Genomic DNA, 52861 nt, shown 5'->3' on the forward strand with positions numbered 1-52861 from the left:
CCGCGTCGGTGTAGTCGGTGAACGGCTTGGCGATGAAGATGCCGGCGTTGTTGACGACGGTGTCGAGCCGCCCGAACCGCTCGACCGCGGCGTCGACCAAGCGCTGGCCGACACCGGGCTCGGCGATGTCGCCGGCGACGGTGAGGACCATCGGGTCATCGCTCGCGGAGATGGTGCGGGAGTTGGCGACGACGGCGTAGCCCAGCTTGCGGTAGCCGGCCACCAGGGCTTCGCCGATGCCCTGGGAGGCGCCGGTGACGATCGCGACGCGAGGTGTGGTGCTCATCGGAGTGTTCCTTTCGGTTGAGGTCGATGCACTCCACAACCTCGGTCGGACCGCGGCCATGCCCCTGCCGCGCGACTTATTGGCTTCTTGCTGAGAGGCTCTGCCTACTACGCTGCTGCCATGGAACTACGGCAGCTACGGTACTTCGTCGCCGTTGCCGATGAGCTGAACTTCGGCCGCGCCGCCGAACGTCTGCGCATCGCCGGGCCGTCCCTGTCCCAGCAGATCAAGGCGCTCGAGCGCGATCTCAAGGTGGATCTGTTCGACCGGGACCGCCGGTCGGTGCGCCTCACTGCGGCGGGCGCGTCGCTGTTGCCCCACGCGCGGTCCCTGGTGGCCGAGGCTGACGAATTGCGCAGGCGGGCAATCGGTTTGTCGAACTCGGAGCCCATTCGCATCGGCTATGTCAACTGGTGCCCGACCGATCTGGCGGAACGGGCGGCCGGCGTCGCGCAGTTGCGCGTCGACACCTGGGTGATGCCGTCGCACGCGCAGGCGGCGCGGGTGGCCGAGGGCATCCTCGATCTGGCCATCTGCTGGGTGCAGACCGCCGATCTGGAGGCGTTGTCGCTCCAGGCGCGGCTCATGGGGGTGGACCGGCTGTTCGCGTTGTGTGTCGGTCCTGACGACTCGCCGGTGCCGGCCAAAGACACTCTGGTGCTCGTGGATTCGGATACGGCGAGTTGGGAGTCGTGGAACCGCTACGGTGAGCAGTTCGCTGCGGACACCGGCGCCCGGGTGATGCGCACCGACGACGGTGGCGTCACGGGGCCGACGTTCTTCGAGCACGTCCGGCAGCTGGGGCGGCCGGTGCTCAACAATCCCCGAGGGCAGTCCGATGTCCTACCGCGAGACCTGGTGCGCCGTGCGGTGATTCAGCCGGTACCGCTGTGGACGTGGTCACTCGTGTGGCGACGGGGAGAAGACAACCCGGCCGTTCATGCCGTCGTCGACGCGCTCACCCGTGACGTCGCCGCTGTCGGTGCTGACGATGCGTGGCTGCCGCCCACTGATCCACATCAGCAGCGCGGCCAGGGCGGCGAGTAGCACGACGGCCGCACCGGCGAGCAAGGCCTGCTGGAAACCGTTGTGCAGCAAGGGTGCCACTGCGACCGGTCCGATGATCTGGCCCACCGAATAGCCCGTTGTCAGCAGCGCGACGGCGCCCGGGAACTGCAACGCCCGCCCGGCGGCCAGGGCCAGGGTGCTGATGCCGATGAAGGTACCGCCGAACAGCACCGCCCCGGCGAGTGCCGCGATGCTGTTCCCGGTTCCCGCCCCGGCAATTCCGGCGGCCTGCAGTAGTAATGCGGCGACGAGGAGCGCCGGATAGGAGAAGCGGCCGGTGAATCGCGCCCACAAAGCCGCAGATGGCGCCGCGGCCAGGCCGACCAACAGCCACACACCGCTGCCGAGTGCGCCCGGCGATTGCTGTGCGACGGCGGCCACCAGGAATGTGCCCGCGATGATGTAGCCGACGCCTTCGAGGGTGTAGCTGGTCATCAACGTGATCAGTGGTCCGCGCGCATTGATCTGCCCGGCAGGTGCTTTCGACGTCTCGTCGGTGCCGCCGGGCCGCATGAACCAGGCGCACGCAGTGAGCAGTGCGGCCAACGCGGTGGCGGCCCACCACGCGCCCTGCCAGTTCCCGGTGGCCGGCAGGGCCGCGGACAGGGCGATGCCGATCCCGACGCCGCTGAAGGCCCAGCCGGCGTGGTGGGCCGGATGGCCGTGATCCATGAGCGTGTTGACGGCGATCACGAAGACCAGCGCGCTCGCGATGCCGGCGGCCAGGCGCAGGAAGCCCCATTCGATGACGTTGGTACAGAGCGTCATTGCCGCCAGCGTCGCGACCAGGGTCGCCAGCGACACCCGGCAGGCGGCCACGGACCGGGCGAGCCGGGGCGAAGCGGCGGCCCCGACCGCACCGATGAGATAGCCGACGTAGTTGGCGGTGGCCAGCTGCCCCGCCGCCTGCGCGGTGAGGCCTGCGTGGGCCGTCATCAGCGGCAGGATCGGCGTGTACGCGAACCGGCCGATGCCCATCGCCGCGGCCAGGGCTGCCGCGGCGCGGGCAATCGAGAGCCAGGCGGAGGTGGGCATGCCCCATGGTGCGTGGCGTGGCCGTTGCGGGCCACGACCCATCTCCTTGCAGCTGAAAGGAATTACCTCACAGTGCGGGGCGCTCAGTCCTTCTCGATGACGCCCTGAGCCGCCCGGGCCCGGTCCTCATAGCTCTTCCGCTTGGCGGCGTCGAACTCCAGGAAAACCTTGTCCAGTCCCAGCATCTTGTTCATGCCGCGGCGGCCCTTCGGCGGCAGCAACTGGGCGAGTTGTGCGGTGAAGCGCAGCGGCGGCGGCACCGACACGTGCGTCTTCGGTTTGTCGAGGGTTTTGACGATGGCCGCGGCGATGTCCTCGGGCTCGACGGGCTTGATGGCTCCGCCGGACTTGGTGCCGGAGATCAGTTCGGTGTTGGTGAACGGCGGCATGATCACCGAGACGTTGACGCCGTGCGGAGCCATCTCGTCGGCCAGCGCGGTGGACAGTCCGACGACGGCGTACTTCGCGCCCACGTAAACCACCTGGCCCGGCAGCGGGATGAGGCCGGACAGGGAGGCGATGTTGATGATGTGACCGCTGCGGCGGCTGACCATCTCGGGCAGCGCGAGTTGGCAGCCGGTCAGCACGCCGTACACGTTGACCTCGAGGGAGGACCGGATCGACTGCTCCGTCTCCTTCAGGAACGGGCCCACCGGCATGACGCCGGCATTGTTGATCAGCACGTCGAGGTGGCCGGCACCGTCACTGCGGGCCTTGTCCAGGAATACCTCGAAGGATTCCCGATCGGTGACGTCCAGCGGATAACCGGTGGCCGGGCCGAGTTTGACCAGGTCAGAGACGGCGGATTCGAGCACGGCGACGTCACGGTCGCCAATGACGACCCGCGCGCCGCGGGCGAGAAGGGCCTTGGCGGTGGCGTAGCCGATGCCCCGGGCGGCCCCGGTGATTGCGATTGTCTTGCCGCGGATGTTGTCCATGGCGGCAAACTTTACACGTGTCAAGTTTTGATTTGAAGCCCCGATTCGGCCGCCCTGACGGACTACTGTCGGGGCATGACGCGCGCGCTGCGGACTCAAGTTTGTGTAGCCGGTGGTGGACCCGCGGGTCTGGTACACGCCCTGCTGCTGGCCCGGGCCGGGATCAGCGTCGTGGTGCTGGAGAAGCACAACGACTTTCTGCGGGACTTTCGCGGCGACACCGTGCACCCCACCACCTTGCGCATCATGCACGAGTTGGGATTCATCGATGAGTTCCTGAAGCTGCCGCACACCAAGATCAACCGCGTGTGCATGGACGCGGACGGGACCATCCGGACCTTCGGAAGCTTCGGCGCCCTACGGCTGCTGCGTTTCCCCGAGCCGTACATCGCGCTCATGCCGCAGTGGGACTTCCTGGACTTTCTCGCCGAAAAAGCCTCCGCCTACCCGGAATTCACCTTGATCCGCAATGCCGAGGTGACCGACCTGATCACCGAGGGTGGCCGGGTGGTCGGGGTGCGCACACCCGAGTTGGAAGTACGCGCGAACCTGGTGGTGGCCGCAGACGGCCGCAAGTCCGCGGTCCGTGAGGCGGCCGGCCTCGAGGTCGCGGCAGCGCACAGCCCCATGGACGTGCTCTGGTTCCGGCTCGGCTGGCGCCCCGGTGACCCGCGGGAACTGTTCGGGATCGTCCGCAAGGGCCTGTTGATGGCGATGATCTACCGCGGTGACTACTGGCAGATCGCGTATCTCATGCCCAAGGGGGCCAATCCGCAGGGCGGATCACTAGAGGACTTCAAGGCCAGGCTGGTGTCGGTGCGGCCGCAGTTGCGCGACCATGTCGAGGACTTGAAGTCCTGGGACGACACCAGCCACCTCGATGTGCGCGTGGACCGGCTCAAAACCTGGTGGCGGCCCGGGCTGCTGTGCATCGGCGACGCCGCGCACGCGATGTCGCCGGCGGGCGGTGTCGGCATCAACCTGGCGGTGGCCGATGCGGTCGCCGCCGCCAACATCCTGTGCGGCCCGCTGCGCAACGGCCTGCTGGCCGACGCAGACCTGGCCAAGGTGCAACGCCGCCGGGAGTTGCCGACGCGCATCATCCAGGCCGGCCAGGTGCTGGCCCAGGACCGGGTGATCGAACCCAACCTGGCCGGCGACCTGTCGCCGATCGAGGTGCCGTCATTCGTGGGAAAGGGCCCGCTGCAATACATCCCGCCGCTGCTCGTCGGCCGCGGTTTCCGTCCCGAGCACGTGCGGACGCCGGATATCCACTCGTCGTGACCGCCGATTGAACCTGTCGGAGCCGGTCGGGACGTCTATCTGACAGTCCCGTTCTCATAGTTGTTGCGACAGCGCCTGCGGGCTGAATCAGGCTGGGCCGCAATCCATATCGTCCGGTGAGGACCACCACCTACGGCAGGTCAGGGTGTTCGGCGACAGGCGAAGGACAGTCGGAACACACCGATCCTGATCTCGTCGCCGTCGCTCAGAGGTTGTGATTCGGCTTGGACGCCGTTGACGTAGGTGCCGTTGAGACTGCCGACGTCGCTGATTCGATATTCGTTGTCCAGCCAACGGATTTCGGCGTGCGCGCGGCTGACGGTGACGTCGTCGAGGAAGATGTCACTATCGGGGTTGCGGCCTGCGGTGATAGTCGTGCGGTTCAGCAGATAGCGGGTGAGATTGCCCGGTCCGCGCGTGGTCAGCAGCGTGCCCGAGCCAAACACCACCACGCCAACAGTGGGCTCCTGCTGTTGGGCAAGACCGGACTGTTCCGCCGGTTCCGGGGAACCGAGCTGAGAGCGAAAGACCGCGGTGGTACCGGCGGTGGCGTCCTGTGCCGCGGGTGCGTGCTCGTTATCGGTCATGGTCAGCCTCCTGTGGTGTGGCCGGCAAAATTATCGGTGATTCGGGTCAACGCCGGCGGGCCGGATGGGCGCCGATCCGGGCTGTCGCCGTGGAAGGCGGCCCGCGGTGGTCGTGGTGGCGCGGGCTTCATGCAGCCGGGTGGTCAAGGCTTCGCGTTCGGCGCGCAGATCGGCGGGCAGCCGGAACCCGATGGTTTCGTACCACTCGCCGATCGAATCGGCTTCGGCGAACCACTCGGCGCCATCAACGGCCAGTGCTGCGGCCAGGGCTTCATCGCTGACGTCTAAACCGGTGCGGTCCAACGCATCCGGGGTCGGCAGGTAGCCGATCGGGGTATCGACCGCGTCGGCGGTCCCCTCGACCCGCTCCAGGATCCATTTGAGGATCCGGGTGTTCTCCCCGAACCCCGGCCACAGAAACTCCCCGTCGGGGCTGCGGCGGAACCAATTGACGTAGAAGATCTTGGGCAGCAGGTCCGGATCGGCTTTGGCGCCCATGTCGAGCCAGTGCTGCAGGTAGTCACCGACGTGGTAACCCAGGAACGGGCGCATCGCCATCGGGTCGCGGCGTACGACCCCGACCTGCCCGGCAGCGGCGGCGGTGGTCTCCGAGGACAGCGCCGAGGCCAGAAACACGCCGTGACGCCAATCGCGAGATTGGGTGACCAGCGGGACAGTGCTGGCCCGACGGCCACCGAACAGGATCGCCGAGACCGGCACGCCGGCCGGGTCGTCCCATTCCGGCGCGACGGTCGGGCATTGGTTGATCGGGGTGCAGGTCAAGCCCTCCCACCACACGTCCCCGTCATCGGTGAGCGCGGTGTTGGTGAAGATCGAGTTGCCCAGTTCGATGGTGTCCATCGCGTGCGGGTTCGTCCGGCGGCCGGTTCCTGGGGCCACGCCGAAAAACCCGGCCTCGGGATTGACCGCGTAGAGCCGTTTGTCGGGGCCGAACCGTAGCCAGGCGATGTCATCGCCGACGGTTTCGGCGGTCCACCCGGGTAGCACCGGGTCGAGCATCGCCATGTTCGTTTTCCCGCACGAGGACGGGAACGCTGCCGCCACATACCGCACGGCACCCTGTGGTGAGGTGAGTTTGAGGATCAGCATGTGTTCAGCCAGCCAGCCCTCGTCGCGGGCCATCGCGGACGCGATCCGCAAGGCGAAGCACTTTTTGCCCAGCAGGGCGTTGCCGCCGTAGCCCGAGCCGTAGCTCCAGATGGTGCGCGTCTCGGGGAAATGGGTGATGTATTTGGTGTTGTCGCACGGCCACGGCACATCGGCCTGCCCGGGCGCCAGGGGCGCCCCGACCGAATGCACGCATTTGACGAACTCGCCCCGCGGGCCGAGCCGGTCCCACACCGATGTACCCGAGCGGGTCATGACCTGCATCGAGACCGCCACGTACTCCGAATCGGTCACCTGCACACCAAGTTTCGGATCGTCAGCACCGAGGGGGCCCATGCAGAACCCGATGACGTACATGGTGCGGCCGGCCATCGCCCCTCGGTACTCCTCGATCATCAGCGTCCGCATGTCGACCGGGTCCATCCAATTGTTGGTCGGCCCAGCATCATCGGCGCTGTTCGAGCAGATGTAGGTGCGGTCTTCCACCCGCGCGACATCCGCCGGATCGGAGGCGCACCAGAACGAATTCGGTTTGCCGGTCAGCGGCACGAACGTGCCGCGCTCGACGAGCACCGACGTCAGCCGGTCCCATTCGGCGCGGGACCCGTCGCACCACACCACGTTGTCCGGCCCCAACAGGTCCGCCATGTCCGCGACCCAGCCCAACACGCCCGGATGTGTGGTCGGCACCCATCCGGGCGCCGGCTGCTGGTGATCGTGCGTATCCACCGAATCCATCGCCTTAGCTCCTCCGTCAGGGCCGCAACATAAAAATCAACGAAAATAACAACATAAGAAAAAATGCAAGTACCGGCACGTCGCGAGCGGCGCCCTAACTGGCCTCGCGTTACCGCCGTCGGCCGGTAGCCGTCGGCACCGGAGCCGCGTCGGCGGTGTCGAGCCAGCCGGCCTGATCGGCAACGACCCCGGTCAGAATCCGCCGGGCCGTGGCCAGCAATTCGGCTACTTCCGGTGACGACAGCGTGTACAGCACCGACAGGCCTTCCCTACGGGAGGTGACCAATCCCGCGCGGCGTAGCACCGCCAGCTGCTGAGATAAGTTCGCCTGCTCGATACCGACCTCCGGCAGCATCTCGGCCACCGATCGATCCCGCTCACCGAGCAGCTCGAGCACCCGGATTCGCGCCGGATGCCCGAGTGTCTTGAAAAACTCCGCTTTCATCCGGTACAGCGGCTGACGCGCATCCACCACACAACCCACCTCACCCAGATCAACAACATGCAAACATTAGCAACCCCGCAACACTGCAGGACAACGCCCCGGTCTATCGTTATCGTCGGCTCCCACCGGGCTCGTCCCAGGGGATGAAACGTCCTACCCCGGTGGGAGCCCCAACCCGGCACCAGCGGGCAGGAGCCCGCCCGCGTTACCTGGGATGGTCCCCCCGACGGCGGCCAATCCGAGCCCAATTGCCCGTTTCGACGACCGTGGCCACTGGTTCGCTCAAGCCGGCGACCCCCGGCATGATGATCTGATAAATTCTTCAATCGATCATTTGTTGAGGTGCTGCTTCGTTCTGGGGCGCGTGTGGATTCTGAGCCGTGGTACAAGTTGAAAGCCGAGTTCTTCAAGACACTCGGCCATCCGGCGCGAATCCGGGTGCTCGAGCTGCTCAGTGAGCGGGACCGGGCGGTGGCCGAAATGGTGCCCGCGGTCGGTATAGAGACATCGAATTTGTCGCAGCAGTTGGCGGTGTTGCGCCGCGCGGGTGTGGTGGTGGCGCGCCGCGAGGGCAACACGGTCACCTATTCGATCAGCTCACCGCAAGTGGCCGAGCTGCTGCGGGTGGCCCGTGCGGTGCTGGCCGCGGTGCTCAGTGACCGGGTTGCGGTGCTCGAGGATCTAAAGGCCGGCCAGTGACGGGCGCCGTCCGGGGTTGGCTGTCCAAGATCGTGCGCATCGGCCGGATCGCCGAACCCGCCGCGCCGGCAACAGGACAGGTCGCGAATTTGGTTGCCGGAGTGCGGGGTTCATTACAAATCCGGCATGTGGATGCGGGCTCGTGTAACGGGTGCGAAGTGGAGATTTCCGGGGCGTTCGGGCCGGTATATGACGCAGAGCGGTTCGGGGCTCGGCTGGTGGCCTCGCCCCGGCATGCTGATGCCCTGCTGGTGACCGGCGTGGTGACCCACAATATGGCTGATCCGTTGCGGCACACCGTCGCAGCCACGCCGCTGCCCCGGGTGGTGATCGCGTGTGGTGATTGCGCGTTGAACCGGGGCGTGTTCGCCGACGCCTATGGTGTCCTCGGCGCAGTTCATGACGTCGTCGATGTCGATGTCGAGATCGCGGGCTGCCCGCCCACCCCTGATCAGATCATCGCCGCGCTGCGGTCGGTGACGGGTACGTGACCGTCACCGCGCACCGCGCCGGGGTGGTTGAGCGGGCGGCCTTGAGCCGCAACGGTTTCGTGATCGCTGCCAGCCTGGCGACCGTGGGTGTCGGGGCGCTGGGTATCGGGGTCGGGTTGGTCGGCCTGTTCACTTCCGCGCGAACGTTGAATATCGACTGGCTGGTTCCGCTCTGGGGGGTTCAGCTGGCCATCGACCCGCTGGGCGGCTTTTTCCTGGCGCTGACCGGGGCGGTTGCGATCCCGGTCGGCGTCTACACGGCCGGGTACGCGCGGCGCGAGCATTTGCCCGCGACCGCCCTGGCGGTGCTGCCGCTCTTTGTCGCGGCCATGCTGGGCGTCGCGGCCGCGGGATCGGTGAGCACGTTCCTGTTGGCGTGGGAACTGATGGCGCTCACGTCAGTGGTGCTCGTGGCCGCCGAGCACCGCCGCGCCGAGGTACGTTCGGCCGCGCTGTGGTACGCGGTGATGACGCAGCTCGGTTTTGTGGCCATCCTGCTCGGTCTGTTGGTGCTCGCGACGGCCGGCGGAGCCACCACGTTCGCCGATATGCGGCAGGTTCCCTCGGGCGCACGGGCCGCAGTGTTTGTGTTGACGCTGGTGGGATTTGGGTCCAAGGCGGGGCTGGTGCCACTGCACGCCTGGCTGCCGCGGGCACATCCGGAGGCACCCAGCCCCGTGTCGGCGCTGATGAGCGCCGCGATGGTCAACCTCGGGGTCTACGGCATCATCCGCGTGGACCTGCTGGTGCTGGGCCCGGGGCCGCGCTGGTGGGGTCTGGTGCTGTTGGTCGTTGGTGCCGCCTCCGCGCTGTACGGGGTGCTGCAGGCCTCGGTCGCGACCGATCTCAAACGGCTGCTGGCCTATTCGACCACCGAGAACATGGGCCTGATCGTCCTGGCGCTGGGCGCGAGCATGCTGTGCGCGCAGTCCGGGGCCCATACGCCGGCCATGATCGCGGCCGCGGCTGCACTGGTGCATCTTATCGGGCACGCCGCGTTCAAATGTCTGGGCTTTCTGGCGGCCGGATCGGTACTGGCCGGCACCGGGTTGCGGGACCTGGACCGCCTCGGCGGGCTGGCACGGCCGATGCCGGCCACCACCGCACTGTTCGGGGTGGCCGCTCTCGGTGCGGCGGGCCTGCCCCTGGGTGCCGGATTTGTCAGCGAATGGCTGCTCGTGCAGTCGTTGGTGCACGCCGCGCGGGGCGCGGACATCACCCTGGCCTTGACGGCGCCCCTGGCGGTCGGGGCCGTGGCGCTGACCACCGGGCTGGGGGTGGCGGCCATGGTGAAGGCCTTCGGGATCGGTTTTTTGGCCCGGCCCCGCTCCGAACCGGCGGCCCGGGCGCGGGAAGCACCCGCCAGCATGCTCGCCGGGATGACACTGGCTGCCGCGGCGTGCTTCGTCGTGGCCCTGGTGCCCGGCGTCCTGGCCCAGGTCCTGAGCACGGTGTTGGGTGTGCTGCCCACGGCCCGGGCTGCGGCGTTCACCGGTTTCGGTGCCGTGGTGGCACTGCCCCGCCTGCCGGCGTCGATTTCCCCCGTGTGGATCGCTGCGGGGTTGGCGGCGGCAGTGATCGTCGTGATGATGCTGGCGCGGTGGCGATCGCGTCGGCGCCCTCCGCCGGCTGTATTGCCGCTGTGGGCCTGTGGTGGCGATGAGCTGACTTCCCGCATGGAGTACACCGCGACCTCGTTCGCCCAGCCGTTGCAGCGGGTGTTCGATGATGTGCTGCGTCCCGACACCGATATCGAGGTAACCCACCTCGCCGAATCGCGGTACATGGCCGAGCAGGTCACCTATCGCAGCCGCATCGGGGATGCGATCGAAGAGCGGTGGTATCGGCCGGTGCTCGCCGGAGTGGCCGCCGCGGCCGCCCTGGTGCGCCGCGCCCACACCGGCAGTGTGCACCTGTATCTGCTCTACGGTGCCCTGGGCGTGCTGGTCGTGCTGGTGATCGCCCGATGAACCCGATGGCGATCATTGCCGGAGCGGCTCAGCTGCTCACGGTGATGGCGGGCGCTCCGGTGGTGATCGGGCTGATGCGGCAAGTCCGGGCACGCTGGGAGGGCCGCGCCGGCGCCGGGGTTCTGCAGCCCTGGCGCGACATCGTCAAGCAGATGGGCAAACAGCAGATCACCCCGCGCGGCACCACGGTGGTGTTCGCCGCGGCGCCGGTGGTGTTGGCCGCCACCACACTGCTCATCGCCGCGATCGCCCCGTTGGTGGCGACCGGGTCACCGCTGGATTCCGCGGCTGACCTGTTCGCGGTGGTCGGGTTGCTGTTCCTCGGCACCGTCGCCCTGACGCTGGCCGGGATCGACACCGGCACCTCCTTCGGCGGGATGGGCGCCAGCCGAGAGATCACCATCGCCGCGCTGGTGGAACCCACGATCCTGTTGGCGGTCTTCGCGCTGTCGATCCCGGCCGGCTCGGCCAATCTTGGTGCCCTGGTAGCCCACACGCTGGCCCATCCCGGGCAGGTGGCCTCGGTGGCCGGTGTGCTGGCGTTCGTGGCGCTGGTGGTGGTGATCATCGCCGAGACCGGGCGCCTGCCCGTGGACAACCCGGCCACCCACCTGGAGCTGACGATGGTGCACGAGGCGATGGTGCTCGAGTACGCCGGTCCGCGCCTGGCGGTGGTGGAGTGGGCAGCCGCGATGCGCCTCACGGTTCTGCTGGCGCTGTTGGCGAACCTGTTCTTGCCGTGGGGCATCTCGGCTGGGCGACCGACCGCAGCGGCCATCGTGCTCGGTGTTGGGGCGATCGCCATCAAAGTCGGCGCGGCAGCGGCGGTATTGGCCAGCGCCGAGGTGTTCCTCGCCAAACTGCGGTTGTTTCGGGTGCCGGAGTTGCTGGCGGGATCGTTCGTGCTGGCCCTGCTGGCGGTGACGTCGGCAAATCTGTTCCACTAGATGAGAGGAGTCCGGACATGACCGCCAGCGTCTTCGCCGTGGTCATCGACTTCGCTGCGGGCGGGCTGATCCTGGCCGCGGTGCTCGTCGTGTGGCGCCGCCAACTGCGTGCCATCGTCGGGCTCCTGGCCTGGCAAGGCGTCGCGCTGGCGACCATCCCGTTGGCAAGCGGCATCGTCAGCAACGACGCGCTGCTCACCGGAGTCGGGATCGCCGTGCTGATGCTGCGGGCACTGGCATTGCCGTGGCTGCTGGCACGGGCGGTGGCCGGCGAACCCGAAACCGGGCGCGAGGCCACACCGGTGGTGAACACCGCGACTTCGCTGTTGATCACCGCGGTACTGACAGTGACGGCGTTCGCGGTCACTCAACCCGTCATCGCGCTGGACCGCGGGCCTACGGTCGCGGCGGCGCCGGCGGCGATCGCGGTAATCCTCATCGGCCTGTTCGTCATGGTCACTCGCCGCCACGCCGTATCGCAGGCCGCGGGATTCTTGTTGGTAGACAATGGACTTGCCGCTGCAGCGTTCCTGCTTACCGCGGGCGTCCCGTTGGTTGTCGAACTGGGCGCCTCGCTGGACGTGTTGTTCGCGCTGATCGTGATCGGCGTGCTCACCGGCCGTCTGCGTCGGGCTTTCGGCGGCGCCGACCTCGATCAGCTGCAGGAGCTGCACGACTGATGACCGCACTGCTCCTCACCGCGATCGGTGCCCCCGCCGGCGCCGCGCTGGTCAACCTCGTAGCCGGCTGGCGCCGCGCCTCCGCAGCGCTCACCCTGCTCGCGGCGCTGGTCGTGCTGACGTGCGGCGTGGCGCTGGGTGCACAGCTGGATGCGGCGCCGCATATCGCGCTGGGCGGGCTGCTGCGGGCCGACGCCCTGTCAGTCACCTTGCTCGTCGTCATCGGCGTCGTCGCCGCACTCGCCGCCGCGGCCAGCATCGGCTACATCGGCACCGAACTGGCCGCCGGCCACACCGACCCCCAGGCAGCCCGTCTGTACGGCACGCTCACCCCGGCTTTCATCGCCGCCATGGTGATCGCGGTGTGCGCCAACAACATCGGCATCATCTGGGTCGCCATCGAAGCCACCACCGTCATCACCGCGTTCCTGGTCGGGCACCGCCGCACCCGCCACGCGCTGGAAGCCACCTGGAAATACGTGGTGATCTGCTCGGTCGGCATCGCGGTCGCGTTCCTGGGCACCGTCCTGCTGTACTTCGCCGCCCAGCACACACTCGCGCCGAGCGCCCACGCGCTCGATCTCGACGTGCTCGCCGCCTACGCACACACCCTCGATCCCGCCGTCACCCGCCTGGCCGGAGGGCTGCTGCTGATCGGATACGGTGCCAAAACGGGGCTCGTCCCGTTTCACACCTGGCTCGCTGACGCACACAGCCAGGCGCCGGCCCCGGTATCGGCGCTGATGAGCGGGGTACTGCTCGCCGTGGCGTTCTCGGTGCTGCTGCGCATCAAACCAGTGATCGACGCCGCGACCGGACCAGGATTCCTGCGCGCCGGACTGATCACCATCGGCCTGGCCACCTTGCTGGTAGCAGCGGCGATGTTGACCGTCACCGGTGACCTCAAACGGCTCCTGGCATATTCGTCGATGGAGAACATGGGCCTTATCGCGCTGGCGGCGGCGGCGGGCACCCCGCTGGCCATCACCGCCCTGCTCCTGCACGTCATGGCTCACGGCATCGGCAAAACCGTGCTGTTCGTGGCCGGCGGCCAGCTCCAGGTCAGCCACGGTTCGACCGCGATCGGCGATATCACCGGTGTGCTGCGACGCGGCCCGCTGGTCGGCGGGTGCTTCGCCGCCGGTCTGATCGCACTGGCCGGTCTGCCGCCGTTCGCCCTGTTCGCCAGCGAGCTCGGCATTGCTCGTTCCCTGGCTGATGCCCGCCTCGTGTGGGTGCTGGCCGCGGCGATGCTGCTGGTCGCGGTCGCGTTCACCGCGTTGGTGCGCAACGGCGGCCGGATGCTGCTCGGTCCGTCACCGGCAGATGCGCCGCCGCTGACCCTACCGAGCACCGTCGCCGGCTCCTTGATCGCCGGGGTGGGGTTGTCCATCGCTCTCGGTATCACCGCCGGCCCGCTGACCGCGCTGCTGCACAGCGCCGCAACCCAACTCGGCGCGCTGCGATGAACCCACAGCGTCACCACTACCGTATCGAGCGCACTGAGGTCGCCGATATGGCCGAGCAGTTGCTCACCGACGGTTTCCGGCTGGCGTTGGTGGCGGCCCACGACGACGACGGTCGGTTGCGGATCGTCTACCTGTTCCTGGCCGGGCGCCCCGACCGGCGCGTCGAACTGGAATGCCTACTGCCCGCCGATGACCAGGCGATGCCATCACTGGGATACCTGTCGTTCCCGGCCAGCCGTTTCGAACGCGAAATGGCCGACCTGTACGGCATCACCCCGGTGGGCCATCCCCGGCCGCGGCGACTGGTCCGTCACGCACACTGGCCCGCCGACTGGTATCCCATGCGCGCGGGCGCCGGGCCCGCACCAGAGTTCGCCCAGGGCGGGCGGTTTCCATTCGTCACTGTCGAGGGAACCGGGGTCTACGAGATCCCGGTGGGCCCGGTCCATGCCGGTCTCATCGAGCCCGGACACTTCCGGTTCTCGGTGGTCGGGGAAACGGTGCTGCGCGTCAAGGCCCGGCTGTGGTTCGTCCACCGCGGACTGGAAAAGCTCTTCGAGGGCAGGCCGGCCGACGACGCCACCGCGCTGGCCGAACGCGTCAGCGGCGACACCTCCGCCGCCCACGCCCTCGCGCACAGCCTGGCTGTCGAAAACTGCCTCGGCATCGAGATTCCGCCACCAGCCCAACGCCTTCGGGCCCTGCTGATCGAACTCGAACGGCTCTACAACTTGGCCGCCGACCTCGGCGCCCTGGCCAACGACGTCGGGTTCTCCCTGGCCAACAGCCACTGCTTGCGCATCCGAGAACGGCTACTGCGGCTCAACGCCACCGTGACCGGTCATCGCCTCCTGCGCGGCGCGATCAGCCCGGGATCGGTGCGGCTGCTGACCCTGCCCACACCGGGCGAGCTACGCTCGATCGGCGCCGACCTCGCCGAGGTCGCCGCGCTCACCCTGGCCAATACCATTGTGGCCGAACGCTTCACCGGCACCTCGGTGCTGCCGCTCGACGATGCGCAGGCCATCGGATGCCTCGGATATGTGGCGCGCGCCAGCGGCATCCGCACCGATGCCCGCCTCGACCACCCCGTCGTCGCCCTGCCGGTCACCGAGACCCGATCCGATGCCGGCGACGTGCTGGCCCGCTACACCGTGCGCAGCGACGATGTTGCCGCCTCCATCGAGCTGGCTTGGCACCTGCTCGAGACGTGCCCCGGTCCGACCACGTACACCACCGCCGTCGAGTCGGGCAGCGGCCGCCGCAGCGGAGTCGGCATCGTCGAAGGCTGGCGAGGCACCATCGTGCACCGCGTCGAGCTCGATGCCGGACACATCACCCGCTCGAAAATCGTTGACCCCTCGTGGTTTAACTGGCCCGCCCTGCCGGTAGCGATGGCCGACACCATCGTTCCTGACTTTCCGCTGACCAACAAGAGCTTCAACCTGTCCTACGCCGGCAACGATCTCTGATCGCCGCCGCGAGAACACGGCCCGCGCCACCCGCGCCACACCAATGGGGCGGCCATGGCGCTCAGGGGCGTCGCGGGCCGTGCGGTTGGCAGGTGAAGGTGAGACGGAATTTGCCGATCTCGATTTCGTCGCCGCTGGTGAGCGGGAGGGATTGGATTTGGGTGCCGTTGACGTAGGTGCCGTTGAGGCTGCCGGCGTCGAAGATCCAGTATTCGCCGTCGAGCCAACGGATTTGCGCGTGGTGACGGCTGACGGTGATGTCATCGAGAAACACCGTGCTGTCGGGGTGCCGGCCGGTGGCCACGACGGCATCGGTGAGCAGGAACCGCCCGCCGGTACCGGGGCCGCGGGTGATCACGAGGACGCCCGAGCCTGGACGTACCCCGGATACCGCCGGGTGCAGGGCGTGGCCTTTGGCGGGTTCACCGGCGGCGCGGTGCAGTGCGGTGGCGTCGATGGTGGTGCCATCGGTGGTGGGAGCATGGCTGGTCAGGCTCATATCTGGTTCCTCGCTTGGACGGGGTTCGACGGAATGCGGCCGTGCCGGGTTGCGGCGCTACGGGTGGTGTGGCTGCGGGCGTGGGCGATGGCGTCGTCCAGGGTGTCGATGAGATGGTTCTCATGGCGCAGGGAGTCGATGATGCCGACACCTGCGAGCAGGTCTCGGTGTTCGGGTCGGACGCCTTTGATGATCACGGTGATGCCCCGTGCCTCGAGGTCTTCGGCGATGTGGGTCAGGGTGTGCGCGCCGGTGGCGTCGAGCATGCCGAGTTGGGACAGCCGGATGATCACGACCGACGTATCGGGATGGTTGCCGTCGGTGATGGCGGTTGAAATCCGTTTGGCCGCACCGAAAAACATGGCGCCATCGAGCCGGAGCAACGCGATGCGCTCGTCGCCGGGCACATACGGTCCGGGCAGGTCCTCGCGGGTGACGCTGCTGCGCCGGGCCAGCGTGCGCAGCGCGAACAGCGCCGTGGCGGCGATACCGATCTCGACGGCCTGGATCAGGTCGAAGCAGACGGTGACGGTCGCGGTGAGCAGGAAGGTCACCGCGCCCGAGCGGGTGGATCGCAGAATCCGGGTGACCGTGTGGGGTGCGATCATCCGGCACGCCGTGACCATCAGTACCGCCGACAGTGCTGCGAGCGGGATCGCACCGACGGGGCCGCTGACCAGATACACCACGGCGAGCAGCATCATCGAGTGCACGATGGCCGCGACCCGGGTGCGCGCACCGGAACGCACATTGACCGCGGTGCGGGCGATGGCTCCGGTTGCCGGCATGCCGCCGAACACTCCCGAGGCCACCGATGCCAGTCCTTGCCCCAGCAGTTCCCGGTTCGGGTCGTAGGGCCCGGTCGGGGACATCGTCGCTGCCACTCGCGCCGACAGCAGTGATTCGATCGCGGCCAGCGCGGCGATCGCCAGCGCCGCACCGAACAGAGAGTGCAGCGCCGTCAGATCGGCGTGTGGCCATACCGGTGTCGGTAGCCGCGACGGCAGGTCCCCGATGACCGACGTCGGCAACTTGGTAGCCACCACCAGTGCGGTCGCCGCGACAACCGCGACCAACGACGCCGGCACCGCACGATGCAACCGCGGCAGGACGACCATCAGCACCGCCACCAGCGCCGTGACGAACAGTGCGGGCCGCGCCGCACCCATGTCGATGTGCGAGACGACGTCGGCTGTTGCCATCAGGGGGGATCGTCCAGCGGGTGCCGGCTGCCCGAGTGCGGCGGGGATTTGCTGCAGGAAAATGATGATGGCGATACCGAGGGTGAATCCTTCGATCACGGGCCATGGGATGAACGTCACGGCGCGCCCCACCCCGGTGATGCCTGCGGCCACGACGATGACGCCGGCCAAGATGGTGACCAGGGCGACACTGCCCAGCCCGTACTGCGCCACGATCGGCGCCAGTACCACCGTCATCGCCCCGGTCGGCCCGGATACCTGGACGTGCGAGCCGCCGAATATCGCGGCCACCAGCCCGGCCACGACCGCGGTGACCAGCCCAGCCGCCGCACCGACACCCGAACTGATGCCGAACGCCAGCGCCAACGGCAACGCCACCACCCCGACCGTCACCCCGGCCAGGACATCACGCCGCCACGAGCGGCGCAGGCCCGCATAGTCCTTGCGGGATGGCAGCAACCGGGCGATGCGGTCACCGGCGGCGCTGATCATCGACCCGTGCCGATCGGCGGCAGCGAGTCGACAACATCGAGCTGATCACGTTGAGCCGCAAGGGTATCGGCAAGAAAGGCCCGGGCGATGACCAACAGCTCAGCAATCTTCGGATGCGCCAGCGTGTAGTACACCGCGTTGCCCGTCCGATACCCGGTGACCACGTGGTGACGTTTGAGCACGGCCAGATGCTGCGAGAGCAGCGTCGGCTCGATATCGCTGGCCGCGAGGATGTCGCTCACCGCGGTCGGGCCGTCGGAGGTCGATACGATCTCCAGCACCCTGATGCGGGCCGGGTGCGCCAAGGCTTTGAAGAGGTTCGCCTTGATCTCGTACAGCGGCCGTTCGGGGCCATTGAGTACGTTGTCGACCACTGCGGCACCTCCTGATTGACGAATTGATGGAATTCGCAATTGAGTATAGTTGATGTAGCTCTCCGGCAATGACCAGCATCATCATGCGCCGGATTCCCAGCTGGAGGCTCCAGAATTGGGGTCGATCCGACGGTCCGGTGGATACGCTTGACTGTGCTTTCCGGTTGGGCCGTCGGGTGTCTGCTGCTGGTCGCCGCGCTGGTCGTGCTGGCGACCGGTATGGTCGCGCGGACCCGCTTCGTCCGGATGGCCGAGGACAACCCGCACCGGCGCCGGGCGCGCGCAGTGCGCTGGTCCGCCTTCGGTCGGGTGTTCTATGGCCCGATCAACCGTGATGCGCAGGGCAACAACACTTTTGACGACGAAGAGCTCGACCACATGTTCTTCCTGCCGGCCGTCGTCGTGGCGGGCGGTCTATTGCTGGCCGGGCTGTTCGTGCTGTTCCTGGAACTCGTCAAGCGCAGCGTCTGAGTTCAGCTCCCCTACGGGGTCCGTTCGCTCAGCTCCGCCGCAGTGCCAGCTCGGCAGCTTCGCGGACCGGGCCACGCCACGCGGGACCGTGGCCCGGCAGCAGCACCTGGGTGTCCAGCAGGCCGAGCGCGGACAGGCTCCGTTCGCATGCGGCCTGGTCGTGGTTGAACATCTGCGGCAGCAGTTGCGGGCCGCCCTTGGTGAGCACCGGGTGTCCGGTGATCATGGCGTCGCCGGCCACCAGCACGTCGCCGAACACGTATGAGCAGTGCCCGCCGGTGTGCCCCGGGCTGGGGATCAGCTGCGGGCTGCCCGGCAGTGTGGCCGCGACGTCCTCGGTGAGCGCCTGCGCGCTGGGGATGCCCTCGCGCACCAGCGCACCCTTGCCGACGATGGTCAGCGACCAGGCCAGGTACCGCGGGTTCCAGGCCCGCGTCAGCAGATCGGTCGGTGAAACCTGTTCCAGATACTCGCGTTTGGCGTGGCCGACTTCGGCGCCGTGGCAGAACACCGGCGTGCCATGGGTTTTGGCGAACCAGATCGCCGCGCCGAGGTGGTCGACGTGAGCGTGCGTGAGCAGAATCGCCCGCACGTCGCCGGCCTCGAAGCCCAGGTCGCGCAAGGAACGGAGGACGTCGTCGCGCTGGCCCGGGTAGCCGGCGTCGATCAGGGTCACCCCGCTGTCGTCGCTGACCAGGGTCCAGTTCACCAGATCGGTCTGGGCGAAGTGAACGTTGAAGTCAACATTCTCGGAGATCGCGCTCAGGGCTGCCGCCATGAGGCGAGTGTAGGCAGAGTAGAAAAGTAGGTGCATGCGGACGCGAGCAGCAATTGGGCGGATGCGCACGCGAGGAGCAATGTCGTGGCAGCGACGAACAGGAACGGAACTCATGGCTGAACTCAGGCTGGGATACAAGGCGTCGGCGGAGCAGTTCGCCCCGCGTGAACTCGTCGAGCTGGCGGTGGCCGCCGAAGCGGCGGGCATGGACAGCGCCACCGTCAGTGATCACTTCCAGCCATGGCGCCACACCGGCGGCCACGCACCGTTCTCTCTGGCCTGGATGACCGCCGTGGGCGAGCGCACCGAGCGGCTGATCCTGGGCACCTCGGTGCTGACCCCGACGTTCCGCTACAACCCGGCCGTCATCGCGCAGGCGTTCGCGACCATGGGCTGCCTGTACCCGGACCGGATCTTCCTGGGCATCGGCACCGGGGAGGCGCTCAACGAGATCGCCACCGGTTACGAAGGCGAATGGCCGGAGTTCAAAGAGAGGTATGCGCGGCTGCGCGAGTCCGTGCGGCTGATGCGTGAGCTGTGGCTCGGCGACCGCGTCGACTTCGAAGGCGAGTACTACAAGACCAAGGGTGCCTCGATCTACGACGTCCCTGAGGGTGGCATCCCGATCTACATCGCCGCGGGCGGGCCGCAGGTGGCCAAGTACGCCGGCCGCGCCGGTGATGGCTTCATCTGCACCTCCGGCAAGGGCGAGGAGCTGTACAAAGACAAGCTCATCCCCGCCATGCGCGAGGGCGCCGAGGCGGCGGGCAAGAACCCCGACGACATCGACCGGATGATCGAGATCAAGATCTCCTACGATCCGGACCCGAAGCTGGCGTTGGAGAACACCCGGTTCTGGGCGCCGCTGTCGCTGACGGCCGAGCAGAAGCACTCCATCGACGACCCGATCGAGATGGAGAAGGCTGCCGACGCGCTGCCCATCGAGCAGGTCGCCAAGCGCTGGATCGTGGCGTCGGACCCGGACGAAGCCGTCGAGAAGGTCAAGCAGTACGTCGACTGGGGCCTGAACCACCTGGTGTTCCACGACCCTCGGCAGGACCAGCGTCGTTTTCTGGACCTGTTCAAGAGCGATCTTGAGCCTCGGCTGCGCAAGCTGGCCTGACGGACGTCGTGGCTCGATAGGCTGTGGCCGTGCCTGACGCCACCCCAACATGGTCTTCGCGCGAGCGCTCATCCGCGATCTACGTCGCCTCACCTGAAGGCGACACCGGCAAGTCGACCATCGCGCTAGGGCTGTTGCACCGGCTGGCGGCCACAGTCGCCAGGGTCGGGGTGTTCCGGCCGATAACGCGCGCCGGCGACGGCCCCGACTACATCCTCGAGCTGCTGCTGACCCACACCACCGCGGGTCTGGAGTACGACGACTGCGTGGGTGTCACCTACCAGCAGCTGCACGAAGACACGGATGCGGCGATCGCCGACATCGTCGACCGGTACCACCGCGTCGCCGACAAGTGCGATGCGGTGGTGATCGTGGGCAGTGACTACTCCGACGTCGCGTCGCCGACCGAACTGTCGGTGAACGCGCGCATCGCGGTCAATCTGGGCGCGCCGGTGCTGCTTTCGGTGCGGGGCGCGGATCGCACTCCCGACGAGGTCGCCCACGTCGTGGAGCTGTGTCTGGCCGAGCTGGCGGTGCAGCACGCGCACACCGCCGCGGTGGTGGCCAACCGGTGCGCGCCTGATGAATTGGCCTCGGTCGCTGCTGCGTTGGCGCGGTTCGCGCCGAAAAGCTATGTCCTGCCCGAGGAACCGCTGCTTTCGGCGCCGTCGGTGGCCGAGCTGCGTGACGCGGTGCACGGCACGGTGCTCAGCGGTGACGCCGAGCTGCTGAGCCGCGAAGTGATGGGCGTGATGGTCGCGGGTATGACGGCCGAGCACTGCCTCGAGCGTCTCACCGACGCCATGGCCGTCATCACCCCGGGCGATCGGTCGGACGTGGTGCTGGCGATCGCCAGTGCTCATGCCGCAGAAGGCTTTCCATCAATCTCGTGTCTGGTTCTCAACGGCGGCCTGCCGTTGCATCCGTCGATCGCGAAGCTGGTTGCGGGCCTTGGGCTGCGGTTGCCGATCGTGGCCACCGACTTGGGTACCTATGACACCGCCCGGGCCGCGTCGATGGCCAGGGGGCGGGTGACGGCCCTTTCGCTTCGTAAGATCGACACCGCGCTGGCCTTGATGGACCAGCATGTCGATGTGGCGGATCTGCTTGCCCAGCTTGCGGTTCCGATTCCTACGGTCACCACGCCGCAGATGTTCACTCATCAGCTCCAGGACCGGGCCCGGGCCGACCGGAAGCGCATCGTCTTGCCCGAAGGCGACGATGACCGGATTCTGCGTGCCGCGGGCCGGCTGCTCGCCCGTTCGGTTGCCGACCTCACCATTCTCGGTGACGAGCCGACGGTGCGGGCGCGGGCCGCCGAGCTGGGTCTGGATCTGTCGGACGCCGTGGTGCTGAATCCACGCACCAGCGAGTTGTGTGACCAGTTCGCGATGCAGTACGCCGAGCTGCGCAAGAAGAAGGGCGTGACGCTCGAGCAGGCCCGCGAAATCATCCACGACGTCTCGTATTTCGGCACCATGCTGGTGCACAACAACATGGTCGACGGCATGGTGTCCGGTGCCGTGCACACCACGGCGCACACCGTGCGGCCGGCGTTCGAGATCATCCGCACCGCGCCGGACATCTCGACGGTGTCGAGCATCTTCCTGATGTGTCTGGCTGATCGGGTGCTGGCCTACGGCGACTGTGCGATCGTGCCGGACCCGACGTCCGAGCAGCTCGCCGACATCGCGATCAGCTCGGCGCAGACCGCAGCGCAGTTCGGGATCGAGCCGCGCGTGGCCATGCTGTCCTACTCGACGGGCGATTCGGGGACGGGCGCCGACGTCGACAAGGTCAGGGCGGCAACGGAATTGGTGCGAAAGCGGGCGCCGGAGCTGCTGGTCGAAGGGCCCATCCAGTACGACGCCGCGGTGGAGCCTTCGGTGGCCGCGACCAAGATGCCGGATTCGCCGGTGGCCGGCCGGGCGACGGTGCTGATCTTCCCGGATCTGAACACCGGCAACAACACGTACAAGGCGGTGCAGCGCAGCGCGGGCGCCATCGCGATCGGCCCGGTGCTGCAGGGCCTGAACAAACCCGTGAACGACTTGTCCCGCGGCGCCCTTGTCGAGGACATCGTCAATACCGTTGCCATCACGGCGATTCAGGCTCAAGGAGCGAAATGAGCGGGCCCGTACTGGTACTCAACTGCGGCTCGTCGTCGGTGAAATACCGATTGGTGCAACCGACTTCGGGCGAGTCACTGGCCGACGGCGTGATCGAGCGGGTCGAGGATTACCCGAAGGCGTTGCGTCAGGTGTTCGATGCGGTCAGGGCCGCCGGAGTGTCGGCCGGCGAGATCGCGTGCGTCGGTCACCGCGTCGTGCATGGCGGCCGGCGGTTCTACCGTCCGACTCTCATCGGCGACGAGCTGATCGCCGAACTCGAAAAGCTCGCGCCGCTGGCGCCGCTACACAATCCGCCGGGACTGATGGGCATCAACGCAGCCCGCAAGCTGCTGCCGGACGTATCGCATGTCGCGGTGTTCGACACGGCCTTCTTCCACAACCTGCCGGCGGCCGCCGCCGAGTACGCGATCGACCGGGATGTGGCCGACAAGTGGCACATTCGCCGGTACGGCTTCCACGGCACGTCGCACCAGTACGTCAGCGAGCAGGCCGCACAGTTCCTGGGTCTGCCCCTCGAATCGGTGAATCAGATTGTCCTGCATCTGGGTAACGGTGCGTCGGCGTCGGCCATCGCCGGCGGCCGGCCCATCGACACCTCGATGGGCCTGACGCCCATGGAGGGCTTGGTGATGGGCACCCGCTCCGGCGACGTGGACCCCGGCATCATCATGTACCTGTCGCGCGCCGCCGGGATGTCGATCGAGGAGATCGACGTCCTGCTGAACCGCCACTCGGGCGTATCGGGACTGGGCGGTGCCACCGATTTCCGCGAGCTGCACAAGCGCATCGATGACGGTGACGAAGCGGCCCAACTGGCCTACGACGTCTACATCCACCGGCTGCGCAAGTACATCGGCGGCTACCTGGCGCTGTTGGGCGGGGCCGACGTCGTCACCTTCACCGCCGGGGTGGGCGAGAACGACGCCGCGGTCCGCCGGGATGCGCTCGCCGGGCTGTCGGCCCTCGGGATCGAGGTCGACGAGGAGCGCAACCGGTCCACGGCGCGCGGGGCCCGGCGGATCTCCACGGATACCTCGCCGGTGAGCGTGCTGGTGATCCCCACCAATGAAGAGCTGGCCATCGCGCGGGCCTGCGTCGAGGTCTGCAAGGTTTCCTGAAGGAACCTCCCAGGATAGGGGCGTAGCTTGCGCCTCGTGCACCCTTTGACCGGGACATTTGACCCTGTGGCTGTGGTGTTGATGCTGCTCGGCATCGGCGCCCTGGTTTGGACCTGTCGGCGCACCCCGGTGACCCGGAGCCAGCTGTGGTGCTTCGGCGTCGCAGCCGGGGTGTGGGCGGTATCGACGCTCAGCGCCCTCGCGGTCTACGCGCCGGCGCTGTTCTGGGTGCGCGCTCTACAGGTCCTGCTGTTGCTCTACGTCGTGCCCTTCTTCTTCGCGCTGAGCCGCCCGGTCGCGACGATGCGGGCCGCGCTCAGTCCATCGGTGCAGGAGCGCGTCGACAGGGTGCTGAATTCCGTCCCCGCGCGACTGCTCCTGTCACCCCCGGTGACCTCGGTGCTGATGCTGGCGACACCGTGGCTGCTGTACCTGACACCGTGGTACGTCGCGTCGATGACCGGACCGCTGGCCGCTGTGACCCGACTTGTGCTGCTGGGCATCGGCTTTGCCTACTTCTATGCCCGCTTGCAGGTCGACCCGGTGCCGCGGCGTTACCCGCCGCTGCTGTCCATCGGGATCAGCGTGGCCGAGGGTCTCGGCGACGGCATCCTCGGTCTGGTGCTGTGGCTCGGCCCGGTGATCGCCTACGACTATTACGCCGGACTGCACCGCGACTTCGGCCCGAGCATCCGCCAGGACCAGACGTTCGGCGCCGGGATCTTGTGGATTCTGGGTGACGTCCTGGGTGTGCCGTTCATCTTGCTGCTGATGCGGGCGCTGGGTTCTGACGAACGGCGTAAGGCGGCGGAGGTCGACGCCGAGCTGGACGCCGCGGCAGCCGCTACGGCGGCCCCTGCGGCGCGCGCCGCATCCGGAGCCGACGCCGAAGCGGAGGCGGAGGCACCGTCGAGTGGCCTGTGGTGGGAAAACGATCCGCAGCTGCGTGACCGCTACCGCTAGAACGTACTGATCGGCCGCACATTGTTGGCCAGGTCCACCAGCGCGTAACGGTGCGCCTTCGTTGGCGCCACCCGGGCCAACGCGCGCAAGGAGGCCTCCACGCCGAGGCGCAGACCGTGTTCGGTGAACGGGAAACCCAGGATGTGGTTGGTGCTGGCGGTGTGGTCGGCCAGCCAGTCCAGGGCCGTGCCGAGCACCAGCGTCCGGATCTGCAGCACACGCGGTTCGGTTTCCGGCAACGCCTCCACTCGGCGTGCGGCATCGCGGATTTGGCGTTCGGTGATCTCGGCGGTGGTGGCCGCCGACAACAGCGTGACGGCGCTGGTCAGTCGCGCCGTGGTGAAATGTCTCGAGGTGGCCGGAACTTCGTCGAGGGTGTGAACCGCGGCTTCGCGGTCGCCGGCCATAGCCTGCACCCGGGCCCGCCCGAAACCGGCTGAGATGATGCCGTTGTCGGTGTTCCACACCGTCTGATAGAAGGCCCGCTCAGCCTCCGACCCGGACAGTTCGGCGGTGGCCGCCAACGCCACTTTGGGTGCCAGTTCGCCCGGCAGGGTGTTGAGAACCTCGGTGAAATCCGTTGTCGCCGCGGCATAGTCACCAGACAGCAGTTCGCCGACCGCGCGGAACCACACGAGCCGCCAGTGCCAACCGATCCGGTCGGCCAGGTTCTCCAGCTTCCGGTTGGCCTTGGCGACATCGCCCAGGTCGAGTAGCGCGCGCACTTCCATCAGCGGCAGCTCGACCGACTGCGACAGATCCACCCCTTCGGAGTCGAGCGAGCCTTCCCGGGCCGCGCGCAACGAATCCAGGGTCTGCACCGGCTGGCTCAGCACGGTGGCCGACAGCACCGTCGCGCCGACGTCGGCCGGGTCGACCAGCGGCACCTGCAGGGCCCGGACAATCTCAGGTGCGGTGATCTTCTCGGTGTGCACCTGCCCGTCGATGTACACGTCGGTATGGGCCACCAGCATGTTGACGCCGAACGTCGAGCGCGACGGGCTGAACACCGACGACAGACCGGGCCGCGGTGTGCCCGTGTCCTGGGCGACCACCTCACGCAGTACGCCGAGGAGCTGCCCGGACATCTCTTCGGCGCTGCCGAACCGCCGGCGCGGGTCGGGATCGATCGCGCGCCGCAGCAGCCGGCCGAACGAATCGTATTGGGCCAGGACCGGATCGTCCTCGGGCAGCCCATCGACGTACCGGCCCTTGTCCGTCTTCAGGTTCAGGGTCAGCGCCGCGAGGGTGCGGCCGACGGTGTAGATGTCGGTGACGACGGTCGGGCCGGTCCGGACGATCTCCGGCGCCTGGTAACCCGGTGTGCCGTACAGGAATCCGAACGAGTTGATCCGTGACACCGCACCGAGGTCGATGAGCTTGAGCTGTTCCTCGGTGAGCATGAGGTTCTCGGGCTTGAGGTCGTTGTAGACCAGGCCGACGGAGTGCAGGTAGCCGAGCGCGGGCAGGATCTCCAGCATGTAGGCGATCGCCTGGGCCACCGGCAGTTTGGCGCCCTTCACCTGCTTCAGCGAGATGCCGCCGACATACTCCATCACGATGTAGCCGACCGGGTCGCCGTGCTTGTCGGCGTGTTCGACGAAGTTGAAGATCTTCACGATCGCGGGATGGGTGACCTCGGCGAGGAACTGCCGCTCGGCCATGGCGATCGCCTGCGCCTCGGCGTCGCCGGAGTGCACCAGGCCTTTGAGCACGACCGGCCGGTTGTTGACGTTGGTGTCCAGCGCCAGGTAAATCCAGCCCAGCCCCCCGTGTGCGATGCAGCCCTTGACCTCGTACTGGTCGGCCACCATGGTGCCCGGGCTCAGTTGCGGCAGAAACGAATACGCGGCCCCGCAGTGCGGGCACCAGCCTTCGGACTGGCCGGGTTCACCGTTCTCGGACCGACCGACCGGCTTGCCGCAGGACCAGCAGAAGCGCTTGGCTTCGGCCACCACCGGATTGGTCATCAGCGCCGAGAGGGGATCCTGATCCACCATCCGAGGCACCTCGACCAGGCCACCGCCCAGGCGACGGATGGGGGAGACCCGGGTGGTCGCGGTGACGAGACTGGTGGGGGCGGAATCGCGTTCAGGCGGAACGGGCACCGGGATGCTGGCCGAGTCGTCGAACTGCGGCCGGAACACCGCTTGCGTGCCCATCGGCCGCATCGTGGCCAACGAGTCCCACGTCACCTCGACGGCCTGGGTTCCGGGGTCGGTGTCGGGACCCGCGTCCACCGGGCCGGTCGTCGCTTCGCTGTCGGGCATCAGTCGCTGTACCTCGGTACGGGTGGGTTCGGCGTCGAGCCCAGCACGGTCAACCACTTGCGGTACAACGTGTTCCACGTCCCGTCGCGGCGAATCCGCTCCAGCGTTCCGTTGACGAACCGGACCAGCCCGGTGTTGTTCAGGTTGATGCCGATGCCGTACGGCTCCTCGGCCATGTTGGGCCCGACGATGTGCAGGTACGGGTCCTGCGCCACGAGGCCGGCCAGGATGGCGTCATCGGTGGACACGGCGTCGGCCTGTCGCTGTTGTAGCGCCACCAGGCAATCCGCCCAGGTGACCGCTTCGACGAGGATCGGCGGCGGGGTGATGCGCTGCAGCCGCGCCTTCGAGGTGGTGGCCGTTACCACGCACACCCGCTTGCCGGAGAGGTCCGCGGGCTTGCGGATGTCGGAGTCGCGGGCGGCGAGGATGCGCTGTTTGGCGGAGAAGTACTCGGCCGAGAAGTTCACCAGCTTGCGGCGTTCGCAGGTGATGCTCATGGTCTTCACCACGATGTCGACGGTGTTGTGTTGCAGTGCCGAGATCCGGTCGTTGTCCGACAAGATCCGGTACTCGACCTGTGACGGCGTGCCGAAGATGTCGCGTGCCACCTCACCGGCGATGTCGACATCGAAGCCGGTGATCTGGCCCGTGATCGGGTCGCGGAAGGCGAAGAGGTTGCTGCCGATGTCGAGCCCGACGATCAGCCGGCCCCGGTCCTTGATGTTGGTGACGGCCGCCGCCGCGGCCTCGGGCGTCGGGAACGGCCGCAGGCTCGCGGTGCAGTCGGACTTGTCCTCGGGGCCCAGGTCCGGCACTGCCGTCTGCACCTGCATGCCGGCGGGTGTGGGCGGCGCGATGGTGATGCTCGGCGGTCCTGCCGCGGGTGGGGCCTCGCCGCAGCCGGCGGCCACCAGTACCGCCACCATCGCCGGGACCAATCGAGAACGCATTGCAAGACTCATCGGTATTCACTCAACCTCGGCCACAGCCCGAGCGCCACTGCCACCGCCGCGGCGAGGCTCAGTGCCGCCGCGCCCACCGTCGCTCCCGACAGCGCCTGACGCCCGTTGAGGATGTCGCTGCGGAGCTGTTTGCGGCTTTCGGCGATGCCCTTGGAGAGGGCCTCATCGAGCTTGTCGAAGGCAGGCGTGGAGTCGTCTTCGCTCGTGCCCAGGGCCACCTGCGTCGCGGATTGGTAGTTGCCGGTCGAGATGTAGGCGTTGATCCGGTCGTCGGCGGCGCGCCAGCGGCGTACCAGCTGATCGGCCCCCTCCAGGTCCTTCTTGCCGATCGCGTCGGGGCGCCGCATGTAGTCGGCCAGCTGTTGTTGGAGGGCGTCGATGCGGTGGTAGTACGACTGCTTGCGGACGCTCTCGTCGCCGCGCCGGATCAGCGACAGTGTCTCGTCGGCACGGGCTTGCTGTGCCGTGATGGCCATGCTGGTCACGGTTTGCAGCGAGGCCGCGGCGTTGCGGGCGTGCCGGGTGTCCGTGGTCGAGATGACGAGAGTGGCCCCGATCCAGACGATCATGATCAGGACTGCCATGCCCCCGGCCACGAAACCGATGTTGACGCGGCGGCGGGTGTGCCTCGCCAGCCAGCGGTTCGAGAAGAAGCCGAACATCAGCGTGGCCGCGACCACCAGGATCACCGGTGCGGGAACCTGCGACGAGCCGCTGGTCTCCGAATTCACGCGCGCCGAGGTGCTGTCGTAGAGCCTCTGTGCGTCGGGCAGGATCTGCGTCTGCATCAGCCATGACGCCTCGGACAGGTAGGACGAACCGACCGGGTTACCCGCGCGATTGTTGGTCCGGGCGGTTTCCACCAGTCCGGTGTAAACCGCCAGCTCGGCGTTGATGTGCCCGAGCACCTGCACCATGCGCTCATCGGTCAGCCCGCTCGAGGCCGCGGTGACCGCGGCCGCGGCGTCGGTGATCGCCTGCTCGTAGCGTTGCCGAACGTCCTGCGGTTCGGAGCCGGCGATGAAGGCGGTGCCTGCGGCGGCGTCGGCGACGGACAGCGTGGTGTAGAGCTGACCGGCCGCGAACGCCAGCGGCTCCGTGTGATCGAGCACGGTGGTCAGGGCCTGCTGGCGGGCGTGGATGGTCGTGGACGTGGCGAACGCGCACGCGATGACGAGGCCGGCCAGCGTCAATCCGATGAGCAGGATGCGGCCGGGTGTGGTCCACATGAACCACCAACGGGTGTGTGCGGGAGTTCCGGGTGACCGAGAAGCCACGGGCTCGGTTGAAGGGTGCGCCAACTCCACCGTCACGTGTGCGCCGACCTCAACTTTCCGGACCCCTTGACCCTGCCGAACTCGTTTAATAGAAGTCTAAGAGCTTGCGGCGCGCAGGGGGTGGATTCCCCGTCGGCCCGGTCCCAAATGTTTGTCAGATTCCACGCCCTACGCGCCGACTCTGCCAACATCAAAACTTGGCATCGATAGCAGGGTCCTATTGTGGGTTTCGTGCAGGGCGACGGTGACGGATGGGTGCTTGCGGCAGACGGCTCCCACTTCTGGGGCCGCCATGGCGCGGCCGGGCTTCTGGTGCGGGCGCCGCAGCCGGGTGGCGGAGCGGCGGTGCTCTTGCAGTACCGCGCGCCGTGGAGTCATCAAGGGGGCACCTGGGCGCTGCCGGGTGGGGCGCGGGACAGTCACGAAACCGTCGAGGAAGCCGCCGTCCGCGAGGCCTATGAAGAAGCAGGGTTGGAGGCGCATCAATTGACGGTTCGGACCACGGTCGTCACCGCGACGGCGATCGGCGAGGTCTGGACGTACACGACGGTCATCGCGGACGCGCCCGAACAACTCGAGACCGTGCCCAATCGGGAGAGCGTCGAACTGCGCTGGGTCTCCGAGGACGATGTCACCTCACTACCGCTGCATCCCGGGTTCGCCGCGAGTTGGGAGCGCCTGCGCAGCGTGACGGCGGGCATCCCGCTCAGTTCGTAGACGCCTGCGGCAAGGCCTCTTTGAGTGCCCGGGCTGCCGCAGCCGGATCCTCTGCAGCAGTGATGGCCCGCACCACCACGATGCGGTGCGCGCCGGCGGCCACCACGTCGGGGACGCGGGCCAGGTCGATGCCACCGATGGCGAACCAGGGTTTGACGGTTCCGGATGCCGCGGCCGCGCGGACCAGGTTCAGCCCGGGTGCGGTGCGGCCCGGCTTGGTGGGCGTCGGCCAGCAGGGGCCGACGCAGAAGTAGTCGACGTCTTCGGTCACGGAGACGGCCAGCTGCTGCTCGTCGTGGGTGGAGCGGCCGAACAGCGGATCGGGCCCGACGATCTCGCGGGCCAGGGACAGGGGCAGATCGTCCTGGCCCAGGTGCAGCACGTCGGCGTGCGCCCCGCGGGCGATGTCGGCCCGGTCGTTCACGGCGAACAGCGCGCCGTGCCGCCGCGCCGCGTCGGCCAGCACCTCCAGCGCCGCCAGCTCCTGTTTGGCCTCCAGTGGACCGAACTGTGCCTCACCGGCCGAGCCCTTGTCGCGCAGCTGGATGATGTCCACGCCCCCGGCCAGCGCAGCATCGGCGAACTCGGCCAGGTCACCGCGCTCCCGGCGCGCGTCGGTGCACAGGTAGAGGGATGCGGACTGCAGACGCTGGGTGGGTTTAGGCACAGCGCGACGGTAGCGACTACCGTGGACGCCGCAACACGGGAGTCCCGGGACCGGGGACTGAGAGTGGGGTCGTCCTACCCTTACCGTCACACCTGATCCGGATCATGCCGGCGAAGGGAGAAGAGGGATCGTGCCGTTGGACCTTGCTGTCGTTGGTGGCGGCGTCATCGGTCTCGCGGTGGCGCGCCGCGCGGCGCTGGACGGGTGGTCGGTGCGGGTGCACCGGGCCGAGGAGAGCGGCGCCTCGTGGGTGGCGGGCGGCATGCTCGCACCGCACTCCGAGGGCTGGCCGGGTGAGCAGGACCAGTTGCAGCTGGGCCTGGACTCCCTGGCGTTATGGCACGGCGGATTCCTCGACGGGCTGCCCGACGACGTGGTCACTGCGCGCGACTCGCTCGTGGTCGCGGTCGACCGGGCCGATGCGGCTGACATCCGCACCGTTGCCGAGTGGCTCGCGGCGCAGGGCCACCCCGTGACCGTGACCACCGCCGCCCGCGATGTCGAACCATTGCTGGCGCAGGGGATTCGCCATGGCTTCCGCGCGGAAACCGAACTCGCCGTGGACAACCGGCTGGTGGTCGAGGGCCTCACCGCGCATTGTGACCGTCTGGGTGTGCAGTGGGCGGGCCCGGTCGGCTCGCTCGAGCAGACGCGCGACGCGGGTATCACCGTGCTGGCCAATGGCATCGACGCTCCGGCCCTGTGGCCCGGCCTGCCGATTCGCCCGGTGAAGGGCGAGATCCTGCGGCTGCGGTGGCGCAAGGGATGTATGCCGGTGCCGCAGCGGGTGGTCCGGGCCCGGGTTCATGGCCGGCAGGTGTACCTGGTGCCCCGTGCGGACGGCGTGGTGGTCGGCGCGACCCAGTACGAGCACGGCCGGGACATCGCGCCTACGGTCACCGGGGTACGCGACCTTCTCGATGATGCCTGTGCGGTGATGCCGGCACTCGGTGAATACGAACTGGCCGAATGCGCGGCGGGACTGCGGCCGATGACTCCGGACGGCCTGCCGATCGTGGGCTGGCTGGACGACCGCACCCTGTCGGCGACCGGTCACGGGCGGAACGGCTTTCTGCTGGCCGCGTGGACCGCACAACGGATTTCGGAACTGCTTGCGGGTGAGGTGAAAGAGAAGGTGGCCGTGTGCTGATCACAGTCAACGATGAGAGCGTGGAGATTCGCGAAGGCACCACGGTAGCGGAATTGATCGACACACTGGGCTTTCCGGACAAGGGCATCGCCGTCGCCGTCGATTGGGCGGTCCTGCCGCGATCGGAGTGGGACGACGTCCTGACCGAGGGCGTCAAGATCGAGGTCGTGACGGCGGTGCAGGGTGGCTGAGGTCTGTACGTCTGCCGATGTCTTGCGCATCGCCGATCGCGAATTCGGCTCCCGGCTCATCATGGGCACCGGCGGCGCGGCCAACCTGTCGATCCTGGAGGAGGCGCTCGTCGCCTCGGGCACCGAGCTGACCACCGTCGCGATGCGCCGGATCGATGCCGAAACCGGTACCGGCGTACTGGATTTGCTGCGCAAGCTCGGCATCGCGGCGCTCCCCAACACCGCCGGCTGTCGCGGCGCGGCCGAAGCGGTGCTGACGGCGCAGTTGGCGCGCGAAGCGTTGCAGACCAATTGGGTGAAACTCGAAGTGATCGCCGACGAGCGCACGCTGCTGCCGGATGCGATCGAATTGGTGCGTGCCGCAGAGCAATTGGTGGACGACGGCTTCGTCGTCCTGCCCTACACCAACGATGACCCGGTGCTGGCCAGGCGACTGGAGGACACCGGTTGCGCGGCGGTCATGCCGTTGGGTGCACCCATCGGCACCGGGCTGGGTATCTCCAACCCGCACAACATCGAGATGATCGTCGCGGCCGCCGGGGTGCCGGTGGTGCTCGACGCCGGTATCGGTACGGCCAGCGATGCGGCCCTGGCGATGGAACTGGGTTGCGACGCCGTGCTTCTCGCGACCGCGGTGACCCGGGCCTCGGATCCGCCGATGATGGCGGCCGCCATGGCCGCCGCGGTCACCGCCGGCCGGTTGGCCAGCCGGGCCGGCCGCGTGCCCAAGCGGTTCTGGGCGCAGGCATCCAGCCCGGCGCTATGACGGAGCGCTACCTCGCCCTCGGCAGTTCGATGGCGGCGGGACCCGGCATCAAACCGGCAGCCTCGGGCGCGCCGAAGCGGTCCGGCAGGTCGGCGATCAACTATCCGCACCTCGTCGCCGCGCGACTCGGTTACGACCTTGTCGACGTGACGTTTTCGGGTGCCACCACCGCGCACGTACTCTCGCAGCGGCAGTTCGGTGAGCCGCCGCAGGTCCATGCCCTGGACGGGTCGGAGTCATTGGTCACCATCACCATCGGTGGCAACGACGCCGGATACGTGCCGATGCTCGGTGCCGCGTGCCTGCCCCGCTTCTTGCGGTCGATGCCCTTCGCCGGCGGATTGCTACGCGGACTGCTTGATGAGACGGTGCGGGACCAGGCCCTCGACGTCGTGGGTGAGTCACTGAAAACCGTTGGGCGAGAAGTGCGTCGGCGTGCGCCGCAGGCGCGGGTGCTGTTCGTCGACTACCTCACGCTCCTGCCGCCGGCCGGTGTGCCCGCGCCGCCGATCGGTGCCGCGGAAGCCGATCTGGGCCGGCACGTCGCCGCCCGCCTGGCCGAGCTGACGGCCGTGGCCGCCGCCGACACCGGTTGTGAACTGGTGCGGGCGGCGGACGGCAGTCGTGATCATCACGCATGGTCGGCCGATCCCTGGACCACGGCGTTTCACCTACCGCTGCCCGGCCGGGTGGCGCCGCTACATCCCAATGCCGCAGGTATGCGAGCCGTCGCCGGGCTGGTCGTGAAGGCCCTGACGAGATGATCCAACTGAACGGCCTGACAAAGGATTTCGGCCGAACACGAGCTGTCGATGACTTGACGTGCACCGTCGAGCCGGGCGTCGTCACCGGATTTCTCGGACCCAACGGCGCCGGCAAGTCCACCACGATGCGGATGATCGTCGGGCTGGACCGGCCGACCGCCGGAACCGCCACCGTGCTGGGTAAGCGGTACCGAGATCTCACGTCGCCGTTGCGCAGTGTCGGTGCCCTGCTCGACGCGCGCCAGGTGCATCCCAATCGGACGGCCCGGGCTCATCTGCGGTGGCTGGCCGCCGCCAATCGCTTGCCGGCGACCAGGGTCGACGAGGTGCTCGGACTCGTGGGTCTGGGCGAGGTGGCGAACAAACGGGCGGGGTCGTTCTCACTCGGCATGGCGCAGCGACTCGGCATCGCGGCCGCCCTGCTCGGCGATCCTGAGGTCCTGCTGTTCGACGAACCGGTCAACGGCCTCGACCCCGAAGGTATCCGGTGGGTGCGCACCCTGATGCGCGGCCTGGCCGCCGAGGGCCGGACGGTGCTGGTGTCGAGTCACCTGCTGGCCGAGATGGCCAACACCGCCGATCGATTGGTGGTCATCGGCCGCGGTCGGCTGATCGCCGCGACCACCATGGCCGAGTTCGTGGCCCGAGCGGGGCAAGGGGTGGTCCGAGCGCGGAGCCCACAACTCGAGCGGCTGCGGGAAGTGTTGACCGCACAGGGAGTTTCGGTGCAGAGCGAGGGTGAGGTACTGACGGTGACCGACTGTCCGTCAGAACGCGTCGGGGACCTGGCCGCGGCCCACGGCATCACGCTGCACGAGCTCAGCTCCCGGCAGGTGTCACTGGAGGATGCCTATCTGCGGCTGACCGACGGCGCTGTCGATTATCGGTCGGTTTCCTGATGCTCGCGACGCTGAACGCCGAACGCATCAAATTGCAGTCCACCCGCGCGCCGGTGTGGACGACGCTGTCGGTCGCGGTGCCCAGCCTCGGGTTCGCAGCCCTCCAGGCCGGTGGAATGCCGTACAGCTATCTGCCACCGGAGCGAGCGGCCCTCGGGGTGAGCGTGTTCGGCGTTCCCGTGTTGATGATCTTGTCCGCGTTGTCGGTGACGAATGAGTTCGGTACCGGGATGATTCGGGCGACGTTCCTGGCCACGCCACATCGTGGTGTCGTGCTGGCCGCCAAAGCTGCCGTCGCCGGCCTGTTTTCCGGGGTCGTCACGGCGGTCATGATGGTGGGGGCCATCGGGTTGGCGCGGTCGCTGTTGTCCAGCGAGCGCGCTGGAGATCTCGATCTGTCGGGGACGGAGGTCTGGCGGGCAGTCGGCGCCACCAGCCTGTACGCGGTGCTGGGGGCGGTGCTGGCGGTGGCGTTGGGGGCCTTGTTGCGCCACACCGCGGGCGTGGTCGCGGTGCTCGTGCTGATGCCGTTCGTCGTGGAGCCGTTGCTCGGCACAATTCCGCAGATCGGTGGCCGCATCGGGCCGTTGCTGCCCTTCGCCAACGCTTACACGTTCACCAAAACTCCCCTGTTCCAGACGTTCACGATGTGGTGGGGGCCAGTCGGCGCCGCGCTGTACTTCGCCGCGGTGGTGGCAACGGTGTTCACCGTCGCCGTGGTGACACTGGTCCGGCGAGATCCGTGACGATAGCGCTGACGCGCCCTCGCGCGGCCGCGTTCACGCTACGGTGGTGCCCATGGTCCGCACCCCGCTCGCGCTCGCGCTCGTGCTGGCCCTCGGAGTCTCGGGGTGTGGGGAATCGTCGCCCTCTGCGGAGGAGTTCGCCGGGGATCTCGCCAAGGGCGTGTCCGTCGAGGCGCTGACGGGGCATCTGGCCAAACTACAAGCCATCGCCGACGCCAATGGCGGGAACCGGGTGTTCGGCACACCGGGCTACGACGCGAGCGTGGACTACGTGGCGAATGCGCTGCGCGCCAAGGGTTTCGAAGTCGCCACCCCGGAGCTGGAAGTCAAGGTTTCCTACAACGACACTCCGGAACTGAGCGTCGCCGGCAGGCGGGTACCGGCGCGGGCACTGGAATACTCGGCCGGCACCCCCGGTCTCACCGCACCGCTGGTGCCTGTTCGTGGTGGGCCCGGATCAGGCTGCAACAGCGCCGATTACGACGGCTTGCCCATCAAGGGTGCCGTTGCCCTGGTGGACCGCGGCACGTGTCCCTTCGCGACAAAGGAAGCCGCCGCGGCGGTCCATGGCGCGGTGGCGCTGGTGGTGGCAGACAACAAAGACGACGTCGACGACGCGGGGGTCCCGGCACGCGGCGGCACCCTCGGGGCCAAGGCGACGGTGAAGATTCCGGCGGTCCTCATTCCGAAGGCGGACGGGGCCCGGCTGCGGGCCAATCCCGGGGCTGTCACTCTCAAGCTGGCTGCCGGAGTGCGGATTGAGCACACCCGCAACGTGATTGCCCAGACCAAGACCGGGTCCGGACATGACGTCGTCGTGGTCGGCGCACATCTGGACAGCGTCAAGGATGGTCCCGGGATCAACGACAACGGGTCCGGGGTGGCCGCAGTTCTGGAAACGGCACGGCAGTTGGGCAGCGCACCGAAAATCGCGAACGCCGTGCGGTTCGCGTTCTGGGCAGCCGAAGAAGAGGGCACCATCGGCTCTGACCGATACATCGAATCTCTCGACGTCGAAGCGCTCAAAGACATTGCGCTGTATCTGAATTTCGACATGCTCGGCTCGGAGAACGCCGGTTACTTCAGCTACGACGGCAACCTGTCCGGCCCGCCGGTGGCCGATGATCTGGTGCCACGCATCCCGGAGGGCTCGGCAGGTATCGATCGCACCTTCACGGCATATCTGGCCGGTGCCGGGAAGCAGCCCCAGGACTATCCCTTCAACGCTCGGTCGGACTACGACGCCTTCACCAGGGCGGGCATTCCGGCAGGCGGACTGGTCGCCGGTGATGAGGAGAGCATGAACGACGAGCAGGCCCGCCTCTGGGGCGGTATCCCCGGAACACCCTTCGATCCCAACTACCACAAGAAGACGGACACTTTGGCGCACATCAACCGCACGGCAATGGACATCATGGGCCGCGGAGTGGCTTTTGGCTTCGGCCGGTACGCCCAGGATCTGGGTGGCCGGGGCGGCGTTCCGGTCCGCGATGACCGGACCCGGCACGTGGTCTCGGCATCATGAGGCGGGTAGTGGCCGCCGGCCTGCTCACCGCGGTCCTGGCGGCGTGCGCGCCGCCTCCACAGACACCGCCCGCGCCGCCGCCCCCGCCCGCCCCCGACCTCGCTCGCGATTTGGCCGCCAAGGTGGGTGCCGACGGCATCTACACGCACCTGAAGAAGTTCGCCGCCATCGCCGCGGAGAACAAGGGCACCCGCGCCGACAGCACGCCCGGCTACCAGGCCAGTGTCGACTATGTGGCGAACCTGCTGCGGGACAAAGGGTTCGACGTTCAGACCCCTGAGTATGTGCGGGTGGTGCGCGGTGCGCCCGGCAATCCGGTGCTGGACGTCGGCGGCCTCCGCTGGTCCGTCGTACAAGCATCACTGCTGACGTCGACGGCGCCGGGCGGCTTGAGCGCGCCGACGCTGCACCCGATGAAGCCGGCCGGCTGCGCGGCGGACGACTACGGCACGCTCAACCTGCGCGGCGCCATCGCGGTGGTCGATGACCTGGGCTGCTCGGTCGTCGACAAGCAGAACGCGGCCGTGGCCCGTGGCGCGGTCGCGGTTCTGGTGGTCAGCCCGCCCAACCCGAACGGAGCGCCGCGCGGGTTGTTCAGTCCCGGCTACTACGAGCACCTCAATACGCCGGTGGGCATCATCGGCAAGGACGCCGATGCCGTCCTGCTGAAAACCAACGCGCCGGTGAAGCTCACCCTCGATGCCAAGAACACCGGCGTGAAATCGCGAAACGTCTTGGCCCAGACCAAGACGGGTGATCAGCACAGCGTCGTGTTGGCAGGTGCGCATCTGGACAGCGCGCCGGCCGGCGCGGGCATCAACGATGCCGCCACGGGGGTGTCCGCGTTGCTCGAGACGGCGGCCGCACTCGGTGGTTCACCGAAAATCGAGAACGCGGTGCGGTTCACCTTCTGGGGTTCGGGGGCTGTGGGCCAGGAAGGTGCCACCAAGTACGTGCGCGGGTTGGCCGCCGAACCGCTGAATGACATTGCGCTGTATCTGGATTTCGACATCCTCGGCTCACCCAACGCCGGGTTCTTCACCTTCGATGGTGACCAGTCCGGCCAGGCGAACCCCGAGATCCCAGTCGACGCGGTGCCGGCCGGGTCGGCCGGAATCGAGCGCACGCTGGCCGGATACCTGTATCTCGCCGGTAAGCGGCCCGCGGACATGACGATGGATCTGGGGAGCGGCTATGGTCCGTTCCTCACCGCCGGGGTGCCGGTGGGCGGTATCTCGACCGGGACATCGCAACGTAAGTCCGCGATCCAGGCCAGATTGTGGGGCGGCCGGGTGGGCGTCGCCTTCGATCCCGGGTATGCGGCGGCGGGCGACACCGTCGAGCAGCTGAACCGGGACGCGCTGGCCGTGACCGGCCCTGCCGTCGCCTTTGCGGTCGGCACGTACGCGCAGTCGCTGACCGGACCCAATGGCGTGCCCGTGCATGATCAGCGGCACCGGCAAGCAGGCAAGTAGCGAAGGTTCATAGCAACCTCATAAGCGGAAATGCCTTTTCTGCGAGTCCGGTTGCCAGGTTGCCGGGTTAGTAATGGTGCCCATGAAAAGCACCTATCGCGTGTGGTCGGCTGCTGCCGGCACCCTGACCGTTCTGGCCATGGGCGGGCTGACCGTCGCCTGCGGTTCGCAGAGCAACGCTCCGACCACGGTGACGGTCACCCCGTCGAGCACGACCACCACGACCACCACGACGGCGGCCAAGCAGCACCACGGGGGTGGGGGCAGTGGCGGTCAACAGCAGGCACCCGCACCCGCGCCGGACACGGTGACCAACACCGAGACCGCGACTCAGACCGAGACGCAGACGCAAACCGAGACGTCGACCTCGACGTCGGTGCAGACTTCGACCGAGACGTCGACCGCGGTGCAGACGTCGACCGTCTATCAGACGCAGCCGCGCTGGGGCTTCAATGCCCCCCCGCAGCAACAGCAGCACTGATCGGCCCGAGCGTTAGCTCTGTCACTGCTTGTATGCAAGCTTGCATGCAAGTTGCTAGGGTTGATGCATGGCCATCGAACAGACTCCTGCCAGCGAGCGCGCGTACCGGGATACCAAGACGAAGATCCTGGTAGGCGCGGTCAAAGGTGGCCAGCTGCTGAGCGAGGTCGAGGTGGCGGCAGAGCTCGGGGTGAGTCGTACGCCCGTGCACGAGGCCTTCCTGCGGCTGGCTGCCGAGGATCTGCTCGATCTGCTGCCCCGCCGGGGCGCGGTCGTGGTGCCCATCCCGCCGCGGGAAGCCACCGACCTGCTCGAGATGCGCCTGGCGCTGGAGGGCAGCGCCGTGCGCCGGCTCTGCCGTTCGCAGGCCACCGCGCAGGCGGCATCCGCCGAACTTGCCCGTCTGATCGAACAGCAGCGCGGTGCCGCCGCGGACCTGGCGCGCTTCGCTGAGCTCGACGACGCCTTCCATCGGCACATCGTCGATGCCGCGGGGAACTGCATCGCTGCGCGGTTCTACGGCTCACTGGGAGACCGGCAGCGCCGGATGATGGCCGACGCCGTGACGGCCGACCGGACCCTCGTCGACCGGCTCATCGCCGAACACGCGGAACTGGCCCAGGCCATCGACGCCCGCGACGCGGCGTCGTTCGACGCCCGCCTGCTCGCGCACCTCGAGTCGACGTACGAGGTGGTGCTGCGATGAGCCGCGCACGCGTGAAACCGTGGCTCGCCGTCGCCGCCGGTGTCTTCTGTATCGGTTGGGGCGGAAACCAATTCACCCCGATGCTGATCGAATATGTGCACCGCGCCGGCTACTCCCGGGTGGACGTCGACGTCCTGCTGGGCGCCTATGTGCTGGGCCTGATCCCCGGGCTGCTGGTGGCCGCCGCGATGTCGAACCGCTATGGGCGCCGGCCGTTGATGATCGCCGGTCTGATCAGTTCGGCGGTGGGCAGCATGATCTTGGCGACCGGCGAACTCGGGGGATTCTCAGCACTTTTCGTGGGCCGGTTGCTGTGCGGACTGAGCGTGGGCATCGCGATGGCCGTCGGGTCCACCTGGATCGCCGAGCTGTCCGTGCCGCCGTACGACACGGCGGCCGCAGCCGGCGCCGGTGCGCGCCGGGCCTCGATCTGGCTGTCGCTCGGGCTGGCGATCGGGCCGTTGTGCTCGGGCCTGCTGGCGCAGTTCGCGCCGCTGCCGTTGACTCTGACGTACCTGGTGCAGGCCGCGCTGTGCGCTCCGGCGCTGTGGCTGACGCTGACCCGGACCGTGGAGACCCGGGGTGCCCGGGTCAGCGGAGACCTGTTGTCGCAGTTGCGCGTTCCGGCCGCGACGCACCGCCGTTTCGTCCGCGTCGTGGCCCCGATGGCGCCGTGGGTGTTCGGGTCCGCCGCCATCGCGTACGCTATCGTGCCGGCATTGGTCGCCGACAGCCTCGGCTCCTGGGCGCTGCTCTACACCGCAGGCCTGACGGTGCTGACGTTGGCCTGCGGTGTGCTGGTGCAGCCGATCGCCCGGCGGTTGGACGACCACTCCAGCGCCCGCGCCGTGGTGGTGTCCATGGTGCTGATGTCGGCGGGAGTGTTCGCCGCGGTCGCCACAGCGGTCACGCGATCACCGGCCATCGCGGTGCTGGTGGCCATGCTGCTGGGCAGCGCCTACGGCATCGCCATCGTGTCCGGGCTGCTGGAGATTCAGCGCATCGCTCAGCCCCACGAGCTGGCCGGGGTGTCTGGCGTGTACTACTCGCTGGCGTACGCCGGCTTCCTGCTGCCGGCGGTGCTGGCCGCGTTGGCCCATTACGTCAGCTACCCGGCGATGCTCACCGTGGTGGGCTTACTGGCGGCGGTGTGCACCGCGATCTGCGCGGCGGGCTGGTCCAAGCACCTGCCGGCCCGCGTTTAGTCAGGCGCGGTTGCGAGCGACGTTGGCGGCCAGGTAGAGGATGTAGCCGACCACGCCGATTGTCGCCACCTTGCGTGTCCGGGGCACGATCAGGCCGACGCCGAGCGCGGTCTCGATCGATCCGTTGACCTTGAGGTGCTTGTCGATGTCCTCTGGGAACGCCGTCGCGGTGATGCCCTTGAACAAGTCTGGCTTGACGAAGTGCGCGACCCCGGTCAGCGCCAAGCCGATCCCGGCCAGCAGGCCCTTCTTTCCAGTGGTGTTCTCAGCGGCGTCGGTCACCTGAGGTCCTCTCTGATCACGAAATCTTGTAGTCGCTCAACGGAAATTCCGAAGCTTCCCGGATTGCCGTCTCGGTTGACGACGGGCGCAGCAGTGTGGGCTCACCCGCCGGATTGAAATAGTACGAGTGCGCGCTGGCGCAATTGCCCAGGGTGAAAATCGAATCGCCGAGCAATTCGGTCATTCGGTCGAGGAACGCGGTGTTGGCTGCCTCGGTGACCTCGAACGTCGTCGCGCCACGGCGCTTGACCTCGGTGAAAAGCCGGTCCATCAGGCGCATCTGGTACTCCATGGTGTTGAAGAAGTTCAACCCAAGGAACGCGTACGGGCTGGCCAGGCTCAGGAAGTTCGGGAAGTACGGCATCGACACACCCTGGTAGGCCTGGAAACGTGTCTCGCGCCACCACTTTCCGAGATCCCGGCCCTCGCGGCCGATCACCTCGATGGCGGGGAAGTTGGCCTCCCAGAGGTCGAAACCGGTGGCGAGCACCAGCGTGTCGATCTCGATCTTGACGCCGTCGTTGCCGATGATCCCGTCGGCGACGATGTGGTCGATGCCGGCATCCTGCAGGTGCACGTTGGACCGATTGAAGGCCTGGTAGTAGCCGTTGCTGAAAGTCGGCCGCTTGCAACCGAAGTCGTAGTCCGGGGTCAGCCGGCGCCGCAGGTCCTTGTCACGGATGACGAAGAAGCGGTGCATCTTCGACAGGTCGGACGCCGAGATGTTGAAGCGGCCCCGGAACATCCCGTAGTGCCGGACGCCGACGGACACCATGACTTCGTAGATCGAGTCGGTGAGCCAGCGAAGTACGCGCTGCGTCAACGGGAAGCGGGCGAACATCCGCTTGGCCCGAGGGCCGAAGCGCGGATCGATCTTCGGTACAACCCAGATCGGCGTGCGCTGGAACACCGTCAGGTCGGCGGCGGACTTGGCCAGCTCGGGGATCAGCTGCACCGCGGTGGCACCGGTGCCGATGACCGCGACGCGCTTGCCCGCCGGGTCGTAGTCGTCGTCCCAGTCGGTGGTGTGGATGACGCGGCCGGTGAACGTCTCGATGCCCGGAATCGCCGGGATGTTCGGCTGGGACAGGAAGCCGGTCGCGGTGATCAGGTAGCGGGCGCTGAGGGTGTCGCCGTCGGCGATGCCGATGCGCCAGAGCGAGGCGTCCTCGTCCCAGCGGGCCCCGTCGACGACGACGTTGAACCGGATGTGGCGGCGCACGTCGTACTTGGCTGCGACGTCGTCGGCGTACCGCTTGATCTCCGGACCCGGGGTGAAAAGACGGGACCAGTTCGGGTTGGGCTCGAAGAAGTACGAGTAGGTGGTGGTGGGCACGTCGACCGCGAGGCCGGGGTAGTGGTTGACGTACCACGTGCCGCCGAGATCGTCCTCGCGCTCGAGGATGGTGAAGTTCTCTATCCCGAGGCGTTTGAGCTGGATGGCCGCGCCGATACCGGCGAATCCCGCGCCGACGATGACCGCGTCGAACTGCTGCGTCGTCATGTTTATACGCTACCTCAAGTAACTGTTACCGCTGCTGAAGCGCGAGTCTGACGCCGGCGGCGACCGCCAGCGCCGGGACGTCCAGGGTCTTGGATCCCAGGTCGTGGCGGGCACCGGTGATTTCGACGATCTCGCTGGGGGCGGGAATCAGCGCCGCGGCGGCCGTCAGCTCGGCGATGGTGCCGAACGGGTCAGCGGTGCCGTGGGTGAAGACCGTCGGGACGGTGATCTGGGACAGGTGCTCGGTGCGGGCGCGCTCAGGCTTGCCGGGCGGGTGCAGGGGGTATGACGACAAGGTAAGTGCAGCCAGCTCGACCGTGCTGTCTCCTGCGGCCGCGACCATGGACGTCATCCGGCCGCCGTAGGAATGACCGCCCGCGATCACGGGACCGTCGGTCAGGGTGTGCGCCAGCTCGATGGCCAGGGCGATGCCCTGCTGATCCGACGCCGCGGAATTGGACGGGGGCCCCTTCGGCCGGCGGCGCCGGTACGGCAGGTCATAACGGATGGCGAGCCAACCGTGCCGGGCCCACTCGTCGCACATCCGGACGAGCAGCGGGGCGTCACGGTTACTGCCCGCGCCGTGGGTGAGTAGCACGACGCCCGTCGGCGTCCCGTCGGGTTCGTGTGCGACGCCCGCGATGGCCTCAAGATTCATGGGTCAACCGGAAGAGCGCGTTGACGGGACCGTGGCCGTGGCCCAGGGGGTAGGCCGCCCGCAGGCATTCGGTCACCCAGCGCTTGCCGAACGCCACCGCGTCGGGCACCGAAAAGCCGTGCGCCAGTGCGCAAGCCGTGGACGCGGCGAGGGTGTCACCCGCACCGTGGTCATGGCCGGTGTCGATGCGCTCGGTGGTGAATTCGTAGAACTCGCTGCCGTCGTACAGCAGGTCGGGGCTGTGATCGCTGGACCGCAGATGGCCGCCCTTCACCAGGGCCCATTGCGGGCCCAGGTCGTGCAGGGCCTTGACGGCATCGCGTTGCGACGACGCGTCCACCACGTCGATCCCCGTGATCAGCCGGACCTCGTCGAGGTTCGGGGTGACCAGGGTGGCGATCGGAAACAGCTGGGTGCGAACCGAGTTCAGCGCGCTCGGGTGCAGCAGCGGGTCGCCGTGCATGGACGCGCACACGGGGTCGACGACGAGCGGAACCTGTTCGTCCAGGTTGCGCCAACTATCTACGACCGCGCCGATGATCTCGGCCGAGGCCAGCATGCCGGTCTTGGCCGCCTGGATGCCGATGTCGTCGGCCACCGCGGTGATCTGCCCGCTGATGATGTCGAGCGGCAGCTCGTGAAAACCCTTGACCCCCACCGAGTTCTGCACCGTCACCGCAGCGACGGCGACGCACCCGTGCACGCCGAGCATCGCGAAGGTACGCAGGTCGGCCTGGATGCCGGCGCCACCGCCGGAGTCCGAGCCGGCAATGGTCATCACCCGCAGGGGCGTCTGGCCCGGCGGGGTCAAGGGCAGGAAGTTCACTTCGACATCACGGAGCCAAGGGTAGATACACCCGGTTGCCGTGGTCGGCGAACTCCTGGGATTTCTCCGCCATGCCTTGCGCGATCTCGTCCGCGTAATCGGGGGCGACCCCGTCCGGGTAGGCGTCGCGGATGTCCTGCGTGATGCGCATCGAGCAGAACTTCGGACCGCACATCGAGCAGAAGTGGGCGGTCTTTGCCGGCTCGGCGGGCAGCGTCTCGTCGTGGTACTCGCGGGCGGTGTCCGGGTCGAGCGACAGCGCGAACTGGTCGTGCCAGCGGAACTCGAAGCGGGCCTGCGACAGCGCGTTGTCGCGGTCCTGCGCGCCGGGGTGGCCCTTGGCGAGGTCAGCGGCGTGCGCGGCGATCTTGTACGCGATCACCCCATCCTTGACGTCCTTGCGGTTGGGCAGGCCCAGGTGCTCCTTCGGGGTGACGTAGCAGAGCATCGCGGTACCGGCCTGGGCGATGATCGCCGCGCCGATGGCCGAGGTGATGTGGTCATACGCCGGAGCGATATCGGTGGCCAGCGGGCCGAGGGTGTAGAACGGCGCCTCTTCGCAGAGCTCTTCTTCCAGGCGCACGTTCTCCACGATCTTGTGCATCGGGACGTGGCCCGGGCCTTCGATCATCACCTGCACACCATGGGATTTCGCGATCTTGGTCAGCTCGCCCAGCGTGGTCAGCTCGGCGAACTGGGCCTCGTCGTTGGCGTCCGCGATCGAGCCGGGACGCAGGCCGTCACCGAGGGAGAACGTCACGTCGTAGCGCTGCAGGATCTCGCAGAGCTCTTCGAAGTGCGTGTAGAGGAACGACTCCTGGTGGTGCGCCAGGCACCACGCCGCCATGATCGAGCCGCCGCGGGACACGATGCCGGTGACGCGCTTGACGGTCAGCGGGATGTAGCGCAGCAGCACGCCGGCGTGCACCGTCATGTAGTCGACGCCCTGCTCGCACTGCTCGATGACGGTGTCGCGGTACAGCTCCCAGGTCAGCTTGGTGGGATCACCGTTGACCTTCTCCAGCGCCTGGTAGATCGGCACGGTGCCGACCGGGACGGGGGAGTTGCGCAGGATCCACTCGCGGGTCTGGTGGATGTCCTTGCCGGTGGACAGATCCATGATCGTGTCGGCGCCCCAGCGGGTGGCCCACACCATCTTGTCGACCTCTTCGGAGATGGACGAAGTTACTGCGCTATTTCCAATGTTGGCGTTGACCTTCACCGCGAAGGCCTTACCGATGATCATCGGCTCGAGCTCGGGGTGGTTGTGGTTGGCCGGGATGATCGCGCGGCCGATGGCGACCTCGTCGCGCACCAGCTCAGCCGGCACGCCCTCGCGCTCGGCGATGAATGCCATCTCCGCGGTGATTTCGCCGTTGCGCGCACGCTGCAGCTGCGTGCCGCGGTCCTTGACGACGCCGGGACGGGCGGGCAGGCCCTTGTCCAGGTCGATGGTGGCGGTCTCGTCGGTGTACGGACCCGAGGTGTCGTACAGGTCGAGGTGGTCGCCGGTGGTCAGGTTGACCCGCCGGAACGGGACCTTTCCACCGTCGGGAAGCTCCCGGTAAACCTTGGTGCTGCCCTGGATAGGGCCGCAAGAAAGGTCGTTGAATACAGCAATTGCAGACATCTGCTTACTCCCTACGCCGGCATTACCCGGTCAGGTTCATACGGTCGACGGCACCACACAGCCGTCCTCTCAGCGCACCAAGGTGTGCGCTCCCGCGCGGACGTTTCCACCGTAACGGATGACAGCTGGAAGACAAGGGTGTGGCGGCTGCCAGTCGAATGTGTGAAAACCACCCCGCGCGGGGAATCGAATTGTCAGCGGGTCGTTTGTATAGCTAACATATGTTTTTCTGATATTGGAGCGAAACCGACTGATGACGACCGACACCGAGCTCACCGGGCAGCGTGACACCGCGCTCGCCGCAACCGCGCGTCGCCGCGTCCAGATGGACCACGACCACCCGCACTACAAGTGGGTGGTGCTGTCCAACACGACGCTGGGCATCCTGCTGGCCTCTATCAACGCGTCCATCGTGTTGATTTCCCTGCCCGCGATCTTCCGGGGCATCGGACTGAACCCGCTGGCGCCGGGCAACGTCAGCTACCTGCTGTGGATGCTCATGGGCTACCTGGTGGTGACGGCCGTGCTGGTGGTGCCGTTCGGCCGGCTCGGGGACATGTACGGCCGGGTCCGGATCTACAACGTCGGTTTCGTGGTCTTCACCCTGGCGGCGGTCGCGCTGTCGTTCGACCCGTTCCACCTCGGTGGCGGCGCGGTGTGGCTGATCGCCTGGCGGGTGATTCAGGGCGTCGGCGGCGCCATGCTGATGGCGTCGTCGTCGGCGATCCTGACCGACGCCTTCCCCGCCAATCAGCGCGGCATGGCGCTCGGCGTGAATATGGTTGCCGCCGTTGCGGGTTCGTTCCTCGGACTGCTGATCGGTGGGTTCCTGTCCGAGTGGGAATGGAAGGCCGTCTTCTGGGTCGGCGTCCCGATCGGCGTGGTCGGCACCATCTGGAGCTACCGCTCGCTGCATGAATTGGGTTCACGCTCGCCCGGCCGGATGGACTGGGCCGGCACCGTGACGTTCGGTGTGGGTCTGACGGTGCTGCTGCTCGGCATCACCTATGGCATTCAGCCGTACGGCAATTCGCCGACGGGCTGGACCAGCCCCGCGGTATTGGGATCGATCGGCGTCGGCCTGCTGCTGTTGGTCGCGTTCTGTGTCGTCGAGCTCAAGGTCGAGTCGCCGATGGTCGACATGCGGCTGTTCAAATCGGCGACGTTCGGTATGGGCAACCTGGCCGGCCTGATGTCGTCGGTGGGTCGCGGTGGGCTGCAGTTCATGCTGATCATCTGGCTGCAGGGCATCTGGTTGCCGCTGCACGGTTACGACTTCGAGTCGACCCCGCTGTGGGCGGGTATCTACCTGCTGCCGGCCACGGTCGGTTTCCTGGTGGCGGCCCCCGTCGCCGGTACCCTCTCCGACCGGTTGGGCGCCCGGCCGCTGGCGGTCGGCGGCATGCTGCTGATGGCCGTGACTTTCGTTGCGCTGCTGATCATCCCGGTCAACTTCGACTACTGGCAGTTCGCTGTGCTGGTGTTCCTCAACGGCGTCGGCGGCGGCATCTTCACCGCACCCAACGCGGCGGCCATCATGTCGAGCGTGCCGGCCGCGCAGCGCGGTGCGGCGTCGGGCGTCCGGTCGACGTTCTTCAACGCCGGCAACTCGTTGTCGATCGGCATCTTCTTCTCCTTGATGATCGTCGGCCTGGCCAACACATTGCCGTCGGCTCTGTCCAGTGGCCTTCAGCAGCAAGGGGTTTCGGCTGAAGTTGCGCAACAGGTGGCCGAACTGCCGCCGGTGGGCAGCCTCTTCGCGGCATTCCTCGGTTACAACCCGATAGCCGAGTTGCTGGCCCCGTTCCACACCCTGCAGCAGCCCGGCGTGAATGCCGCCACCCTGACCGGTCAGAGCTTCTTCCCGCAGCTCATCACCGAACCGTTCCACTCCGGCCTGGTCGTGGTGTTCGGCGCGGCGGCGGTCATGATGTTGCTCGGCGCGGTGGCGTCGATGTTCAACCCCGGCACGTACGCCACGGAGCCCGGCGCCGACAACGAGGCCTGATTCCCCCAGCACTCGTCGCTGCTCGGGACGCCGACCACCAACTGTGCCATTGACAAATGGCACAGTTGGTGGTGCTCTAGTCCGCGTGACGGAAACTGATCGGGCAACGCTGCCCGAGGTACCTACCCGCGCCTCGCTGCGCGCCGCGCTCTCGGCCACCGTGACCCGCTGGACCCTGGGCAACCTGACCAGCGTGATCCCCATGAACCAGCCCGGTGTCTGGTTCGGCCGCGGGCTCATCGCCACCATCATGGAGACCTTCGGATCCATGCCGGGCGGCACCAGGATCATCCCGGTCCACGCCCCTGACCTGCGCGGTGAGTGGGTGCTGGGGCCGGGTGTCGAGTTCGGCAAGCGGGCCGGCTACTACGTGCACGGCAGTGCGTACGTCATCTGCTCGGCACGCACCCACCGCAAGCTGGTGGCGCGCTTGTCGGAGGCAACCGGCCTGCCGATGTTCGTCGTGGACTACCGGCTGGCCCCCGAACACCGGTTCCCGACCGCGGCCGAAGACGTCGAAGCCGGTTACCGGTGGCTGCTGTCGGAAGGCTATGCGGCCTCGGACATCGTGATGGGCGCCGACTCGGCGGGTGGCCATCTCACCTGCGACATGCTGCTGGCGCACGCCGGCGACGCGGACTTCCGCCCCGCGGGCGTCGTCCTGTTCTCGCCGCTGATCGACGTGACGCTCGGTTTGGCGCTGGAGCAGGAGAAGGCGACGTACCGCGATCCGGCGATGTCGGCGACCGCTGCCGCCCGGATGGTCGCGCTATACACCCAGGGGCAGAACGTGACGGATCCGCGGCTGCGACTCGACTTCGCGAAAGCCGATCTGTTGCCGCCCATGCTGATTCAGGCGGGTGGCTTCGAGATGCTGCGTGCCGACGCGCGCCACCTCGACGCCGAGCTGCGCCGGACCGGCGGCGCCAGCACGCTCGAGGTCTGGCCCGGCATGGTGCACGTCTTCCAGGCGCTGCCGCATCTGGCACCCGAAGCCGCTGCGGCCCTGCGCCGTGCCGCGGCCTTCATTGCCGATGCCTACAAGCGATCCAACGAACTCGAAGAGGTGTGCTGATGATCGGCATAGATTCCGTCCTGAATGTCTTTCGCGGCCAACGCCGTTCGGGCAAAGCAAAGGCTGTGGTCACCGGCGCCGGCAGCGGTATCGGGCGGTCATTCGCACTCGAACTCGCTCGGCGCGGTGGGGAGATCATCTGCGCGGACATCAGCATGGAGCGGGCCAAAGAGACGGTCGCGCTCATCGAGCAGTTGCCGACGGGCAAAGGCCACGCCGTGCAGTGCGACGTCGCCGACCGCACCGCCATCGAACTGCTGGCCAAGCAGGCGCAGGAGATTTTCGGTGGCGCGCCGACCTTGGTGATCAACAACGCCGGTGTCGGCATCGGTGGAAAATCGGTGGGCGACATCGGCTTCGAGGACTGGGACTGGGCGCTCGGCATCAACCTGTGGGGCGTGGTGTACGGCTGCGAGGTCTTCACTCCGCTACTCCGCGAGGCCGGCAAGGGCGGCATCATCAATGTGGCGTCGGCGGCCGGGTTCGCCGCAGCGCCGTCGATGGCGGCCTACAATGTGTCCAAGGCCGGCGTGATGTCGTTGTCCGAAACCCTGTCGGCGGAATTGAACGGCACAGGCGTCGCGGTCACGGTGCTGTGTCCCACCTTCGTGAAGACGAATGTGGCGCGAGACGGGCGCATCACTCCGGGGTCGTCGAACCTCGCCGAACAGCTCATGCGGTGGACCGGGTTGTCTCCCGACAACGTTGCCGCACGCACTCTCGACGCCCACGACGGCGGTCGGCTGTACGTGGTGCCCCAGTTCGACGCGAACGTCATCTGGCACCTCAAACGTCATTTCCCGGCGCTGTACACCCATGGCGCCGGACTGCTGAACCGAATTCTCCCCGAGAACTGAAAGGACTGGATCATGGCAATGGATCTCGATGAGATGCTGCAGAAGATCAAGGACAAGCAGTGGGCCCTGGTCGACATCGACTGGGACGCACCGGGAGCCGAGCTGATCGAGCCTGAACTGTGGGCCAAGCTCAAGCCGTTCATGACCGATCTGATGTGGATCGAGAACGTCGGCGCCCGCGGCTTCGCCGCCCTGGCCAAGAAGGCTCCGACCCCGACGCTCAAGAGCATCTACGAGCACTTCCACGCTGAAGAGCAGAAGCACGCCAACGCGGAACTGGCACTGATGCGGCGCTGGGGCATGCTCGACAACGACGAAATCCCGCCGCCCAGCGTCAACGTGCAGTTGGTGATCACCTGGCTGGACAAGTTCGCCGACGGTATGTCGCTGTCGATCCTCGGCACCGTGATCCCGATGCTGGAAGTGGCACTTGACGGCGCGCTGATCAAATTCATCACCGATGAGGTCAAAGACCCGGTGGCGCAAGAGGTTTTCAAGCGCATCAACTCCGACGAGTCGCGGCACCTCGCCGTCGACTTCGAGGTCATGGACATCCTGGGCCACGCCGATATGCGCAAGCTTGTTGTCGAATTCGTGGGCAGCTGGATGAACCCGGCGCTGGTCGTCGGCACGTTGAGCTACTTCCCCTTGCTCAACAAGATGCGCGACAACATCGTCGCCATGGGCGTCAACGAAGAGCGGCTGTACCAGGCGATGCGCCGCTTCCGGAGTGTCGGCGAGCGAAGCGAATTCGTGCACCGGGTACCGATGTACCGGTTCATCTCATGGCACAGCAAGAAGGTCATCGACCGCACCTCGAAGTATCACTGGCTGGCCGACTCGCTGGTGAAGGTCACCGGCGTGATCCCCATGCCGTTGGTGCGCTACACGCCGACGTGGTCGGACGAATTGACCTACGAGCCGGTCGCGTGAGGACGGACACCATGACTTCTTCTCCTTTGTCCGTCGCCATCATCGGTGCCGGGTTCGCCGGTATCGGAGCCGCCATCAGGCTCAAAGACCAGGGCATCTCCGATTTCGAGATCTTCGAACGCGGTACGCGCGTCGGCGGTACCTGGCGCGACAACACGTATCCCGGTGCGGCCTGCGACATTCCGTCGCGCCTGTACTCCTACAGCTTCGCGCCCAACCCGCACTGGTCACACACCTACTCCGGTAGCGAGGAGATCCTCGGGTACATCGACACCATGGTCGAGTCCGCGGGCATCGCGCCGTATATCCAGTTCGGTCACAACGTGACGGGCGTGGAGTACGACGAGGTGGCGGGGGAGTGGACCGTCAACTTCGAGGGACGTCAGCCGGTGCGAGCGCGCACCGTCATCGTCGCCTCGGGGCCGTTGGCGAACGCGAGCTTTCCAAAGATCGAGGGCATCGAGACCTATGAGGGTCACAAGATCCACAGTGCCCGCTGGGATCACGACTACGACTTCACCGGTAAGAAGGTCGCGGTCATCGGCACCGGCGCCAGTAGCGTGCAGATCGTCCCGGAACTGGTCAAGGTCGCCAAGTCGGTCAAGGTGTTCCAGCGGACGCCCGGCTGGGTGATCCCGCGGGTCAACGGGTCCACCAGTGGGTGGATGAAGCGGCTCTACAAGGACGTGCCACTGGCCGAGAAGCTGATGCGGTCGGCTTGGTTCTGGGGCCACGAGTCGGTCGCGCTCGGCGTGGTGTGGGACAGCCCGTTCACGCGCATCGTCGAGGCGGTGAGCCTGGCGAATCTTCGCCTGCAGGTGAAGGATCCGTGGCTGCGCCGGCAGCTGACGCCGGACTTCTCGGCCGGCTGCAAGCGGCTGCTGATGACCAGCGACTACTACCCGGCGCTGCAAGCCGATAACTGCAAGCTGGTCACCTGGCCCATCGCCCGGTTGTCGCCCAGGGGAATTCGGACCGTCGAAGGCATCGAGCATCAGTTCGACGCCATCGTGTTCGCGACCGGCTTCGAGGTGTCCAAGGCCGGCACGCCGTTCCCCGTCATCGGCATCGACGGCCGGGAGCTCGCCGCGGAATGGAGCCGTGGTGCATACGCCTACCGCAGCGTCGCGGTATCGGGTTACCCCAACCTGTATTTCACCTTCGGACCCAACTCCGGTCCGGGCCACAGCTCGGCGCTTGTGTACATGGAGGCGCAGATCGACTACATCGTCGAGGCCATCTCCAAGCTGCTGCAGTTCGGCTGGAAGTCGCTCGACGTGCGTCCCGAGGTTCAGGCCCGCTACAACGAGGACATTCAGCAGCGGCTGCAGTCCACGACGTGGAACTCCGGCTGCCAGAGCTGGTACCTGACCGACGACGGTTTCAACGCGACGATGTTCCCCGGCTTCGCCACCCAGTACGTCAACCAGCTGAAGACTGTCAATCTGCACGACTTCAAGATCACTGCGGAACAGACCAGCGGTGCGTCAGTCCTGACCGCATAGAATCCGCTGGTGGCTGAGTACCGGATCGACGACCTCGCGCGTAAAGCGGGGACGACCACCCGGAACGTCCGCGTCTACCAGGAGAACGGCCTGTTGCCCCGGCCTCAGCGCCGGGGCCGGGTCGCGATCTACACGGACCGGCACCTGAGCCAGTTGCAGGCGATCGTCCGGCTGCTCAGCGAGGGCTTCACCGTCAAGCACATTCTGAAGTTCATCACCGGCCTGCAGCGCGGTGAAGGGCTGGTCGAGGTGCTGGATCTGGCGGAGCTCGAAGAACTGGTGATCTCGCCGTGGTCGAACCCCGAGGCGCAGACCATGACGCGCCAGGAGCTGGAGATGCAGCTCGGCCGGCTGGACGGCGCGACCCTGCGCCGGCTGGTCTCGGGCGGGATCATCCAGTCGACGGACGACAAGGATGCCTACCTGGTGCCCGACCGCCGGGTGATCGACGATTTCGCCAAGCTCATCGCCCGCGGCATGCCGTTGGCCGCGATCCTGAAAACCACCACGGCGGTCGACAAGAAGCTCGACGAAGCAGCCCGGGCGATGACCCGCGCCGGACACACCGAAGTGGTCAGGCAACGCGGGACCGGCTGGTATCCCAGCAACGACGTCGAACTTGCCTGGGCCGCCGATCTCATCGATGCCATGCGCCGCGTATCTCGCCGTTCCGCCCACGCTAGCCTTGACCGCGCGTTAGATGAGGCGGTGCGTGCCGAGCTGCGGCAGTACCAGCAGGAGGCCAAGGACACGGGGGCTCCTGTCGAACGGAAGGCGTGAGTCATGGCGCGGGCACACAAGCACGAAGGCGCGGTCGCCAAGCGGCGACGCGGCCCGAAGACGCTGGTTCAGGCGGTGTTCGCGCTGATGGATGACGTAGCTGAGCTACGGAAGTCGGCTCAGTTCATCGCCGACAATATCGCCAAGCTGAGTGTGAGTGCTGCCGGCATCGACCGGCATGCGGAACTGATCGCCAGCCAGATCACCACGTTGACCGAGGCCGCCGCCGGCATCGATCACTCTGCCGAGAAGATCGCCCACGGCGCCAATTCGATCGCCACCACGTTGCCTAGCCTGCAGCGACTGGCCGAAGTCGTGGAGCCGCTGGACAGCACGGTGGCGCGGCTCGGGTGGTTCGTCGACCGGATTCCGGGCGGAAAACGAAGCTAGCCATCAGTTCCCGTTCTGGCAGAATCATCCGGGGTCGACGTGGCCTTCGCGCACCTGAGGGTTCCTGAACTGGTTTAGCCACAACAGGATCGGCCACGGTCGCTCATCACAGGCCACTCCCAATATGAGCGTCTGTCCTGCCGCGCCTAGAACGGGGCGGGTTGGTCCCAGTCTTCTTCTGCGGCGAGGGCTTGTTCGAGTTCGAGGTGGCGGCGCCATT

At 67.4% G+C, this 52861-nt stretch carries 51 protein-coding genes, 1 pseudogene and 1 riboswitch (1 of these 53 running past the window's edge); of the genes and pseudogenes, 33 read left to right on the forward strand and 19 right to left on the reverse strand.

Going from position 1 to position 52861, the window contains the following annotated elements:
* Positions 1 to 286 carry the beginning of an SDR family NAD(P)-dependent oxidoreductase gene (locus AC3WTE_RS26925; protein WP_492442502.1) on the reverse strand. The gene continues 428 nt to the left of window position 1, outside the view, so 286 of the gene's 714 nt are visible here — the first part of the coding sequence; its start codon is at positions 284 to 286; its stop codon lies beyond the left edge, outside the window.
* Positions 287 to 406: 120 nt separating this feature from the next.
* Here AC3WTE_RS26925 and AC3WTE_RS26930 point away from each other — a divergent pair, with 120 nt between their 5' ends.
* The gene (locus AC3WTE_RS26930) at positions 407 to 1333 is read left to right on the forward strand and encodes a LysR family transcriptional regulator (protein WP_492442503.1); all 927 of its coding nucleotides are present in this window, start codon (positions 407 to 409) and stop codon (positions 1331 to 1333) included.
* A 39-nt stretch (positions 1334 to 1372) separates the two neighbouring features.
* Here the strand turns inward: AC3WTE_RS26930 and AC3WTE_RS26935 are convergent.
* Together AC3WTE_RS26935 and AC3WTE_RS26940 are read right to left on the reverse strand one after the other, a co-directional pair.
* A pseudogene (locus AC3WTE_RS26935) lies at positions 1373 to 2431 on the reverse strand (YbfB/YjiJ family MFS transporter); the annotation flags it as partial.
* Positions 2432 to 2472: 41 nt separating this feature from the next.
* On the reverse strand, positions 2473 to 3327 hold the full coding sequence (locus AC3WTE_RS26940; protein WP_492442505.1) for an SDR family oxidoreductase: 855 nt from the start codon (positions 3325 to 3327) through the stop codon (positions 2473 to 2475).
* Between the two features lie 75 nt (positions 3328 to 3402).
* Here AC3WTE_RS26940 and AC3WTE_RS26945 point away from each other — a divergent pair, with 75 nt between their 5' ends.
* Entirely contained in the window at positions 3403 to 4611 is a 1209-nt protein-coding gene (locus AC3WTE_RS26945; protein WP_492442507.1) for an FAD-dependent oxidoreductase, read from the forward strand.
* Between the two features lie 140 nt (positions 4612 to 4751).
* Here AC3WTE_RS26945 and AC3WTE_RS26950 read toward each other — a convergent pair whose 3' ends face one another.
* The 3 genes from AC3WTE_RS26950 to AC3WTE_RS26960 all read right to left on the reverse strand — a co-directional run bounded on the left by AC3WTE_RS26950 (position 4752) and on the right by AC3WTE_RS26960 (position 7536).
* The gene (locus tag AC3WTE_RS26950; protein ID WP_492442508.1) at positions 4752 to 5198 is read right to left on the reverse strand and encodes an FHA domain-containing protein; all 447 of its coding nucleotides are present in this window, start codon (positions 5196 to 5198) and stop codon (positions 4752 to 4754) included.
* A 30-nt stretch (positions 5199 to 5228) separates the two neighbouring features.
* A complete protein-coding gene (locus tag AC3WTE_RS26955) occupies positions 5229 to 7064 on the reverse strand; it encodes a phosphoenolpyruvate carboxykinase (GTP) (protein WP_492442509.1) in 1836 nt (611 codons plus the stop codon).
* A 109-nt stretch (positions 7065 to 7173) separates the two neighbouring features.
* A complete protein-coding gene (locus AC3WTE_RS26960) occupies positions 7174 to 7536 on the reverse strand; it encodes an ArsR/SmtB family transcription factor (protein ID WP_492442585.1) in 363 nt (120 codons plus the stop codon).
* A 339-nt stretch (positions 7537 to 7875) separates the two neighbouring features.
* On the opposite strand from AC3WTE_RS26960, the gene AC3WTE_RS26965 reads away from it, so the two are divergent.
* The 7 genes from AC3WTE_RS26965 to AC3WTE_RS26995 are packed head-to-tail and all read left to right on the forward strand — an operon-like array spanning position 7876 to position 15237.
* Entirely contained in the window at positions 7876 to 8208 is a 333-nt protein-coding gene (locus AC3WTE_RS26965) for an ArsR/SmtB family transcription factor (protein ID WP_492442511.1), read from the forward strand.
* Positions 8205 to 8699, forward strand: coding sequence for an NADH-quinone oxidoreductase subunit B family protein (locus tag AC3WTE_RS26970; RefSeq protein WP_459366977.1), 495 nt, complete (start codon positions 8205 to 8207; stop codon positions 8697 to 8699). Before AC3WTE_RS26965 ends, AC3WTE_RS26970 begins: the two co-directional genes overlap by 4 nt.
* 41 nt (positions 8700 to 8740) lie before the next feature.
* Complete coding sequence (locus AC3WTE_RS26975; RefSeq protein ID WP_492442587.1) at positions 8741 to 10669, forward strand: proton-conducting transporter transmembrane domain-containing protein; 1929 nt, start codon at positions 8741 to 8743, stop codon at positions 10667 to 10669.
* 5 nt (positions 10670 to 10674) lie between these two features.
* A complete protein-coding gene (locus AC3WTE_RS26980; RefSeq protein ID WP_492442513.1) occupies positions 10675 to 11616 on the forward strand; it encodes a respiratory chain complex I subunit 1 family protein in 942 nt (313 codons plus the stop codon).
* A 17-nt stretch (positions 11617 to 11633) separates the two neighbouring features.
* Entirely contained in the window at positions 11634 to 12296 is a 663-nt protein-coding gene (locus AC3WTE_RS26985; RefSeq protein WP_459366975.1) for a hypothetical protein, read from the forward strand.
* A complete protein-coding gene (locus AC3WTE_RS26990; RefSeq protein WP_492442516.1) occupies positions 12296 to 13765 on the forward strand; it encodes a proton-conducting transporter transmembrane domain-containing protein in 1470 nt (489 codons plus the stop codon). Before AC3WTE_RS26985 ends, AC3WTE_RS26990 begins: the two co-directional genes overlap by 1 nt.
* Positions 13762 to 15237 carry a hydrogenase large subunit gene (locus tag AC3WTE_RS26995; protein ID WP_492442518.1) on the forward strand — a complete coding sequence of 492 codons (1476 nt, stop codon included), beginning with the start codon at positions 13762 to 13764 and terminating at the stop codon, positions 15235 to 15237. Before AC3WTE_RS26990 ends, AC3WTE_RS26995 begins: the two co-directional genes overlap by 4 nt.
* 61 nt (positions 15238 to 15298) lie before the next feature.
* On the opposite strand, the gene AC3WTE_RS27000 is transcribed toward AC3WTE_RS26995, so the two are convergent.
* Genes AC3WTE_RS27000 through AC3WTE_RS27010 form a run of 3 tightly spaced genes read right to left on the reverse strand, consistent with a single transcriptional unit; the run spans position 15299 to position 17804 of the window.
* On the reverse strand, positions 15299 to 15736 hold the full coding sequence (locus AC3WTE_RS27000; protein ID WP_492442520.1) for an FHA domain-containing protein: 438 nt from the start codon (positions 15734 to 15736) through the stop codon (positions 15299 to 15301).
* Positions 15733 to 17430, reverse strand: coding sequence for a SulP family inorganic anion transporter (locus tag AC3WTE_RS27005; protein WP_492442521.1), 1698 nt, complete (start codon positions 17428 to 17430; stop codon positions 15733 to 15735). Before AC3WTE_RS27005 ends, AC3WTE_RS27000 begins: the two co-directional genes overlap by 4 nt.
* Positions 17427 to 17804, reverse strand: coding sequence for an ArsR/SmtB family transcription factor (locus AC3WTE_RS27010; RefSeq protein WP_492442589.1), 378 nt, complete (start codon positions 17802 to 17804; stop codon positions 17427 to 17429). Before AC3WTE_RS27010 ends, AC3WTE_RS27005 begins: the two co-directional genes overlap by 4 nt.
* Positions 17805 to 17951: 147 nt before the next feature.
* Here AC3WTE_RS27010 and AC3WTE_RS27015 point away from each other — a divergent pair, with 147 nt between their 5' ends.
* Positions 17952 to 18275: a hypothetical protein gene (locus tag AC3WTE_RS27015; protein WP_492442523.1), complete on the forward strand. Its 324-nt coding sequence runs from the start codon at positions 17952 to 17954 to the stop codon at positions 18273 to 18275.
* Positions 18276 to 18303: 28 nt separating this feature from the next.
* On the opposite strand, the gene AC3WTE_RS27020 is transcribed toward AC3WTE_RS27015, so the two are convergent.
* Positions 18304 to 19053 carry an MBL fold metallo-hydrolase gene (locus tag AC3WTE_RS27020; protein ID WP_492442525.1) on the reverse strand — a complete coding sequence of 250 codons (750 nt, stop codon included), beginning with the start codon at positions 19051 to 19053 and terminating at the stop codon, positions 18304 to 18306.
* A 112-nt stretch (positions 19054 to 19165) separates the two neighbouring features.
* Between AC3WTE_RS27020 and fgd the strand changes: the two genes are divergently transcribed.
* The 4 genes from fgd (at position 19166) to AC3WTE_RS27040 (ending at position 24389) form a co-directional block, all read left to right on the forward strand.
* Positions 19166 to 20176 (forward strand): glucose-6-phosphate dehydrogenase (coenzyme-F420), encoded by a 1011-nt coding sequence (gene fgd / locus AC3WTE_RS27025; protein ID WP_492442527.1) that lies wholly within the window; start codon positions 19166 to 19168, stop codon positions 20174 to 20176.
* A gap of 29 nt (positions 20177 to 20205) precedes the next feature.
* Positions 20206 to 22305 (forward strand): phosphate acetyltransferase, encoded by a 2100-nt coding sequence (pta, locus tag AC3WTE_RS27030; protein WP_492442529.1) that lies wholly within the window; start codon positions 20206 to 20208, stop codon positions 22303 to 22305.
* Positions 22302 to 23426 (forward strand): acetate kinase, encoded by a 1125-nt coding sequence (locus tag AC3WTE_RS27035; protein WP_492442530.1) that lies wholly within the window; start codon positions 22302 to 22304, stop codon positions 23424 to 23426. Before pta ends, AC3WTE_RS27035 begins: the two co-directional genes overlap by 4 nt.
* A gap of 81 nt (positions 23427 to 23507) precedes the next feature.
* Positions 23508 to 24389, forward strand: a complete 882-nt coding sequence (locus AC3WTE_RS27040) for a cytochrome c oxidase assembly protein (RefSeq protein ID WP_492442591.1) — start codon at positions 23508 to 23510, stop codon at positions 24387 to 24389.
* On the opposite strand, the gene AC3WTE_RS27045 is transcribed toward AC3WTE_RS27040, so the two are convergent.
* The 3 genes from AC3WTE_RS27045 to glnX are packed head-to-tail and all read right to left on the reverse strand — an operon-like array spanning position 24386 to position 28937.
* Positions 24386 to 26659 carry a serine/threonine-protein kinase PknG gene (locus AC3WTE_RS27045; RefSeq protein ID WP_492442532.1) on the reverse strand — a complete coding sequence of 758 codons (2274 nt, stop codon included), beginning with the start codon at positions 26657 to 26659 and terminating at the stop codon, positions 24386 to 24388. The two genes, AC3WTE_RS27040 and AC3WTE_RS27045, sit on opposite strands and share 4 nt — an antisense overlap.
* Positions 26659 to 27624 (reverse strand): glutamate ABC transporter substrate-binding protein, encoded by a 966-nt coding sequence (locus tag AC3WTE_RS27050; protein WP_492442534.1) that lies wholly within the window; start codon positions 27622 to 27624, stop codon positions 26659 to 26661. Before AC3WTE_RS27050 ends, AC3WTE_RS27045 begins: the two co-directional genes overlap by 1 nt.
* Complete coding sequence (glnX, locus tag AC3WTE_RS27055) at positions 27621 to 28937, reverse strand: protein kinase G-activating protein GlnX (protein ID WP_492442536.1); 1317 nt, start codon at positions 28935 to 28937, stop codon at positions 27621 to 27623. The genes AC3WTE_RS27050 and glnX overlap by 4 nt, the downstream gene beginning before the upstream one ends.
* Positions 28938 to 29132: 195 nt before the next feature.
* Between glnX and AC3WTE_RS27060 the strand changes: the two genes are divergently transcribed.
* Entirely contained in the window at positions 29133 to 29618 is a 486-nt protein-coding gene (locus AC3WTE_RS27060) for an NUDIX hydrolase (protein WP_492442592.1), read from the forward strand.
* Here the strand turns inward: AC3WTE_RS27060 and thiE are convergent.
* On the reverse strand, positions 29608 to 30285 hold the full coding sequence (gene thiE, locus AC3WTE_RS27065; protein WP_492442538.1) for a thiamine phosphate synthase: 678 nt from the start codon (positions 30283 to 30285) through the stop codon (positions 29608 to 29610). The two genes, AC3WTE_RS27060 and thiE, sit on opposite strands and share 11 nt — an antisense overlap.
* A 130-nt stretch (positions 30286 to 30415) precedes the next feature.
* Here thiE and thiO point away from each other — a divergent pair, with 130 nt between their 5' ends.
* The 11 genes from thiO (at position 30416) to AC3WTE_RS27120 (ending at position 40193) form a co-directional block, all read left to right on the forward strand.
* Positions 30416 to 31435 (forward strand): glycine oxidase ThiO, encoded by a 1020-nt coding sequence (thiO, locus tag AC3WTE_RS27070; RefSeq protein ID WP_492442540.1) that lies wholly within the window; start codon positions 30416 to 30418, stop codon positions 31433 to 31435.
* Complete coding sequence (thiS, locus tag AC3WTE_RS27075) at positions 31429 to 31626, forward strand: sulfur carrier protein ThiS (RefSeq protein WP_138232603.1); 198 nt, start codon at positions 31429 to 31431, stop codon at positions 31624 to 31626. Before thiO ends, thiS begins: the two co-directional genes overlap by 7 nt.
* A gap of 22 nt (positions 31627 to 31648) precedes the next feature.
* Positions 31649 to 32392: a thiazole synthase gene (locus tag AC3WTE_RS27080; protein WP_268815830.1), complete on the forward strand. Its 744-nt coding sequence runs from the start codon at positions 31649 to 31651 to the stop codon at positions 32390 to 32392.
* A complete protein-coding gene (locus AC3WTE_RS27085; RefSeq protein ID WP_492442542.1) occupies positions 32389 to 33156 on the forward strand; it encodes an SGNH/GDSL hydrolase family protein in 768 nt (255 codons plus the stop codon). Before AC3WTE_RS27080 ends, AC3WTE_RS27085 begins: the two co-directional genes overlap by 4 nt.
* Complete coding sequence (locus AC3WTE_RS27090; protein ID WP_492442544.1) at positions 33153 to 34055, forward strand: ABC transporter ATP-binding protein; 903 nt, start codon at positions 33153 to 33155, stop codon at positions 34053 to 34055. Before AC3WTE_RS27085 ends, AC3WTE_RS27090 begins: the two co-directional genes overlap by 4 nt.
* Positions 34055 to 34801 carry an ABC transporter permease gene (locus AC3WTE_RS27095; RefSeq protein ID WP_492442546.1) on the forward strand — a complete coding sequence of 249 codons (747 nt, stop codon included), beginning with the start codon at positions 34055 to 34057 and terminating at the stop codon, positions 34799 to 34801. The genes AC3WTE_RS27090 and AC3WTE_RS27095 overlap by 1 nt, the downstream gene beginning before the upstream one ends.
* 52 nt (positions 34802 to 34853) lie before the next feature.
* Positions 34854 to 36326, forward strand: coding sequence for a M20/M25/M40 family metallo-hydrolase (locus AC3WTE_RS27100; protein WP_492442548.1), 1473 nt, complete (start codon positions 34854 to 34856; stop codon positions 36324 to 36326).
* Positions 36323 to 37801 (forward strand): M28 family peptidase, encoded by a 1479-nt coding sequence (locus tag AC3WTE_RS27105; protein WP_492442550.1) that lies wholly within the window; start codon positions 36323 to 36325, stop codon positions 37799 to 37801. The genes AC3WTE_RS27100 and AC3WTE_RS27105 overlap by 4 nt, the downstream gene beginning before the upstream one ends.
* Before the next feature lie 82 nt (positions 37802 to 37883).
* A complete protein-coding gene (locus AC3WTE_RS27110) occupies positions 37884 to 38282 on the forward strand; it encodes a hypothetical protein (RefSeq protein WP_492442552.1) in 399 nt (132 codons plus the stop codon).
* 67 nt (positions 38283 to 38349) lie between these two features.
* Complete coding sequence (locus AC3WTE_RS27115) at positions 38350 to 38988, forward strand: GntR family transcriptional regulator (protein WP_492442554.1); 639 nt, start codon at positions 38350 to 38352, stop codon at positions 38986 to 38988.
* A complete protein-coding gene (locus AC3WTE_RS27120) occupies positions 38985 to 40193 on the forward strand; it encodes an MFS transporter (RefSeq protein ID WP_492442556.1) in 1209 nt (402 codons plus the stop codon). The genes AC3WTE_RS27115 and AC3WTE_RS27120 overlap by 4 nt, the downstream gene beginning before the upstream one ends.
* Here the strand turns inward: AC3WTE_RS27120 and AC3WTE_RS27125 are convergent, their stop codons facing one another.
* The 5 genes from AC3WTE_RS27125 to thiC all read right to left on the reverse strand — a co-directional run bounded on the left by AC3WTE_RS27125 (position 40194) and on the right by thiC (position 45093).
* Positions 40194 to 40475 carry a DoxX-related protein gene (locus AC3WTE_RS27125; protein WP_492442557.1) on the reverse strand — a complete coding sequence of 94 codons (282 nt, stop codon included), beginning with the start codon at positions 40473 to 40475 and terminating at the stop codon, positions 40194 to 40196.
* Positions 40476 to 40491: 16 nt separating this feature from the next.
* Complete coding sequence (locus AC3WTE_RS27130) at positions 40492 to 41979, reverse strand: flavin-containing monooxygenase (RefSeq protein WP_492442559.1); 1488 nt, start codon at positions 41977 to 41979, stop codon at positions 40492 to 40494.
* 25 nt (positions 41980 to 42004) lie between these two features.
* Positions 42005 to 42637, reverse strand: a complete 633-nt coding sequence (locus AC3WTE_RS27135) for an alpha/beta hydrolase family protein (protein WP_492442561.1) — start codon at positions 42635 to 42637, stop codon at positions 42005 to 42007.
* Entirely contained in the window at positions 42627 to 43463 is an 837-nt protein-coding gene (gene thiD / locus AC3WTE_RS27140; RefSeq protein WP_492442563.1) for a bifunctional hydroxymethylpyrimidine kinase/phosphomethylpyrimidine kinase, read from the reverse strand. Before thiD ends, AC3WTE_RS27135 begins: the two co-directional genes overlap by 11 nt.
* Before the next feature lie 7 nt (positions 43464 to 43470).
* Positions 43471 to 45093, reverse strand: a complete 1623-nt coding sequence (thiC, locus tag AC3WTE_RS27145) for a phosphomethylpyrimidine synthase ThiC (protein ID WP_492442565.1) — start codon at positions 45091 to 45093, stop codon at positions 43471 to 43473.
* A riboswitch (TPP riboswitch) is annotated at positions 45085 to 45199 on the reverse strand. (Overlaps the previous gene by 9 nt.)
* A gap of 147 nt (positions 45200 to 45346) precedes the next feature.
* On the opposite strand from thiC, the gene AC3WTE_RS27150 reads away from it, so the two are divergent.
* The 7 genes from AC3WTE_RS27150 to AC3WTE_RS27180 all read left to right on the forward strand — a co-directional run bounded on the left by AC3WTE_RS27150 (position 45347) and on the right by AC3WTE_RS27180 (position 52641).
* A complete protein-coding gene (locus tag AC3WTE_RS27150) occupies positions 45347 to 47101 on the forward strand; it encodes an MFS transporter (RefSeq protein WP_492442567.1) in 1755 nt (584 codons plus the stop codon).
* Between the two features lie 85 nt (positions 47102 to 47186).
* A complete protein-coding gene (locus AC3WTE_RS27155; RefSeq protein ID WP_492442569.1) occupies positions 47187 to 48176 on the forward strand; it encodes an alpha/beta hydrolase in 990 nt (329 codons plus the stop codon).
* On the forward strand, positions 48176 to 49033 hold the full coding sequence (locus AC3WTE_RS27160; protein ID WP_492442571.1) for an SDR family NAD(P)-dependent oxidoreductase: 858 nt from the start codon (positions 48176 to 48178) through the stop codon (positions 49031 to 49033). The genes AC3WTE_RS27155 and AC3WTE_RS27160 overlap by 1 nt, the downstream gene beginning before the upstream one ends.
* A 12-nt stretch (positions 49034 to 49045) precedes the next feature.
* Complete coding sequence (locus AC3WTE_RS27165; protein ID WP_459366935.1) at positions 49046 to 49966, forward strand: ferritin-like domain-containing protein; 921 nt, start codon at positions 49046 to 49048, stop codon at positions 49964 to 49966.
* A gap of 11 nt (positions 49967 to 49977) precedes the next feature.
* Positions 49978 to 51471 carry a flavin-containing monooxygenase gene (locus AC3WTE_RS27170; protein ID WP_492442573.1) on the forward strand — a complete coding sequence of 498 codons (1494 nt, stop codon included), beginning with the start codon at positions 49978 to 49980 and terminating at the stop codon, positions 51469 to 51471.
* A gap of 9 nt (positions 51472 to 51480) precedes the next feature.
* Positions 51481 to 52251 carry a MerR family transcriptional regulator gene (locus tag AC3WTE_RS27175; protein ID WP_492442575.1) on the forward strand — a complete coding sequence of 257 codons (771 nt, stop codon included), beginning with the start codon at positions 51481 to 51483 and terminating at the stop codon, positions 52249 to 52251.
* Between the two features lie 3 nt (positions 52252 to 52254).
* Entirely contained in the window at positions 52255 to 52641 is a 387-nt protein-coding gene (locus AC3WTE_RS27180) for a hypothetical protein (protein ID WP_492442577.1), read from the forward strand.
* Positions 52642 to 52861: the final 220 nt, after the last annotated feature.

The sequence above is a fragment of the Mycobacterium sp. FW102-FHT13B02 genome (genome assembly GCF_058790275.1).

What these genes read in the sequence shown, in the direction of transcription:
- AC3WTE_RS26930 (WP_492442503.1), top strand. Translation starts at nt 407, where the DNA reads ATGGAACTACGGCAGCTACGGTACTTCGTCGCCGTTGCCGATGAGCTG.
- AC3WTE_RS26940 (WP_492442505.1), bottom strand. Translation starts at nt 3,327, where the DNA reads ATGGACAACATCCGCGGCAAGACAATCGCAATCACCGGGGCCGCCCGG.
- AC3WTE_RS26945 (WP_492442507.1), top strand. Translation starts at nt 3,403, where the DNA reads ATGACGCGCGCGCTGCGGACTCAAGTTTGTGTAGCCGGTGGTGGACCC.
- AC3WTE_RS26950 (WP_492442508.1), bottom strand. Translation starts at nt 5,198, where the DNA reads ATGACCGATAACGAGCACGCACCCGCGGCACAGGACGCCACCGCCGGT.
- AC3WTE_RS26955 (WP_492442509.1), bottom strand. Translation starts at nt 7,064, where the DNA reads ATGGATTCGGTGGATACGCACGATCACCAGCAGCCGGCGCCCGGATGG.
- AC3WTE_RS26980 (WP_492442513.1), top strand. Translation starts at nt 10,675, where the DNA reads ATGGCGATCATTGCCGGAGCGGCTCAGCTGCTCACGGTGATGGCGGGC.
- AC3WTE_RS26985 (WP_459366975.1), top strand. Translation starts at nt 11,634, where the DNA reads ATGACCGCCAGCGTCTTCGCCGTGGTCATCGACTTCGCTGCGGGCGGG.
- AC3WTE_RS26990 (WP_492442516.1), top strand. Translation starts at nt 12,296, where the DNA reads ATGACCGCACTGCTCCTCACCGCGATCGGTGCCCCCGCCGGCGCCGCG.
- AC3WTE_RS26995 (WP_492442518.1), top strand. Translation starts at nt 13,762, where the DNA reads ATGAACCCACAGCGTCACCACTACCGTATCGAGCGCACTGAGGTCGCC.
- AC3WTE_RS27000 (WP_492442520.1), bottom strand. Translation starts at nt 15,736, where the DNA reads ATGAGCCTGACCAGCCATGCTCCCACCACCGATGGCACCACCATCGAC.
- AC3WTE_RS27005 (WP_492442521.1), bottom strand. Translation starts at nt 17,430, where the DNA reads ATGATCAGCGCCGCCGGTGACCGCATCGCCCGGTTGCTGCCATCCCGC.
- AC3WTE_RS27020 (WP_492442525.1), bottom strand. Translation starts at nt 19,053, where the DNA reads ATGGCGGCAGCCCTGAGCGCGATCTCCGAGAATGTTGACTTCAACGTT.
- fgd (WP_492442527.1), top strand. Translation starts at nt 19,166, where the DNA reads ATGGCTGAACTCAGGCTGGGATACAAGGCGTCGGCGGAGCAGTTCGCC.
- AC3WTE_RS27035 (WP_492442530.1), top strand. Translation starts at nt 22,302, where the DNA reads ATGAGCGGGCCCGTACTGGTACTCAACTGCGGCTCGTCGTCGGTGAAA.
- AC3WTE_RS27040 (WP_492442591.1), top strand. Translation starts at nt 23,508, where the DNA reads ATGCTGCTCGGCATCGGCGCCCTGGTTTGGACCTGTCGGCGCACCCCG.
- AC3WTE_RS27045 (WP_492442532.1), bottom strand. Translation starts at nt 26,659, where the DNA reads ATGCCCGACAGCGAAGCGACGACCGGCCCGGTGGACGCGGGTCCCGAC.
- AC3WTE_RS27050 (WP_492442534.1), bottom strand. Translation starts at nt 27,624, where the DNA reads ATGAGTCTTGCAATGCGTTCTCGATTGGTCCCGGCGATGGTGGCGGTA.
- AC3WTE_RS27085 (WP_492442542.1), top strand. Translation starts at nt 32,389, where the DNA reads ATGACGGAGCGCTACCTCGCCCTCGGCAGTTCGATGGCGGCGGGACCC.
- AC3WTE_RS27090 (WP_492442544.1), top strand. Translation starts at nt 33,153, where the DNA reads ATGATCCAACTGAACGGCCTGACAAAGGATTTCGGCCGAACACGAGCT.
- AC3WTE_RS27095 (WP_492442546.1), top strand. Translation starts at nt 34,055, where the DNA reads ATGCTCGCGACGCTGAACGCCGAACGCATCAAATTGCAGTCCACCCGC.
- AC3WTE_RS27100 (WP_492442548.1), top strand. Translation starts at nt 34,854, where the DNA reads ATGGTCCGCACCCCGCTCGCGCTCGCGCTCGTGCTGGCCCTCGGAGTC.
- AC3WTE_RS27105 (WP_492442550.1), top strand. Translation starts at nt 36,323, where the DNA reads ATGAGGCGGGTAGTGGCCGCCGGCCTGCTCACCGCGGTCCTGGCGGCG.
- AC3WTE_RS27110 (WP_492442552.1), top strand. Translation starts at nt 37,884, where the DNA reads ATGAAAAGCACCTATCGCGTGTGGTCGGCTGCTGCCGGCACCCTGACC.
- AC3WTE_RS27115 (WP_492442554.1), top strand. Translation starts at nt 38,350, where the DNA reads ATGGCCATCGAACAGACTCCTGCCAGCGAGCGCGCGTACCGGGATACC.
- AC3WTE_RS27120 (WP_492442556.1), top strand. Translation starts at nt 38,985, where the DNA reads ATGAGCCGCGCACGCGTGAAACCGTGGCTCGCCGTCGCCGCCGGTGTC.
- AC3WTE_RS27130 (WP_492442559.1), bottom strand. Translation starts at nt 41,979, where the DNA reads ATGACGACGCAGCAGTTCGACGCGGTCATCGTCGGCGCGGGATTCGCC.
- AC3WTE_RS27135 (WP_492442561.1), bottom strand. Translation starts at nt 42,637, where the DNA reads ATGAATCTTGAGGCCATCGCGGGCGTCGCACACGAACCCGACGGGACG.
- thiC (WP_492442565.1), bottom strand. Translation starts at nt 45,093, where the DNA reads ATGTCTGCAATTGCTGTATTCAACGACCTTTCTTGCGGCCCTATCCAG.
- AC3WTE_RS27150 (WP_492442567.1), top strand. Translation starts at nt 45,347, where the DNA reads ATGACGACCGACACCGAGCTCACCGGGCAGCGTGACACCGCGCTCGCC.
- AC3WTE_RS27160 (WP_492442571.1), top strand. Translation starts at nt 48,176, where the DNA reads ATGATCGGCATAGATTCCGTCCTGAATGTCTTTCGCGGCCAACGCCGT.
- AC3WTE_RS27165 (WP_459366935.1), top strand. Translation starts at nt 49,046, where the DNA reads ATGGCAATGGATCTCGATGAGATGCTGCAGAAGATCAAGGACAAGCAG.
- AC3WTE_RS27170 (WP_492442573.1), top strand. Translation starts at nt 49,978, where the DNA reads ATGACTTCTTCTCCTTTGTCCGTCGCCATCATCGGTGCCGGGTTCGCC.
- AC3WTE_RS27180 (WP_492442577.1), top strand. Translation starts at nt 52,255, where the DNA reads ATGGCGCGGGCACACAAGCACGAAGGCGCGGTCGCCAAGCGGCGACGC.